We start from the raw sequence: 41,630 nt of genomic DNA on the forward strand, positions 1-41,630 counted from the left end.
CGCCCGGGCGTGCCGGCTTGCCCCCAGCCGGGCCCCAGAATCGCGAAGACAACTCAGGGCGCTCCCTTGAACCGCATCATCCCGCTCATCCTGGCGGTCGCACTTTTCATGGAGAACATGGATTCGACCGTGATTGCGACCTCGCTGCCGGCGATCGCCATCGATATCCACACCAGCCCGATCGCGCTGAAGCTGGCGCTGACGGCCTATCTGGTGTCGCTGGCGATCTTCATTCCGATCAGCGGCTGGATGGCGGACCGGTTCGGCGCCAAGAACGTGTTTCGCGCCGCGATCGCCGTCTTCATCGCCGGCTCGGTTGCCTGCGCCTTTGCCTATTCGCTGCCGGCCTTCGTGGTGTCGCGCTTCCTGCAAGGCATTGGCGGCGCCATGATGACGCCGGTCGGGCGCCTGGTGCTGGTGCGCGCCACGCCGAAGAACGAGCTTGTCGCGGCGATGTCGTGGCTGACGGTGCCGGCACTGGTCGGGCCGCTGGTCGGACCGCCGATCGGCGGTTTCATCACCACCTATTTCACCTGGCACTGGATTTTTCTCATCAACGTCCCGATCGGACTCGTCGGGATCTGGCTCGCGACACGCTATCTGCCGGAAACAGGGCCGACCGAAACACCGCCGCTCGACTTCCCCGGCTTCGTGCTGAGTGGGCTAGCGGCTTCCGGAATCGTCTTCGGCCTCTCCGTCGTCAGCCTGCCCGCTCTGCCGCCGATCGCCGGCTTCATCACGGTTGCCGTCGGCCTGGTTTCGGGCGTGCTTTACCTCCTGCATGCGCGGCGCGCCAAAAACCCGCTGCTGGCGCTGGAGCTGTTCCGCAACCAGGTGTTCTGTTCCTCCGTGCTCGGCGGCTCGCTGTTCCGCATCGGCATCGGCGCTGTGCCGTTCCTCCTGCCGCTGATGTTCCAGATCGGCTTCGGCCTGACGCCGTTCCAGTCCGGCATGATCACCTTCGTCTCGGCGATCGGTGCCATCGGCATGAAGTTCGTCACGGCGTTGCTCTTCAGGCTCGCCGGGTTCCGCCGGGTGCTGATTTGCGGTTCGCTGATCGCCGCCGGCTCGATCGCCATCTATGGCCTCTTCACCCCCGAAACACCCTATGCGCTGATGCTCGCGATCCTGCTGGTCGGCGGCTTCATCCGTTCGATGTTCTTCACCGGCGTCAACGCACTCTCCTATGCCGAGATTTCCGCCGCCGACACCAGCAAGGCGACGCCGATCACCGCTGTCTTCCAGCAGCTTTCGATCGCGCTCGGCGTGGCGCTGGCCGGCGGAATACTGGAGGTGTCGACCTCGATCCATGGCGGGCCGCTGACGCTGAGCGACTTCCACATCGCCTTCTTCATCGTCGCGGCCGTCTCGGCGATCGCCTCGCTGACCTTCATGCGGCTGGCGCCCGATGCCGGCAACGCCGTTTCCGGACATGGCAGGCTGACGACGCCGAAGGCGCTGGAGACGGTGGGGACGGCGGGGAAGTAGGCGCCCTTCCCTTCTTCCCCTTGTGGGAAAAGGTGGATCGGCGCGCAGCGCGTTGGAGTTCCCTGGAGCACCCCTCATCCGACCGAGCTTCGCTCGGCCACCTTCTCCCACAAGAAGGGGAGAAGGAAAGGTGCTACCCCTTAAAATCCTTCGCCAGCAGGTAAAGCTCCACCGATTCATCCCGCGAAGCTGGCGGCTTGACGTGGTGGACCGAGCGGAAGTTCTGCTTCAGCCGAGACAAGAGCTCGTTCTCGGCGCCGCCCTGAAAAGTCTTGGCGAGGAAATGCCCGCCGGGCTTCAAGACCTGCAGCGCGAAATCGGCGGCGACCTCGCATAGGTGCATGGTGCGCAGATGGTCGGTGCGACGGTGGCCAGTGGTGGGAGCCGCCATGTCCGACAGCACGACATCGGGCTGGCCGCCGAGCGCTTCGGACAGCTTCTGCGGCGCCTCCGGGTCGAGGAAATCCATCAGCAGCACAGGCGCGCCCGGCACCGCGTCCATCTCGAGATAATCGATGCCGACGACATGCGGGTTCTCGGCCGTCGACCTGGTGCGCGCCGCCGCCACCTGGCACCAGCCGCCGGGAGCGGCACCCAAATCGATCACCTTCATGCCGGGCCTGAGCAGATGGTGCTTGTCGTCGATCTCGATCAGCTTGTAAGCGGCGCGCGAGCGGTAGCCGTCGGCCTTGGAGCGCTGCACGTAGGGATCGTTCATATGGCGCTCGAGCCAGCGGCGCGAGGATTCCTTCAGGCCGCTCTTCTTCTTGATCCTGGTCTTGAGCACGCGCATGCCGGCCGAGCCAGGCTTTTCAGGCTTCTTGCTCATGGCCGTTCTCTCTTGAGCACGATCTCTTCCAAAACCGGCTTCCACTTTTTGGGATCATGCTCTGCGCCAGGCGCCGTCATCGGCCATCAGCTCGCTCAAAATCCCCTCGCGCAAGCCGCGGTCGGCGACGCGGAGCCGCTCAGATGGCCACACGCCGCGGATCGCTTCCAGGATAGCACAGCCGGCAAGCACCAGGTCGGCGCGATCGGCGCCGATGCAGGGATTGGCGACGCGCTGCTGGAAATCCCAGCCGATCAGTTTTTCCACCATCCGGTCGACGCTCTGACGGTCCATCCACAGCCCGTCGACGCGGCGGCGGTCGTAGCGCTCGAGATCGAGATGGACGCCGGCCAGCGTCGTCACCGTGCCGGAGGTGCCGAGCAGGTGGAACTGGGGGCTGGCCAGCACATGCGCGAGCCGGTCGCGCCCGTCGAACGCCTTGAGCCGCACCGCAACGTCGTCGACCATGGCGGTGAAGGTTTCGCGCGTCACCGTGCGGCCGCCGAAGCGCTCGGCGAGCGAGACGACACCCACGGGAAGCGAGGTCCAGGAGACGATGTGGTTGGCGAGCCGCGGCGAGCGCTGGCCGCGCGTGAGATCGATCAGCGCGATCTCGGACGAGCCACCGCCGATGTCGAACAGCACCACGCCGCGCGTATCGCGCTCGACCAGCGAGCCGCAGCCGGAGACGGCCAGGCGGGCCTCGGTCTGGCGGTCGATGATCTCCAGTTTCAGCCCTGCCTCACGCTGGACGCGTTCGAGGAACTCGACGCCGTTTTCGGCGGAGCGGCAGGCCTCGGTGGCGATCAGCCTTGCCTTCCTGATCTTGCGGTTGCGCAGCTTCTCGCCGCAGATCTTGAGCGCCTCGACGGCGCGATCCATGGCGGCCTGGCCGAGCCGCCCGCTGGCGGAGAGCCCCTCACCCAGCCTGACGATGCGGGAAAAGGCATCGATGACGCGGAATTGGCCGTGCCGGCCAGGCACGGCGACGAGCAGCCGGCAATTGTTGGTGCCGAGATCGAGCGCGGCGAACACGGGCAGCTCCTGCTGCGGACGCCGCGGCACGCTCGAAACCGGCGGCTGCGGCATCGCCGCCGCGGGCTGAGGTGGATGGCTGGCGGCAGGTACCGATAGCGGTATGGCGCCGTTCTCGTCACGCGCGAACACCTTGCGGCCGCGCCTGCGCTTGCGGCGCTTGCGCGTCTTGCCTTTCTGGTTCTCGCCTTGATTGTCGGCATGTCTCGCATGCGCGCCCGCACGGCGGCTGAACCGCCCCGCGGACGGGCCCGCCGATTCCGTCGGCGATGCCCCGGACATGCCCACTGCCGACGCGCCCGCGCCGGTATCGTGGTCTTCCACGTCAATTCCTTTCGGCGCCGCGCGAACCGGGAAGGACGCAGCAGGCACCTAGATTTGTTCAAGTTGAGGACAGACTAGCAGCGCGATCCGCAATCACCAAGAGTACGTGGCCCGATTTTTGGCGGCGTCACGCTGGGGTAATCTCTTGCCGGTTGAATAGCCGGCTTCAATCAGGCATGTCTCAAACGAGGGTTTGAAAGGGTCTGGGCAACATCAAATCAATGAGCTTAATCGCATGACGACGACGCCATGAACTGGAGGCGCTATTTCTGGCCGGTCATCGGCATAGCGGCCGTGGTGTTCTCGCTCTGGCTGCTCATCCACGAACTGCGCGGCATTTCACTCGACGACGTCTGGGCCGGTATCGTCGCCATCCCCGCGCGCGCCTGGGTGCTGGCGGCGCTGAGTTCGGTCGTCGCCTATGCCTCGCTCGCCGGCTACGACCACATCGCGCTGCTCCATATCGGCAAGAAGGTATCATGGCTGTTCGTCACCCTTTGCTCCTTCACCACCTATGCCCTGTCGCACAATATCGGGGGCTCGGTGCTATCGGGCGCAGTGATCCGCTACCGCGCCTACGGCACCAGGGGGCTGACCGGTCAGGATGTCGGCATTCTGGTGGCGATCTGCTGGATCACCTTCGTGCTCTCCAGCCTGCTTGTCGGGGGCCTGGTGCTGGTGCTGGAGCCGCAGATCGTCGATCGTTTCTCCACGACCCCGCACCACGAACTGGCGACGGCCGCCGGCCTCGCCATGCTGATCCTGGTCGCGGTCTATGTGTTCTGCAGCTGGCTGCATCTGAAGCCACTCAAGATCGGCAGCTTCCAGCTGCATTACCCGGCGCTGCCGATCGTGGCGCGGCAATTGCTGATCGGCCCGGTCGAACTGTTGGCGGCGGCCGCCATCATCTATTTTGCCCTGCCGGCGGCCGGCAACCCCGGTTATTTCGTCGTGCTCGGCGTGTTCATGGTGTCCTTCTCGGTGGGATTGCTCTCGCATGCGCCGGGCGCCCTCGGCGTTTTCGAGATCGTCTTCCTGGCGGGACTGTCGCATATGGACCCGGTTGGAGTGCTGGCCGCCCTTCTGGTCTTCCGCTTGTTCTATCTCATCATACCGCTGCTCATCGGGCTCGGCGTGGTGGTGTTCTTCGAGCATTCGCAATACAGCCGCGGCGTCCGCTGAGCCCCTTTCCCCCTCGCGCCGAGCCGGAGTGATCAAAAGCTGCGATTGAAACGCCGCGCGGGGTTGACTATTTTCCGGCGGCGGCTACAAGGCAGCGCTCGCGGCGCATAGCTGCCCGCTTCGCGCGACACCGACCGCGCCTGCTGGGGAATAGGTTAACGGTAGACCCACGGACTCTGACTCCGTTAGTCCTGGTTCGAATCCAGGTTCCCCAGCCAATTGATTTTAAAGCGATTTTTCCGTTTCATTGTTGGAACATTTCGCGTCAGTCGGCCGCGCGGTCGGGAATTTTGGTTCCCGTTTCGAGCTTGCGGATGGCGCTTTCCCCGAGCGCAGGGTCGCGGTTGAGGTAGTTTGAATCGAGAATTGCATGCACGTCGCGCAGACTGTGCCCGGTTATTGTTGCGATCTCGGGCACAGAAGCCTGGACGAGTGCCAGCCGCGTTACTGCAGTTCCACGGAGGTCGTTGAACGTGACACCGGTCACGCCAGCGGAAGCGCAGGCCTTGCGCCATGAAGAGCGAAAACCGTCAGCCGTCCAGGGCACGCCGTCGCTGTTGAGCAATATCTGCCCCACCTTGCCGCGCGTCGCCTCGAGCATTGCCTTCAGTGGTGCACCAACCGGTATCACGACGCGCCGTCCCGTCTTGGATTGCTGAAGGCGGATTACCTTGCCGTCATATTGCTGCCAGGTCAGGCGCAACAGGTCACCCTGACGCTGGCCCGTCCACAAGGCGAGCATGAGCGCCAGGTGAAGGTGCGTAGGCGCACTGGCATAGAATGCAGCCTCGTCAGCAGCACTCCACGTATTCGCCGAACGAGAACCGCGATATAGGCGACCGCCCTTCTCACATGGATTGGCCGATACAAGGCCGCGACCCTGCGCCCAGGAGAGAACTCGGGCCAGCACCTGCCAGCCATAATCAGCCTGCCGGCGAGACCTCTTCGCGCGCTCGTCGCGCCATTCCATAAGGAGGCCGCGCGTGCGGCGGTCGCTCATGCCCGACAACGGAAAGTCGCCGAACTTCTTTTCGATGATCTTGATCAATTTGACGTAGTCGGCCCGGGTGCGAGGCGCTAGGTCGTCCCAGTCCGAACTGAGTTGAAAGGCATTCAGGACGGAAAGCAGCGCCCCCTGGCGAGGGTATATCTTGCGAGCGATTGCAGCATTGTATGCTGCCATGAACTCCGCGTCTCCCGGTTTGCCCGGCAGCCGAGGTCCACCTTTCCACGCCCAGTAGTAAGTAACAACGCTGCCATTAGCGAGCGTCTTGGTGCGGCTGTTCAGTCCCTTAAGACGAACGCGCATGGTTCTTCATCCACTTGTCGACGGCATTTTCCGGCTCGCCCGCCTTTTCGGCGGCGATGACGACGATCCTGCCGGTAACCGGATCGATTTCGACCCTGCCTGGCTCCATGTTTCCTTTGCGCGCACCTTTGATGGCGCGTGCAACATCAGCGATTTTGAAGGAGACGGGAGTACCGGCCATAATCCGCTTATCCTTCCACCGGCGCGGCGATGCCGAGCTTGTCAAGCACATGGTCAACAATAGCGCGAACGTTCAAGAACGTAGCCACGCACTTGTTGTTCTTCATAGTATCGCTAAGCGTGGCCTGACCGGAGCCTGCATGAAAGTAAGTTATGCGCGTAGGCCCAGCATCCCTTGCGGCGACGACAGTACCCTCCCCTTCCATCAACAATATCTTCGTGTCAGGCGGGGTCTCCTCGCTAAAGCTGAACCCGACGATCTCGTCGCCACGATCGTCCTCATCGAGCATTCTACCGAGATAAAGCTCGAGACCGAACAGCAGATCCTTGCCTTGAACGAACGCTACTGCGTCGTCGGCCCCTAAACCGTGGCGCGTCAGAATGACCACCAGCCGCACCACGCAGACGTCAAGGATCGAAAAATGATTGACGGTCCTGCCGCCCCACAACTCAGGGAACAAACCGTTGCGGCGGCGCCATGCCCGAAACGTCACGTCCTTGCACCCTGCTGCTTCGCAGACTTTGGCAGCGGGGAAGACTCGGTCTGTGGCGTATATCATGCTACGACTGTAGCACGACCCCCGCGACGCTACAAGCGTAGCAACTTTCGGATCCCTGTGAGAAACGCCGCGCCTGAGCAATGGCTTTTGGAGCCGCCGACGCGGGCGACAGACATTTATGCCTTGGGCTGCATTTTGCACACGCTTCTGAACGGGGAACCATCTTTTCGCGGCGATAATGACAAGCTGCGCCATGCGCACCTTCATGCAGCGCCGCCGGACTTGAACGGGATGCCACTTCGCTTGAACGGGCTGGTCAATACCATGCTCAGGAAAAGCCCAGGGTCTCGCCCCACGTTGGAAAGGTGCGCTACCGTGATAACTGAAGTTGCTGACAAGCCTCAGCGCGCGAGCAACCTTGCATTGGCTGCCGTCGGGAATCTCGTGTCCCAAGCGGAGGCTGCGGAGGAAGCGAAGAAACGCGCCGAAGAGGTCACCCGTCTCGCCCGACAGGCGCAAGCAATGGAAGCCATGGCTGACCTCAAGAAGATGATAGGTCGGCTGTTCAGCGAAATTGAAGCCTCGTCGGAATCCGTAAAGCGGGAAAAGCTTGCCGTCTAGCTTGGCCCCGCGCACCTGTCCTATGCGGAGCCTGAGCCTATCAATCTCAGCCAACTCTCCGGGGCTCCACCCCCGAACAAACAATGGGACATCATCGCATTTTCGATGCTCAAGTTGCGATCTCAGATAGAGCGATACCGCCAGGAAGAGTCTCCGACTTATACGTTCTCGGCAACCCTGATGTTCTCAACTGCACCCAACGGCTCGACATTCCGTTGGAGGGAAGTGTCATTCTGGGGGATGAACTCCCCCAGCTACGAAACACCGTTCGCCGTGAGTCCCAGAGACCGGGATTTCGATCTTGCGATGGGGCGGGGGTTGCACGTTGTGAGTATCGCCCATGGCTCACTCACGATTGACGCGGAAGACGAAGACGATTTTCAGGACAGATGGCTGACAATATTCGCGAAGTCGGCGGATAAGAAGTTCCGCCATCCTGGCCAGATGCCACCCCCGTCAAGTTTTTTCAAATAGGTCGCGGCACGCCGACAACTGCTTCGGCCACTACGGCCAGAAGGACAAGGCGTGGACTTGCCGACTAATTGTGGGTCGTGTCTTGACAATCTGCTAACGGGATCGCACGCCTAACCGCTTTCGATCATTCACAAGTCTGGAAATAGAGTTCGGGGCCCCATCTTAGGTCCACGACGTGGCCGCTTTGGAATGACAGCGCCGATGTTAGGAAAGGGCGTGATATGACGCAGTTGTATCTAGACGATCTCAAGCGCGGTCAAACCTTCGTCAGCGGTTCGCATGCGCTTGACGAGGAGCAGATCAAGGCTTTCGCGAGGGCGTTCGATCCCCAGATCTTCCATCTCGACGCGCGGGCGGCGGAAGGGACGCTGTTCGGCGGACTCGCGGCCAGCGGCTGGCATACCGCCGCGATCACCATGCGGTTGAACGTGGAGTCAGGCCTGCCGCTCGCCAACGGCATCATTGGCGCCGGTGGCGAGATCATCTGGCCGAACCCGACGCGCCCAAGTGACATTCTCCACGTCGAAAGCGAAGTGATGGATGTCGCTCCATCGCGCTCGCGCCCAGAGCGCGGCATCGTCACCATCGTCAGCAAAACGCTCAACCAGCGTGGCGATGTTCTCCAGATCCTGACCGCCAAGCTGGTCGTTTATCGTCGGCCGGTGGCATGAACTGCCAGCCATTGCAACCAAAGGGAGTGACATGGCGGCATCCAGGATGCCGAACGCCGATGTGAAATTTGAGGCGACGCGGCATTGCCGATGACGCGACCACATTGCCGCAAGGATCTAAGGAGCCGCGGTCGCCGCGTCCTCGATGACTTTTGCCACAGCATCGGGATGCGAGATCATGACGACGTGCGACGCGCCCCTCACGACCACGACGCCCTTAGCGTGCGCCCGCTCGGCCATAAAGGCCTGAGCCTGCGGCGGGATGGCAGTATCGCCGTCACCGTAAATGAACCACGACGGAATGGTCTTCCAGGCGGAGGTGGTCGCCGGTTCGCCGAAAGCGACGTCGGTGATCGGTCGCTGCGTTGCCGCTGCCAGTCTCGCCGCATCCTCGGGCAGATCCAGCGCGAACGCTTCGTGGAACTTGTCCTGCCGGACATAGAGGTCGTTGCCGCCAGCGAGGAGAGGCACAGGCTGCGCCAGGGTATCGGGTCCAAGCAAGGCTCCTGGAAACTTGGTGTCGAGCGCGCCGGCGCTTTCGCCTGCTTCCGGTGCAAAACCGGCGACATAGACCAGCGCCTTGACATTCGCCTCCCCGTCGGCGGCCTGGCTGATCACCATGCCGCCATAAGAATGGCCGACCAGCACGATTGGCGTCTTGATTGTATTGAGAAGGGAGCGGACATAATCGCCATCTGCCTTTACGCTGCGCAGAGGATTGGCGACAGCGACCACCGGGTAGCCATTTTTTTCAAGAATTGGTACGACGCCGTTCCAGCTCGATGCGTCGGCGAAGGCGCCATGCACAAGGACGATGGTCGGCTTGTCCGATTGCGCCGACGCCATTGTTGCGAACGCCATACCAGCCAGGGCCAATCCAGCAATGAGCGTTTTCATGTCGGGCTCCTTTGTTGCTTCATGAGAAATGGTCAACGTCGATGACGGCCTGGGCGAACGCCAGCGGTGCTTCCTGCGGAAGATTGTGTCCGATGCCGCCGGGGATGGTGCGATGCTCGCATCGGCCGGTGAATTTCTTCGCGTAGGCGGAAGGCTCCGGATGCGGAGCACCGTTCGCATCACCTTCGAGCGTAATGGCAGGCACGTCGATCGTAGGCGCCTGAGCGAGCCGCTTCTCCAGATCGTCGTATTTCGCTTCCCCCTCAGCCAAACCGAGTCGCCAGCGGTAATTGTGGATTACGATGTCAACGTGGTCGGGATTCTCAAAGGCTGCAGCGCTCCGTTCGAAGGTGGCATCGTCGAAGCGCCACTTCGGCGAGGCGATCTGCCAGATCAGCTTGGAAAAGTCGCGCCGGTATTTGTCATAGCCGGCGCGGCCGCGCTCGGTCGCAAAATAGTACTGGTACCACCACTGCAACTCGGCGGCCGGCGGCAGCGGCATCCGGTTGGCCGCCTGGCTGCCGATCAGATAGCCGCTCACCGAGACCAGCGCCTTGCAACGCTCCGGCCAAAGCGCGGCGACGACGTTGGCGGTGCGCGCACCCCAATCGAATCCGGCGATGATCGCCGCCCGAATCTTCAGTGCGTCCATCAGATTGACGGCGTCGACGGCAAGTGCCGCCTGCTGCCCGTTGCGAGGCGCATTGCCGGACAGAAGTCGCGTTGTGCCGTACCCGCGCAAATACGGTACAATGACGCGATAGCCCGCGGACACAAGCCGCGGCGCGACCTCGGCAAACGCGTGGATGTCATAGGGCCATCCATGAAGGAGGAGGACCGGCGGACCCTCGGCAGGGCCAAACTCCGCGTAGCCGATATTCAAGTCGCCGGCGTCGACCTGTTTGACCTTGAGCGAATTGCTCGCCTGCGAACCGCTCGCAGCATTTGCTGCAGAGGTCCCGCTTGATCCTGATCGCGCCCCGCTCGCCGCAAGAAGCTCGGTGGCAGCGACAGCCATGGCTGCAACACGCAAAAGGTGGCGACGTTGATGGCTGATCACTTCCAGCATGGTTGGTCACTCGTCTGATTGATGGCCCGCGCGCCGGGGCGCGGGATCGTATTGTCCGTTACGCCAACCATCTGAGTGCCGCCGAGGCGGTGCTCAGAATGGAGACGATTTTCCCGTCGCAATCCTCAGGACGCGCGCAGCGTCTTGAACGACGCACGCATCTCTTCGACGAAGATTTCGGGCTGCTCCCAGGCGGCGAAATGGCAGCCAACGGGGAAGCGGCCGTAATGGAGAAGCTTTGGATAGGCTGTCTTGGCCCAGCTCTCCGGCGCCTGGTAGATCTCGTTGGCGAAAGCGCTCACCGCGACCGGGATCCTAATGCCACGCGCGTCGAAGAAACCGCCTTTCGCGACCCGCGCATTGTCCCAGTAGAGCCGTCCCGACGAGATCGCCGTGTTCGTCAGCCAGTAGAAGGTGACGTTGTCGAGAAAGTCGTCCGGCGTGATGCCCTCGGGCTTCCCGGTAAAGGAGCGGGCGATCAGGGCGTGACTGTCGGCGTCGTGGTCCAGCATCCAGGCGGCGAGGCCGACGGGCGAGTCGACAATGCCGTAGAGCGTCTGCGGACGTTGGTTCATCTCGATGGCATAGCCGAGCCCATGCTGGTTGAAATAGATGAGTTGGTCGAAAGCGCGCTTCTCGTCAGGACCGAGCCCTGCCGGCGGCGTGCCGGCCCCAAGCGCCTTCGAGATTTCGCGTGGAAGCGTCGCCGCCATGTTGGTGTGGATGCCAAGCAGTCCCGGCGGCTCCTGTAGCGCCATGTTCTCGGTAACCGCATTGCCCCAGTCGCCGCCCTGCGCCACATATTTGTTGTAGCCGAGGCGTTCCATAAGGGTTGCCCACCCCTTGGCGATGCGGACCGGCTCCCATCCTGGCGCTGTTGGCTTGCCGGAGAATCCGTAGCCGGGCAATGACGGAATCACGAGATCGAATGCATCCGCCTCGGTGCCGCCATGCGCGGTCGGGTCGGTGAGCGGTTCGATGATCTTCAACTGCTCGATAACCGAGCCCGGCCAGCCATGGGTCACGATCATCGGCAGCGCGTTTTTGTGCTTCGACTTCACGTGAATGAAGTGGATGTCGAGCCCATCGATCTCGGTGATGAAGTGCGGATACGCCATCATCCTGGCCTCGACCTTGCGCCAATCGTGATTGGCCCAGTGCGCCTGGATCTGGCGCGCGATGTCGAGCTGCACGCCCTGCGACTGGTCCGGCACCGTCTCCCTGTCTGGCCAGCGCGTCGCCGCGACACGCCGCTTCAGATCGGCGAGATCGTCATCGGAAGCCCTGAACTGGAAGGGATGGATTGAGGCGGCCTCTGCAGCCGCTTTGGATTTTGACGAAAGCATGCTGATGGCTCCTATGGCAGCCGCGGTGATCAAGACTTCCCGCCGTGTTGGTGATAGCAAGCGCGCAGACATGGGACCCTCCTGTGCCAACCATCCAGGATTGCCGCCGAGATCGACGGCTGCTTCGCTGTGACACGGCCAAAGTGCTCTGCTGCTGTCGTCGAAGCGAGTTAAGAGGCGCTAAGAGATGCGAATCTTTGCCAGCTGCCACATTTGGAATTCTTACAGCCGAGATATCGCCCAGTCGGATGATTGACGGGCATTCGGCTTGACGTAGGCGCGGGAGAGATCACCAGGATGGCATGTGGGATGGTGGACCGGCTGGGGCGCTTGCTGTGCGGTCGCGCCCCGTAGCTCTGTTACATTCTTCGCCGTGAGCTCCGATGCAGCACTGCCAAACCCACTTGTCACGCGGCATACACGACGCCGGTGGGATCGTGTTGGTGCTGGGGGACGCAGGCGGCGAGCCGCTCACCACACGCGCGCGTTGCGACGGCCAGGTATGAGCGTGACAACGTCGAAGAGCTGACGGAAAGGTGCGTCGCTATCCGCAGTTAGGCGATCGCGCTCAACAGCTGTTCAGCAGCTTTCAGATCGGCCGTATCAAAACCTTCGGTAAACTGCTCAAAGATCGGCAGCAACAGAGCGCGCGCCTTTTTCAATTGTCCGCGAGAGAGGGCGAGCTTCGCCAGTTCCGTCGTTGTCCGCAATTCCCAAGACAATGCACCCTGACGACGACTCCATTCCAGCGACTGTTCGAAGCAGGATTCGGCCCCCTCGTTCGAGTCCCGGGGCATCGATAAAAGGATCACACCTTTCGTTCGCAACGCCTCCGGCATGAACAAAAAGTCGCCGTTCGATTCGATCAGTTCGATTGTCTCGTTAATCGTTCTGAGGCCTTCATCGAGGCGGTGCGACACGGAAAATCCCTTCGCAAGCGAAAGGCTAAGCTCGGTGGTGACCAGCTCGTAAGGGAGCGCGTGCAGCTTTTGACGAGAGCTCTGCAAGGCTTCTATGCCCGCATTCGCGTCCCCCCGACGAATGGCCAATTCGCCTCGGAAGCCTTTTCCAACCAAGACATAAGGTGCCATGGAATGGGCTTCGGATAGAGCAATAAGCTCGTCTAAATCTGCTTCGGCGCTCTGCAGATCGCCTGCCCAAAGGAACACCGTCGCCGCCCACACCAAGGCGATTGCCAGCGATAATGAGTGGTCTATATTGCGGGCCTCTTCCACCGCCTCGCGCGCGCATTCAGTCGCCAGAGCGGCATAACCCTGCAGCCAAAGATTTCTGGCGAGAACGGCGGTGGCCAGGATTCTGCCTTCAACGCCAAGGTAGACCGTCGTGGTTTGCTCGGGAAGATAGTCGCCCGCCAGGGTCGCCTCGAGTTCGTTGCGGGCGTCGACAAGTCTGCCGTCGAGATGAAGCGCGAGCCCTAAATTAGAATGGGCTAATGCCATCGCGACGGGGTCGCTGACAGTCGCCGCGGCCGCAGAACAACGCGTCGCGTAGTCGAGAGCACGAGTGAAGTTCCCTCTGCGTCTGTGAAACAGATGAAGTGGGGCCAACAGGCGTATTTGATCAAGCGTATCGCCATTGTTTTCAGCGATCGCCAAGCCTCTCTCCAAGGCTTCGCGCGCAGCATCGCGCCCGCCGCGCATGAACATCAGTGAGACCCCAAGGGCCGCCTGAAGTCTCATCTCCTGCTGTCCGCCACGGGCCGAAGGAGCGAGACAAGCGATAGCGCGTTCTGACCAGCGATGGCATTCGGGAAGCAGTGACATTGACAAGAAGACGGGCGCGACGGCAGTGGCCAATCCGACACCGATGGCCAAGTCGCCGCCTTTTCCGAAGGACCATTCTAATGCCGCACGGGCGTTGTTCAGCGCGGCAAAGTGAGGCGGGCGTTCGGCTCCAGCCGCCAGCGTCGGCCATTCGATCCCGGTCTGTTCGAGCCATCGGCGGTAGTAAGTCGCGTGTCGTACCGACAAGGCGGTTGCCTCGGCGTCGTCAATGTCGATGTCGAGCGCGTATGCGCGGGTGGTATCCAACAGCCGGTAGCGCACCATCGCGCCGAGAGGATGGGTCGCCACCATCGACTTTGCGACGAGGCTATCAATCGCTTCGAAAACAGCCGGGCGGTCCAGGGTTGTGCTTGTCACAACCTCCAGCGCCGCATCGAGGGTGAAATATCCCATGAATATCGCGAGGCGGCGAAGGACCAAGCGTTCGGGTTCGGAGAGAAGCCCGTAGCTCCAGTCGAGAGCGGCGTGCAGGGTCTTGTGACGCGGTGCAGCGTTACGCGACCCCTGCCATAGCAACGTCAGGCGTTCGTCGAGCAATGCAGCGGTCTGCTTCAGGCCGTAAGACTCAACGCGTCTGGCCGCAAGCTCGATCGCAAGCGCCACGCCGTCCAACTTTCGGCAGATATCAGCGACTATTGGCGCTTCGAGATCACTCACAATCAGAGGCGCGCCGCTTGCGACAGCCCGTTCCATGAACAGTTGCGTTGCCGGAAATTTCCGCACGGTTGCGGCAGTTAGCCCCCGCCTATCGGGGGGGCATGCAAGGGCATCCAGCCGATAGACGTGCTCGCCTTCAACTCGAAGCGCCTCTCGGCTTGTCGCGATGATATGCACTTGGAGTCCGGCTTCCACGATGCTTACCGCCAGCGTGGCAACTGCTTCTATGAGGTGCTCGCATGTATCGAGAACCAGAAGGATGCGCTTGTCACGCAGGTAGGCCACCAAACTCGGTATCGCGTCGTCGGAATGAACCGACAACCCTAATATTGAGGCCACAGCTGTTGGCACAAGTTTAGGATCCGTAACGACTCCAAGATCGACGAAGAGAACGGAACCAGCGAAAGCGGACATCAAATGGTGTGCGACGGCCACCGCGACAGTCGTCTTGCCGACGCCACCAGGTCCTACGACGGTGACGAGGCGCGAGGCGGTGAGGCTAAACGATAACTTGAGCACATCCTCATCGCGTCCGAGCATTCGGCTCAAGCGGGTGGGGATATTGGCGTGCGGAAAGTTAGAGGCGGCGATCTTCTCGTCATTGCGTCGACTACCGGCTTGCGAAACCGCGGCGACAAAGCAGTAGCCCCTCCCCGGCAGGGTCGCAATGAATCGCGCACCATCCTTTCCGTCTCCCAGCGCTTTTCGGAGACTGGCTATATGAAAGCGCACACTACCTTCTTCAACGGTAACTCCGGGCCATACCCGCGACATCAGCTCTTCTTTGCTGCAGACTTCGTTCGGCGCCGAAGTCAGGGCGACCAAGATATCGAGAGCGCGCGCGCCCAACTTGACGGGAACGCCTTCTCTGGTGAGCAGCCTCTCACCTGCAAATAGGGTAAAGGCACCAAACGAAATACCGACTTTGGTGTGGTCCTCCACAGCCGCCATGCCTTCCTCTGAACTGTCTCGCCGACAACAATTTTAGCCGAAATCTTGCCCTGCGTCCCTCCCACAAGAGTGCACGCAAGTCGAGGGTTTCGCTCTCGGCTACCGAGCTACCCAATTGTCCGGGAATATCGAGCTGCTGACAGCTTCTAACACCTCCTCACAAGCCATAACGGGCGGCCCCCGCACGGCAGGCGTAGCTCTAGGCGGAAAGAGTTTGGTGGACCAAAATACCACCATGAACGCGACGAGCCGCTAACAAGGCGTCCGCAAGACGGAGCCAAAGGAGAGCGCAAGATGGTGAACGCTACGGCAACTATGGGCGTACCGGAAGTATCGGCGGACGGGCACGAGCCGTAGCCTCCCCGCGTGAGGCTGTGGCTTCTCCAGGTGATCGATTTCGCTGCGACTTGACTGGCATGCGCAGTGTGGCCCTCAGCGCCATCGCGCTCGTGAAACGAGAATTCCAGGATTGCAAGATGCGCACCACGGGAAAGCTGCTATATACGGCCAAGACCCGGACCTCTCAGGGACGAGAGAATGGCATCGCACGCAGCTCCGATGGGCAACTCGACATAAGGCTTGCGGCCCCCGGATCGGCTCGCATCGGCACCAATCCGGAGCAATTATTTGCGGTGGCTTGGTCGGCCTGCTTTCAAACAGCAATCGTGCAAGTGGCCCGCAAACAGAAAATTGCCTTGCCGGCCTTTTCCGCTATCGACGCTGAAGTAGACCTAAAACTGGAGAACGACAGTTACTTCATCAGTGCTCGGCTCAGCATTAGCTTGCCCGGCGTTGATCGAACGGTCGCCCAGGCTCTGGTGAACGAAGCGCATCAGATCTGCGCGTACTCGAAAGCAACACGCGGCAACATCGGCGTGACGATCAGCTTGATCTGACCGCGCGCAGTTGGGCCGACTCGACGCAGTCGTTGCCCGTTTGCCCAGCTGGCTCTTTTCCTCCAACTTTTGATCAGCACACAGTGCGCCTCGCAGGAACTAACAAAGCATCACATCCTATAACGGGCACTTCTCGCGGCGTCGGAGTAGATGCTGAGGCACAAAATGTGTCCCTAACGCAAGCGAGGTCACCATGAGCGCATCAGGATTGACTATGATCTTTGACCGCTTGCCCTCGTCCAGGCCGACAGCGCTCACGCAGTTTGATCCCAGGCCCCAACCTAGCGTGAGAAGCGAAATCGCATTCGGACCGTTTCGTCTGTTCCCGAGGCAGTTTCTTCTGTTGGAGGGCGACAAACCGGTGCCACTCGGAAGTCGCGCGCTGGGCATCCTGATCGCCTTGCTTGAACGCCCAGGCGAGCTAGTCAGCAAGCAGGAACTGATGGCCCGCGTTTGGCCCGATGTCTTTGTCGTGCCCACCAATCTCACCGTCCACATCTCCGCATTGCGCCGCATTTTACGCGACGGACGGGATGGAAATCGGTTCATCATCAACATCCCCGGGCGCGGCTACCAATTCGTTGCTTCAGTCCACGCGCCGCCTCAACGGAAAGCGTCGCTTAAAACGATGCGCCCGATTGTTCCGGCGCTCGAAGAGCGCCTTCAGATTCAAGCGCCTTCAGAGTGCGGGGCGTACGGCTTTCCCACTGCGGGGCCTTGAGAATCTGGAGACGGGCGGATGCACACGCACAGCGACCCGAGACGGAAATGGATTCGGCCGGACTACTGGGTGATTGGACCCAGTCGAAGCAGGTGCGCGGCCGAAGGCTTCCGATTCCCAATCCACTTCAACTTGAGAGGGCAAAGATGATGAGCACATCCCCGCATCTACCAACACATACACCACACCTGCCTTCTGGGAACGCCTGTGGCGGTCGAGTGGCATCCAGGCCGTCGGCCTCTTCATCATCGCGTACATCATATATGGCTATCAGCCACAGATCGGTGCGCCAGACGACGCACTGGTCGCCTTTTACGACGGCGGTCGCGCGCGGATCCTGATCGCTGCGGTTTTCTCCGGCTTCGCCGTCCTCAATCTCATGTGGTTTGCGGCGGCGCTCAGGGCAACTTTGGCTGATGCAGGACAGGACGGTTGGGGCGCGGCGGCGACCGCGTCCAGCGCCGTGTTCGCAGGGATGTTCCTCTTGCTCATCACCGTTAGCGCTGCCCTCGCACACTCAATCGCGGGCTCCGCAAATCAAACGCTCACATCGGGACTGAACGACTTCGCATGGGCCAGCGTCGCGTTGAGTTCGTTTCCTCGCGCGATGCTGGTCATGGCGGCGGCGTTCGGCCTCTGGCGTTCCAAACTGATCTCGAACGCGCTCTTCGCGGTGGGGATCGCGGCCGTCGTCCTTGTATTGCTGGGCGGCACCACTTGGTTAAGTGGCGGCTTCTGGGCACCGGACGGTGCCTATTCGCGATCCATTTCGCCCGTCGTTTGTATCGCGTGGCTTCTGGTCGTGAGTTGGGTCGTGTTGAAACGCAGTCCTGCGACACGGGCCGGATGGTGAAGCAGGCGCTGCCCCAGCAATGAACGAGCTTACGACGAACTTTGACTATGACGTCGTTGTGGTCGGCTCTGGATTTGGTGGAAGCGTTGCCGCGCTCCGCGCCGCGGAAAAGGGATACCGCATTGGCGTCATCGAGGCCGGTGGACGCTGGAAAGTGGAGCCGGCCCGAACGTCAATTGCTGCCTACATAATGCTCAAGCCGCCGTCGATCAGCATTTCCGAACCGACCATGAAGCGGCATTCGTCGGAGGCGAGGAACACCACCGCGTTGGCGATCTCGTCGGCAGTTCCGAAACGGCCAGCGGGCACCAGACCGACCACCGCCTTGGCGCGCGCTTTCGCCGCCGCCGGATCGAGGCCGAGTTTGTCGTTGAGCGGCGTGTCGATCGGGCCGGGGCTGATCACGTTGGCGCGGATGCCGCGCCCTATCAGTTCGCCCGAGAGCGTACGGGCAAGCGAAATCATCCCGGCCTTGGCCAGCGCATAGACGTGCGTTCCGCCCATTCCCAAATGCGCGTTGACCGAACCGCTGAGAATGATCGAGGACGGGTTCGACAGCAGCGGCACGAGCGCCTTGATGAGGAAATAAGGCCCTTTGAGATCGATATCGATGCTCCTGTCGAATGCATCTTCGGTCCAATCACCCACCGGTCGCAAATCGGCGATGCCGGCGTTGACGAAAACGGCGTCGAGCTTGCCGAACTTTGCTTCGACCTGTCGTGCGATCATGTCCTGCGCTGCGACATCTCCGGCGTCCGCCGCAATGACGACTGCATCGCCGCCGAGACTGGCGCGAGCCTCCTCAAGACGGCCGGCATTGGTGCCGGTGATGGCGACGCGCGCGCCTTCCTCAAGAAAGCGGCGGGCCGTCGCCAGACCGATGCCGCTGGTGCCGCCGGTAATCAGCGTGGCCTTACCTTTCAGCCTCGACATGACGAATTCCCTCTGTGTGCCTGATAGCCCAAACCGCGGTAGTTTCTTTGCACGGGTGCCTACACGGTACTCAATTGAAAGGCGCGCTACCATCCATACCTTGATGTGGTCGCCACGATCTCCTTGCCGCTGTCGGCTGAAGACGCGCCATCAGACATGAACGCTGGTTTTGCGAGCAGGGGATCGATCCTCTGCTCCAAATCCAGGCCGATAGCTGCCCGCAAGATCATAAACGAAAGTATCGGACACTCCGGCCCTTGGCACGATGGCCCACATCCCGCCACGCCTGCAATTGTGGTTCTCCGCATGAAGAAAATTCGAAGAGCGTGGCCTTTGGTTGCTCGATAGCGGCAATCGCCATCGAGGCAGCTTTTCGACAACGTAGGAGCCGCCATCATGGCCGATATTTCCGAACGGGAAACCGGCAATCCCGAGCACGCACTGACCCCCGAGGTGCCGGGCTCGGTCGAGGTCGACGTCTCCTCTCTAACGCCGGGAACGTCGCTGGTCGTGAACTGGAACGGTAAGCCCGTCGTCGTGCGCAACCGTACCGAAAAAGAGAGGAAGAACAGCGAGGCCCTCAAATTGACCGATCTCAAGGACCCGATCGCTCGCAATGCCAATCTGCCAGCCGACGCGCCGGCGACCGATGCCAACCGTACCACACCGGGCAAGGAAGCCTGGATTGTGATGGTCCAGGTTTGCACGCATCTGGGCTGCATTCCGTTCGCCCAGGAAGGCGACCTCGGCAGCTGGCTCTGTCCATGCCACGGGTCGCAATACGACACCGCCGGCCGCATCCGAAAGGGACCGGCACCTGAGAACATGGCGGTGCCGGTGTTCCAATTCATTTCCGACACCAAGATCAGTATCGGCTAGGGCAGAGGACATTCGGATGCGTGAGGGACACTCGACCTACAAGCCCAAGACCGGTATCGAACGCTGGTTCGACGCCCGCCTACCGCTGCCGCGGTTGGTGCATGACTCCTTCATCGTTTATCCCGTCCCGCGCAACCTGAACTACGCTTATACGTTCGGTGGCATTCTCACGATCATGCTGGTGGCGCAGATCCTGACCGGCGTCGTGCTGGCCATGCACTATGCGGCCGACACCACGCTGGCCTTCGATTCAGTCGAAAAGATCGTGCGCGACGTGAATTCGGGCTGGCTGCTGCGTTCCCTGCATTCGAATGGCGCCTCGTTCTTCTTCATCGCGGTTTACATCCACATTTGCCGCGGGCTCTATTATGGCTCGTATAAATCACCGCGAGAGCTTCTGTGGGTACTCGGTTGTACCAACTTGCTGGTGATGATGGCGACGGCCTTCATTGGCTACGTGCTGCCCTGGGGCCAGATGAGTTACTGGGGCGCCACTGTCATCACCGGCTTCTTCAGCGCCATTCCACTGGTCGGCGACTGGATCCAGCAATTGCTGCTCGGCGGATACGCAGTCGGCAATCCAACGCTGAACCGCTTCTTTGCGCTGCATTACCTGCTACCGTTTTTGCTAGTCGGGGTGGTGACATTGCACATCTGGGCGCTTCACGTAGTCGGCCAGAACAATCCTACCGGCATTGAGGTGAAATCAAAGACCGACGTTGTGGACTTCACGCCCTACGCTACCGTGAAGGACGCGTTCGGCATTATCGTGTTCCTGTTCTTCTTTGCCTATTTCGTCTTCTATCTGCCAAATTTTCTCGGCCATCCCGACAACTACACGATCGCAAACCCGCTGAAGACACCTGCTCACATCGTGCCGGAATGGTACTTCCTGCCGTTCTACGCGATCCTACGCGCCATAACCTTCAACGTCGGACCGATCAATTCCAAACTCGGCGGAGTGCTCGCGATGTTCAGCTCAATCGCCGTTCTATTCTTGGTGCCGTGGCTCGACACTTCAAAGGTGCGGTCGGCGGTTTACAGGCCGTGGTACAGGTTCTTCTTCTGGCTGTTCGTGGCCAACGCCCTCTTTCTCGGCTGGCTCGGCTCGCAGCCCGCGGAAGGCGCCTATGTCACGATGTCCCAGATTGCGACTCTCTACTATTTCGCGTTCTTCATCGTCGCCATGCCGCTACTCGGATTCCTCGAGACGCCACGGCGCCTGCCCAACTCGATAACCGAGGCAGTCCTGGAGAGGAATAAGGCAGCGTCAACTCTCACCGCTCCGCGAGATACCGGCCATCAGCCGCATCCAGAGCCGAAATAGGCGGGTGGCCCACGATGGCCGACGCGACTGCAGTCATGAACTTGTGGAATTCCCCCCTTCTCTACATCGTGCTGGTTGGCCTTGCCGGAATTGTCGTGTGGCACCTGATTCCGATGCGGTTGGCTAACGTACGACTGGTCGTTCAGATCGCCTTCTTCCTTGTGATGTCGGTCCTGCTCCTGGACGGCACGGTCGTTCCCTACGAGCCGGCGCGGGGCGATGTGGCAACACCTGAAGCGATCCTCATCGGATCTGCCAAAGTACTATGGTGGCTTCATTTCGCTTGGGCATTGATCGGCTTTGTCCGCATCTACCTTGTCTTCGAGGGAAAGCCGCGTGAGGCGCGCCTTCTGCAGGAGCTCGTCGTCGGTGTCGTCTACGTTGGAACGTTGCTATCGATCCTCGCTTTCGTCTTCGCCGTTCCCGTCGGGACGCTTATCGCCACATCGGGCGTCTTTGCCATCATGCTGGGCTTGGCGCTCCAGAATACGCTAAGCGATCTATTCTCAGGCGTCGCACTAACCCTTGGTCGCCCCTATGTGCTCGGCGATTGGATCGTGCTCAGCGACGGCACCGAAGGTCGTGTTGTTGAGACAAACTGGCGGTCGACCCACCTGCTCACTTGGGCTCACAATATTGTCGTACTCCCGAACAGTTTCCTGGCCAAGCTTGGCCTGACCAATGTGAGTAGCCCCGACGAAAACAACGGACTTTCGCTCTCAGTAAGACTGGCGCCGACGAAGATGCCGGCGATTGTCGTGGATGTGATGCGCATGGCCTTGCTGAGTTGCGACTCCATCCTGAAGGAACCCCCACCATTGGTTGCGATCAAGGGTCTGGATGCAAGGGCGATCGAGGTCGAATTGCTTTTCTATGTTGCAGATGTCCATCGACGCGTCCCGGCGAGGAATGAAATCATCGATCTCGTCTACCGCCATGTGAAATCCACAGGGTTGCTGCTGGCCGAGCCTTCCTCTTCGATTTCGATGCCCGCTCTGCCGATAGAACAGACGGCTCTTCCCCCGCCAGTCACCCCTATCGAACTTATCAGGGCCATACCGATATTCTCGGCCCTAACAGAAGACGAACAGGAGACTCTTGCGGCAACGGTCTCGGTGCGCACTTATCGCAAGGGCGACATCATCGCACGACAGGGAGAGATGCTGCCAACTCTCATGATCGTCCAGACCGGCGTCATCGTTCGACAACGCGAAGACCACGCTCGTTTCGAGGAAATCGGCCACTTGGCGCCCGGCGATTTCTTCGGGGAGAACGGCTTGCTCGCCGGCTTGGGCGAGAAGTCGACATTGCGGGCGATGAGCCACGCCGTGGTTTACGCGATAGACCAGGCGAGCTTCGCTCCGTTGCTGCTCGACCGGCCCGAAATGGCCGAGGACCTGGCAGCTATCCTGGCAGCCCGAATGTCGACCTTGGGTGAAAACGGCAAACCTGGACAGCAGCACGCGAACTCGAGCTTTGCCCTGCTCAAAGCCATTGAGACAGTCTTCCGCGGCGTCCCATTCAAGCGTGTTCGAGCAGCCGGTGTGCACAAGGACGGAAAGGTATGACCCTTCTACGTGGCAGGAATCGAAACCGTCGTTTTTCTGACTTTGCCGGGCCTTGCCACATGCCTATCTGAGCCACATGCCTATCTGATCGACGACGAGATCCTCCACCGGGACAATCTGGGGTAGGTGCACGCAATTCGCCCTGCGAGTCGATGAAGCCGTTTCCTGCGTCCTAAATATATCCCGCCGAAAATCCGCGCAGCAGGAAGCGAACTCATCGGCATTCAGATCACTGGAGAGCCGCAGGCAATCGCAAGATCACAGTTGTGCCTGACCCGAGTGCGCTGTTGATTTCGACACTTCCGTCGTGCTGCTCGGCGAAATGCTTCACCATCGGCAAGCCGATACCGCCCAGCCCTGGGCACTTGGTGGTGAAGAAAGGATCGAAGGCGCGGGCCATGGTTTCCTGGGTCATGCCGATACCCTGGTCTGCGACGCGGACCTCGACAAGGGCGGTGCGGCCGTGACCCGCCATTGCGGCGTCTATCGAGATCGAGCCGCCGTCAGGCATTGCATCGCGCGCGTTGAACACGAGATTGAGGATCGCATTCTGCAGGCCCAGGCGATCGCATTTTGCGGTTATCTCGCCGCCAAGCTGGCGATCGCCGGCCGCGCCGAGCTGTCGATCGTCGCGCGCGGCGCGCATCTCGAAGCGATCCAGGCAAACGGCCTGCGCCTGATCGAGGACGGCCAGGAATCGGTGGCGCCCGTCCGGGCCGCCGCGAAGGCCGAGGAACTCGGCGTGCAGGACATTGTCGTGCTGGCGCTGAAGGCCCATTCGCTGACCCCGGCGCTCGACCAGATCGAACCGCTGCTGGGACCGGACACCGCGGTCGTCACCATGCAGAACGGCGTGCCCTGGTGGTACTTTCACGGACTGAGCGGACCGCTCGAAGGCGCCAGGCTCGACAGTGTCGACCCGGGCGGCGCGATCTGGCAGCGGATCGGGCCGCAGCGCGTCATCGGCTCGGTGGTCTATCCCGCCGTCGAGGTCGACGCACCGGGCCTCATCCGCCATGTCGAGGGCAGACGCTTCTCGCTCGGTGAACCTTCCGGCGAGAAGAGCGAGCGCGTCACGCGGCTCGCCGAGGAAATGGTCAAGGCCGGCCTGCAGGCGCCGGTGCGCGACGACATCCGCAGCGAAATCTGGGTGAAGCTGTGGGGCAACCTGTCCTTCAACCCGATTTCGGCGCTGACCGGCTCGACGCTTGCCGCAATCGTCGCCGACGACGGCACCCGCGCGCTCGCCCGCACCATGATGCTGGAAGCGCAGGCGATCGGCGAAAGCCTGGGCGTGCGCTTTCCCATCGCGGTCGACCGCCGCATCAAGGGCGCCGGCGACGTCGGCGAGCACAAGACCTCGATGCTGCAGGACCTGGAGCGCGGCCGGACGATGGAAATCGACGCGCTGGTCAGCGCCGTGCAGGAACTCGGCCGCCTGACGGACCGGCCGACACCGGCGATCGACGCGGTGTCGGCGCTGGTGAAGCGGCTGGCGGTGGAGCGCGGGTGTTACTCCTGAAACGGCACCCGCCGTCTCATCAACCCGAACGGCGCATTCCTTCTATTGCACAGGGGTTCCCGCCTTAGTGACCAAGCCCCGCCTGAAGGCAATTCAGTTACAAACCAATCCCGGATCTCAATAGTTGGCCCGCACACGTGCCGCGCTTTTGTCGGCGAAGGCGGCGAGTCGAGACCGCGCCTCGGGCTGGGTGTTCACCACACCCGCAACGACAGCCTCGGCATAAGCGGCATCCAGAGCAGACATATTTTGCATGTGGCTCACAGCGGAGCAAATTGCGAAGTTAGACAGCGGCAGGTTCTGCGCCGCCTTGTGAGCGAGCTCCAGGGCCTTCTCGAAGCTTGAGCCTTCGACAATGTACTGCGCGAGCCCCAGATCGACCGCTTCTTGCCCCTGATACACCCGGCCCGTCAGCATCATGTCGATCATGCGCGACTTGCCCACCAGATCGGTGACGCGGATAGTGGCGCCGCCGCCGGTGAAAAGTCCGCGTTGGCCTTCAGGCAGCGCAAAATAAGTCGTCTTGTCCATCACCCGGATATGGGCCGCGCTGGCCAGTTCCAGCCCACCGCCCACAACCGCGCCGTTCAGGGCCGCGATAATCGGCACGCCGCCATATTCCATCTTGTTGAAGGCCTCGTGCCAGCGCAGGCAAATATGCATGAAATCCGCTGGGCTGCGGTCAGCTTGATGATGTTCAATCAAGTCAAGTCCGGCGCAGAAATGGTCCCCCGACCCGGCCAACACGATCGCGCGCACGCCCGCGCGAGGAGCGGTGGAAAAAAAGTCGACCAGTTCTTCGATCGTATTTGCATCCAGCGCATTGCGTTTGGTGGGACGGTTCAGGGTTACGACCCAAACCCCCTCGTCATGAGCCTCGACGGCAAGGTTCTCGTATCGGGTCATGTCGATTTGGATGGCCATGTTGCGGTCCTGTTCGCGAGGTGAAGATGGGTGATGGTTCGACTCAGAATCCGATGTCCAACAGGCTTGCGGCGCCGTCCATGACGCGGGCTCGCTGAAGGTCGGCCTCATTGAGAATGTGTTGCGCGTAGAACCGGGCCGTGGCGATTTTGCCCGCCATGAACTCGGGATCTCCACCGTCCTTCAGTCCCGCTTCGGCGACAAGGACCGAGCGTGCCAGTTGCCAGCCCGCGACAAGATTGCCAGCCAGCATCAGGTAGGGCACGGCGCCTGCATAAGCGGCGTTTAGATCCGTTGGCCTGACAGCAACCAGATGGGCCACGACGGACTCGAATGCTTCGCGCGCGCAAGATAGCTGCGCTGCGATCTCTTGCGCCGCGGGCGAGCCTTGCCGAAGGGCATTTTCTGTTTGAGCTATCATTGCAGCGATACGTCTCGCCGTTGTTCCACCGTCTCGAAGCGTCTTGCGGCCTAGCAGATCATTGGCCTGGATGGCTGTTGTGCCCTCGTAGATCGGCAAGATTCGTGCGTCGCGGTAGTGCTGGGCAACGCCGGTTTCTTCGATAAACCCCATGCCACCATAAATCTGCACCCCGGTTGAAGCTGTCTGTAGGCTCATCTCCGTGCAGAAGCCCTTGACCAGCGGCACAAGAAATTCTGCTATCGCCAAGGCCTCCGCTCTCAGTTCCGGCGTCGCCGCTAACTGTGCACGGTCCTGCCATCCGGCGGCCGAGGCGGCAAGGGCCCGGCACGCTTCGGTCGTGGCCCGCATATGCGCCAGCATGCGGCGGACATCCGGGTGACGGATAATGGGAACTGGCTCGAATGCGCTACCATCGACTGGGCGGCCCTGGATACGGGTCTTTGCATAGGCCAGAGCCATCTGATAGACACGCTCGCCTATCGCAACCCCTTGAACGCCTACGGCGAAGCGGGCCGCGTTCATCATCGCGAACATGATTTCCAGCCCGGCGTTTTCGCGGCCAATCAGAAAGCCGGTGGCGCCTTCGAATTCGAGCATGCACGTCGGGCTCGCCCTGACGCCGAGCTTGTGTTCGATGCTTTGACAGCGGAGTGAATTTTGCGCGCCGGGTTCGCCACTTTCGCCCACCAGCAGTTTCGGCACCAGAAACAGGCTGATGCCCTTGACGCCGTCGGGCGCGCCAGGCGTTCGAGCAAGGACGAGGTGGATGATATTCTCGGCCAGATCATGCTCGCCATAGGTGATGAAGATTTTTGTTCCGGAGATCTGATAGGTGCCATTCGCCTGGCGTTCGGCCCTTGTCCGTATCAGGGCCAGATCGCTGCCCGCCTGCGGCTCGGTCAGATTCATCGTGCCGGTCCATCTGCCGGAAACCAGCTTGTGCAGATAGGTCTGTTGGATTTCAGGCGACCCGAAACGGAGAAGCGCCTCGATCGCGCCATCGGTCAACAGGGGGCATAGCGCGAAACTCATATTGGCCGCGTTGATGATTTCGGTAGCGGCAGCGGCGACAGAGCGGGGCATATCATGCCCGCCGAATTCCGACGGGTGACGCAGCCCTTGCCAGCCCATGTCCACAAACTTGGCATAGGCCTCACGGAAGCCGGGCGGCGTTTGGACACGACCTCTGTCATAATGCGAGCCGATGCGGTCGCCCACTGCATTGAGCGGCTCGATTTCCTCAGCACAAAAGCGGCCGAACTCTTCGAGGACGGCTGAGGCCGTCTCGAGATCATTCACCGCATCGCCCGACCATGGCGCGATGTGGGCGATATTGAACATCAGGTCCTTGACCGGTGCTTGAAATGTCATGCCTGAGGCCCCAGGTCACGGGCTGCCGCCCGCAGAATGAACTTCTGAATCTTGCCTGTCGCGGTTTTTGGCAAAGGGCCGAACACCACGGTTTTCGGTGCTTTGAAATGCGCGATATGGGCACGACAAAAGGCAATGATTTCCGCCTCGGTCACGCTCGCGCCCTCGCGTAGTTCAACAAAGGCGCATGGGCTTTCGCCCCATTTCGGATGCGGACGGGCCACCACAGCCGCAAGGATGATCGCGGGATGTCGGTATAGAACGGACTCGACCTCGACCGACGAGATGTTTTCCCCACCAGAGATGATCACATCCTTCAGCCGGTCCCGGATTTGAATATAACCGTCTGGATGCACCACCGCGGCATCGCCGGACCAGAACCAGCCAGACTCGAAGGCCGCCGCGGTGGCGGTCGCGTCCTTGTAATAACCCTTCATCACCGTATTGCCGTGAATGGCGATCTCACCCTGCGTCAGCCCATCGCGCGGCACATCCGCGCCCGTTTCTCTGTCGACCACGCGGATGTCTTCGACCATCGGGAAGGCGACGCCCTGCATCGCCTGTTTTTCAGCTCTTGCAGAAACAGACAGGGCTTCCCATTCGTCCCGCCAAAGGCATTGGGAAATATGACCGTAGGTTTCGGTCAGTCCGTACACCTGCATCACATCCAGACCCATTTGTGCGGCCTTTTCCAGAACTGCGGGCGGAGGCGGTGCACCCGCGGTCATGACCCTGATCTGGGGATTGAAGGGCTGCGCGGAAGCATCTCGGCTGTCGCACAGCATCTGCAGCACGATGGGGGCAGCTCCCACATGGGTGACTCGGTGCGCCGCCATGGCTTCCAGCAATTTGCCAGGCGAGGCATCGCGGGTAAAAACCATGTTGGCTCCGACGATCGCCATCGACCAAGGATGCGTCCAGCCGTTGCAGTGAAACATGGGCACGACTGACAGGTAGGTCGGGTGCTGCGGCAAGGCCCATGCGGCAATCGTCCCCATCGCCATCAGATAGGCGCCGCGGTGATGATAAATCACGCCCTTCGGCCGCCCCGAAGTGCCCGAAGTATAGTTCAGCGCCAGCGCCTGCCACTCATCCTTGGGCAGCTCCCATACCATGGGAGGATGAGCCGCCAGATCGTCATAGCTGCTTTTGCCAAGCCCGGCAGAAGCCTGCGCCTGCGCATCGACGATATCAACCACAGGGAGCGTGTTGCCATTCAATCGAAAGGCTTCACGCAGCAGGGGCGCGAAGGCTGTATCGGCAATCACCAGCGTCGAGTCCGAATGCGCCAGGATATAGGCGACGGTTTCCGGCTCCAGGCGGGTGTTGATCGTGTTCAAAACAGCCCCCAACAAGGGTACGGCATAGTGCAGTTCGAAGAGTTCAGGAATGTTTGGCGACAGCACCGAAAGCGTGTCCCCCGGCCCCACGCCCAAAGCCGCCAGCCCCGCCGCGACCGAACGGCAGCGAGCGCCAGTCTGTGCCCATGTGCGCCTTATGTCGCCATAAGTCACCGCAGTGCGCCCGGAGTAGACCAACTCGGCCCTTTTCAGGAATGACAGTGGAGACAGGGCCACGTAATTGGCGTCATCGCGGCGGGCGGCGTCGTAGTGCTGTCTCATGCTCTGATCCTATGGCCAAGGTCCCGGCGTTACAGAAAAGGCAACACTACGAGGTTGGCAGAAACCGGCCCCTGATCGCGCATCACCTGCACTGTTTCGCCTGCAGGCACGCCTGCGTCGATCAGCGCATAGCCGATGTTGGCTTTCAGACGCGGCGACCAGACGCAATTGGTCATCATGCCGATGCGCTGGCCATTGCGGATGATGTCTTGGCGGCGGAAGCCCAGGGGAGCAGGGGCATCGCCCTTAAGCACAATACCGAGCTGATGGCGTTTCACACCCTCCGCCTTGATCCGGCGCAGCGCCTGGATGCCCACGACGTCATCGCCGACATCAAGATCAACGTACTTGCCCAGACGCACCTCGAACGGATTGGTCGCCTCGTCGGTATCACCACCGACCGACACAAGCCCGCTTTCGGTGCGTTCCGCCGTGGCAGGAGCGCCTGGGCCGATGCCCCAGGGCTGGCCCGCCTCCTTGAAGATATTCCAAAGCTGAGTTCCCCGAGTCCCGTCTTTCAGATAGATCTCGAACCCACCTTGCTTGGACCAGCCAGACCGCTGAACGGCCACCGGAATGCCTTCAATTTCGGTTTCCTTGAACCAGAAATACTTCAGCTGTCGAACCCAATCGCCCAATACATGGGCCACGACATCCTCGGCTTTCGGCCCTTGCAGCGCCATCGGGGAGACGTCAGGCTCGCTGACCTCGACGGTCAGGCCACGTTCGGCAGCAATGGCGCTGGCCCAAAACCAGATGTCGCTATCGGCAATCGATAGCCAATAAAGGTCATCCGCCAGCTTCAGCAGAATCGGATCATTGATGATCGTGCCTCTATGGTTGCATAGCGGCACATATTTGCCCTGACCGACTTTGCAGTTGGACAGATCGCGCGGTGACAGGATCTGCGCCAGGCGGCCCGCATCCGGCCCTTTCAGTTGCACCTGGCGTTCCACGCCGACATCCCATTGAGAGACGCCGTTGATCAGTCGCCAGTATTCAGCCTCGGGATCACCATAAGACGTGGGCATGATCATCCGGTTATAGATGCTGGCCGCGGTCATACCTTCGGCGACGGCCGAGGCGTAAAACGGTGACGGCCGCAATCGCGCCGTTGGGAAAACTGAAAACATCGGCCCCTCCCCCTATGGTCGACAACCAATGATCCGGCTGGCGGGGTTTCGTCAAAGGACGTATTAGGGGGGCATGCCTATACAAAAAGTTATGGCTGTGTTTTGGAGCGCGCTATGAACCGTTACCTCCCGCCTCTGACATGGCTACGCGCATTCGAGGCTTCGGCCCGTACGCTCAGTTTCACCCATGCCGCCTCCGAATTGCACATCACGCAAGCCGCGGTGTCCAAACATGTGAAGTCGTTGGAGCACCATCTGCACCATGTGCTGTTCATCCGCCGCCCGCGCGGCCTGGAGCTCACCAAATCTGGCGCCGCCTATCTGCCCAAGGTGCAGGATGCGATGGAACGGCTGGCTATCGGTACGCGTGAGGTGTTTGGCCAGCGCCGGACCAGCTCGCTGACTGTGCGATGCGCCATTTCCTTCGCCGTCAATTGGCTGGCTCAGCGCTTGCCCGAATATCTCGAACGTTATCCGGGCAAGAACATCCGCTTGCTGTCGAGCGTCTGGAATGACGCCTTTGACGCGCAGGACTTCGATCTCGACATCCAATACGGCACCGGACACTGGCCTGGGTTCAACAGCCATCGCCTAACTTGGGAAACCATCACGCCCCTTTGCGCACCCGACTTGCCTAGCCGCAATCCTCTGAACAGTCCGCAGGACCTGCGTCATCATCGCCTGTTGCACGTGCTGGGCTATCATGAAGGCTGGGGCATCTGGCTAAAGGCGGCTGGAGCCCAGCAAGTCGATGCCGGTTCAGGGTTGCATCTCGACTCGTCCTTGACGGCGTTTGAGTTGGCGGCGGACTGTGCAGGCGTAGCACTGGGCCGCAGTTCCCTCGCCGGACATGCCCTGGCCTCCGGCCGATTGATAGCGCCGTTTCCTCTCGCGGTGCCTATCGATGAAGCGTTTCATCTGATCCAACCAGCAGGCAGCAGCCGCCATCCAGATGCCCCGTTGTTTGTCGAATGGCTGCTGTCCGCCGTACAGAAGTCGGAAAACGCCAACAAGCACGCAAGCTGAACGTCCATGAGGCAGCGCTCGCAGCGATGACCATCAGCTTCAGCAGCCGCATCAGGTGGTGGCCCCCCGCCAACGGCGAGGCCATCCGACGCGATGGACTCCGAAACGATACAAAATGCCCAATAAGTGGGCACTGACCCGAAACGGGAAGGATAGAGGTCAACGATCCGATGACAATACCATCGCAGGTCAGCCTGCCCAACGCAGTCGGCAGCTGACTAGCGGTTATTCATCGGAGCACAAGCTTGAGCGATTTGGAACTCTGCTATTTATCCGCCACTGAAGCGCTCGCGGCCTTTCGAAAGAAAAGCTTGTCACCCGTCGAGCTTCTCAACGCGCAGTTGGAGCGCATCGCGGCAGTCGGCTCCGACATCAACGCATTTTCATTTCTGTATGCCGACGATGCGATCGCCGCGGCAAAAGAGGCTGAACGCCGATACAGCAGCGGTACGAACGTACGGCCACTTGAGGGCATTCCCGTGGCCATCAAGGACGAGAGCTTGATTGCAGGCAAGATCACGACATTCGGTTCGCTGATCTTTCAAAATGAGGTCGCCTCGGTGACATCGCCGGTGAACGAGCATCTGATCGATGCCGGGGCGGTGGTCATGGGCCGAACCACAACGCCTGAATTTTCTTGCGCCGGCTTCACCCATTCGCGCCTGTGGGGCGTCACACGCAATCCGTGGAACCGCGAATTCACCACCGGCGGTTCTTCCGGCGGTTCCGCAGCGGCGCTGGCCGCCGGATTCACGACGCTCGCCTCCGGTTCAGACATCGGCGGGTCCATTCGCATTCCCGCGTCAGCGTGCGGATTGGTCGGCTACAAGCCGCCATATGGGCGAAATGCCGATCTCGCCCCCTTTAGCTTCGATTTCTACAACCACCCCGGCCCGCTTGCTCGTAGCGTTGGCGACTGCATCCTGATGCAAAACATCATGAGTGGTCCCCACCCTCTCGACGTAGCCTCGCTTCGGCCGAAAATCGAAGTAGAGCCCAAACCCGCAGACATGAAATCGAAGAGAATCGCCTACTCCATCGATCTCGGTTTCAAACAAGTCAGCGAGGATGTGCGGAACAACACCGTCGAAGCGATCAACCGTTTTAGAGAAATGGGCGCGGAGGTGATCGAGGTCGATCTCGGCTGGACCGCGCGCGCCGAGGACGCTGCGCGCGATTATCTTGCGTCAATCTTTGGGACATGGGTAGCGCAATACCTTGACACGCATGGCGACGATTTATGCGGCTATACGCGCACCTTCGCCGAAAGTGCTCGTGCGAAGGGAATGAGCGAGTACCTCGGATCGCTTGAGGTGGCCGGCGAAATGTATCAGACGTTCGGCCCGATGATGGAGACGTTTGACGCCTTCATTTGCCCATCGCTGGCAATACCCGCCGTCAGTGCGGACTTTGATCCGGCAAATGGACTTCAGATCAACGGGCAGGATGTCGAGCCGATGTTGGGCTGGTTGATGACTCACCCTTTCAACACGCTCAGCCGCTGTCCGGTCGTCAACATGCCTTCCGGGCTCGCTCCAAATGGAGTGCCCGCTGGAATTCAGATAGTCGGCAAGACATATTGCGATCAGGAGGTATTGAGTATCGCCCTTGCCTATGAGGCTGAAATCGGAGCGTGGTACGGTAGCGACGAGCGACGTCCCGCGCTAGGATAGCCGCACAGGCGAACGAGTGATGTCTTGTCCTGAAATTTCTTCAACCGAGGGTTCGGCGCTAAATTCTTCAGAGTAGTGCAGGAGGTGCGCGCGGCGTGTATCTTGAGACCACCTTCCATGACGCAACGGAGCAGGAAGCGTCCTTGCCAGGTTGGCGGCAGGAATACCGACAGGTCTCGACCGGCGGCTATGACGGTCGAACCATGGCTATCCTGCTCCCAGGCGTGGAGATTTTGCGCGAGACCATCAGTGTCGGCACGGAACAAATGTTCTCGGCGCCTGAAGGTAGCATGATCTTCTATTACTACCCTAAGCGCGATCGAAGCGAATTGGTCCGCGGCGAAAAAGCGCCCGGCGTCTCAGGTTTCGCCTTAAACTGGACCAATCGCATCGGGTTCATGGACGCCGATAGCGACCTGCTGATGCTCGTCCTGAGGCGTGATGCTGTTGCGGACGAGGACCGCAGCAGAATAGCGGAGCTTGTCGAACCGCCGCTAGAAAATGCGGCTTTTCTTGCAGACTGGCTGTTGTCGTTGCTCGGTGGCGCTCGCCAACAATCGCATCCCTGCGCGTGGGGAGACTTCGATGACGTGCTCGCGGACGTCATTACAGATCGTTTCGAGCTGCTTTTCCAGAAAAGCCTTGTTCGCCAAACGCCGCACATAGCGCAGACAGAAAAAATCTATAGAAAGATCCGCGATCGAATTTTCGATGCGCCTGATATGCCCCATTCGGTGAAGTCGCTGTCGCGAGATCTTGGTATATCGGCCTTTAACCTCAGGGCATCCTGCCAAAGTTTCACGCAGATCCCTCTCGACAGAATCCTGATGATGCTTCGCCTCAACGGCGCCCGCCGCGACTTGCTGCACGCTCGTTGTTCGCCGCGGAAAGTATCTGACATAGCAATGGATTGGGGCTTCTTTCACTGGAGCCGCTTTGCGCTGCGCTACAAGTCGCTTTTCGGCGAAACACCCTCTCAAACCCTGAAGGGTTAGCATCCCCAAGGGGCGTCCCGCATCGTCACCGCACTTGCTCCATATCCTCAGCGTTCACTGGCTTCAGACGTCCTTTCGCGACGGTTTTGAGCTGTCGCCGAGGGGGGACGACGGTCACGCCCCCCAACCTACAATCCCCTTGACCTCCATAAAGTCGCGTATTCCCCAGTGGCTGTATTCGCGGCCATTCCCGGACTGTTTATAACCGCCGAACGGTGCATGCGTATCCCACGGCGCATAGTTGACGTAGACTGAGCCGGCTTGCAGTTTGCGTGCGACCGCTCTTGCTCTTTCCAGGTTGCCGCTTTGCACGTAGGCGGCCAGACCGTAGATCGAGTCGTTCGCGATCCGTATCGCGTCCGCCTCGGTATCGTAGGGAATAATCGACAGGACCGGACCAAAAATTTCCTCGCGGGCAATCGTCATCTCAGGCGTAACGCCACCGAAGATCGTTGGCTTGACGTAGAAGCCAACATCGAGACCCTCAGGTTTGCCTGGTCCGCCTGCAACCAGGGTGGCGCCTTCTTCGATGCCAAGACCAATCATCCGCTGGATCTTGTCGAATTGCTGCTGGCTGATCACTGGCCCCATATCGGTATCTTCACGTGAAGGATCTCCGACGCGGGTGGCGGCGGCGACCCGCCTCGCGATGTCGAGCGCCTCGGCATGGCGATCGGCCGGGACCAAAAGGCGCGTTGGCGCGTCGCAAGATTGGCCCGAATTGCTGAAACACGCCTCGACACCCTTGACGACCGCATTCTCCAGGTCAGCGTCGGCCAGCACGATATTGGCCGATTTTCCGCCTAACTCCTGAGCCACGCGCTTGACAGTTTCAGCGGCAGTTTTGGCGACCATGATGCCCGCGCGAGTGGATCCTGTGAAGGACACCATATCGACGCGAGGATGACCTGCTAGATACTGTCCGACCTCAGGTCCTGTCCCATTGATGAGGTTGAAGACACCCTTGGGTATTCCGGCTTTCTCAAGCACTTCCGCGAAGATGATCGCACTGAGGGGCGCCAACTCGGACGGCTTCAGCACGACTGTACAGCCCGCCGCAAGAGCCGGCGCGACTTTGCAGACGATTTGGTTCAGTGGCCAATTCCACGGCGTGATGAGCGCGCAAACGCCGATAGGCTCCCAGGTGATCAGCGAGCTTGCGTAGTGCTCGTCGAAGCTGAATGCTTCAAGAGCCGCGATTGTCGACTCCAAATGAATCTGTCCCGCCCAGGCTTGGGCCGCGCGGGAAAATGTCAACGGTGCACCGAGTTCCGTGCTGACGGCCCGCGCGATATCGTCATAGCGATCATTGTAGCATCGTAGGACATTGCGCAGGAGTTCCAGCCTCTCGTTCTTGCTTGTTTGTGAGAAAGCCGGGAAGGCCGCGAAAGCGGCTTTTACGGCCAAGTCGGCATCTTCGATAGTGCCGATCGCAATCTGCATGAACGGATGTTCGGTCGCGGGATTGATCACGTCCATTCGGCCAGCCCCGCCCGGCATCACCCATCGTCCGTCGATATAGAATTTCGATGCGTTGTCGGACTGCATGCTTGCTCCAGTAAGATTGTTGTTCGTTCTTGCCAGTGGCTCAACGGCGGATGGCATCTTCATAGCCAGAAAGAACCCCGACAACATTGATGCCGACGTCTTCGACGGCATAGCCGCCTTCCAGAACGAACAGGGTTTTCGTCCCGAGGCCTGCCAGGTGGGCGCCGATAAGCGGAAAATGGTCGTGGGAAAGTCGGAAGCGGCTGATCGGATCGCCCTCGAAGGTGTCAACGCCATGGGAGATGACGACTACGTCAGGGCCAAACTGCCGGACGCTGCCAAGCGCGAAGTCAAGTGCGCCCTCCCATTGCGCCCAGTCGGTGCCATGCGGAAGCGGTATGTTGATGTTGAACCCCTCTCCGCTGCCGGAACCTCGTTCATCCGCGTAGCCGGCAAAAAACGGATAATCATTACGGGGATCGGCGTGAAGGCTGACAACCTGAACGTCACCGCGCGCGTAGAATATCTCTTGTGTGCCGTTGCCGTGGTGATAGTCGATGTCCAGAATTGTCACGCGCGAGGCGCCAGCGTCCAGCAGGCGCTGCGCGGCGACGGCAGCATTGTTGACGAAACAATAGCCGCCATTGAAATCGGTTCCGGCGTGGTGGCCGGGCGGACGGCAAAGGGCAAAACAAGCCTGTTCGCCCTCGATGATCAAATCTGCCGCGGTCACGGCGGTGTCATGCGAAGCCTTGACGGCTTCCCAGGTGCCTTCGACAAACCCTGTGCTGGCATCGATCGAATATTGTCCTAGTAGGGCGTCGATAGAGTCTGGCGCGACATCCTTGTACCTGCCTCTCGCCGGCCAAGCGTAGGGAAGAGCTGTACCCCTCCGTCCAGCGTCCCGCCAAAGCCGCCACGCTGACGCTATAAAGTCGAGATAGGCAGGTGAGTGAATCCGTTTGGCGGTATCCAGGGACTGCGGCCGTGGGTTAAGAACGGGCCCGAGACGCACCTCCTCGATCCGGCTTGTTATGAACGTTGCGCGCGCGATGTGTTCTCATAACCCTCGACAACAGCGCCATTGTAAAATTCGAATTGACCCTGGTGTTTCAGCTGTATCGGCGAGAAAATCGTTTTCATAGAGCATTGCCCACGTTGCGGATATCAAGACGGGATGTGAGAAATTGAGACTTCAATTGATCTTCGTTCGCTGGTTCACGACGTAGATGCAAATGACAAGCGCCACGGAGATCAGCAAGAAAACGGCCGCTATCGCATTGACCTCAGGAGTAATCGTGCGGCGCACCTGGCCAAGCATATAAGTAGGCAGGGTGTCCTGGCCGGCCGTCTTTACGAATTCGGTGATCACGACGTCATCCAGCGACGTGACAAAGGCGAGGATGAAGCCCGCCAGAATGCCTGGGAAAAGCAAAGGCATTGTGACGAAGCGAAACGCGTTCCACGGCGATGCGTACAGATCACCGGCAGCACGTTCCAGGCTTATGTCCATCGTCTGGAGGCGGGCACGGATCGGGAGATAGGCGAACGGCACGCAGAACGCCGTGTGCGCCAGGATCAAGTATCCGAGACCAGAATAGCCGGTCCAGCCACGAAATGTAGCGGTTACAATCAGCAGCGCGACGGCAGTAACGATCTCAGGCACCATCAGCGGAACAGAAATTGCACTATAGGCTAATGTCCACCCTCGAAACCTTGGGGTCCGGCTCATGGCCAATGCGGCCAGCGCCGCCAACGTTGTCGACAAGGTGGCCGATATGGCGGCAAGTTTCAGCGACAGGATAGAAGCACTGATCACTTGCTGATTGTTTGCGGCGCTTTGAAACCATCGAAGCGAAAATCCTCCCCATTTCGCAGGACTGGTCCCGGCATTGAACGCAAAAACGAGCGCGACTGCCAATGGTGCGTAGAGGAAAATGAACGTCGTGATGGCGACAGCGCCGAAGCCAGGCTGGTGGGTTACCGGGAACGCTTTAGCCATGTTCGTGTCCGTGGCTGTCGCCATGACGGATGTAGACGAGAAGCGCCACCATCACGATGCCCATCAGGGCCAGCGAAAGCGCGGAGCCGAAAGGCCAATCGCGGCCTTGGCCGAACTGAAATTCGATGTAGTTGCCAATCATAAGATTTCTGCCGCCACCGAGTAGGATGGGGGTGACATAGGTTCCGATTGCAGGGATGAACACAAGAATGGAGCCGGCGATAATGCCGGGTCTGGCAAGTGGTACGATGATTTCGCGAAGCACATTGAATGGACGAGCGTACAGGTCGGACGCCGCCTCGAGCAGGCTTCGGTCCTGCCGTTCCAGACTTGCGTAGACAGGCAAGATCATGAGAGGCAGGTAGACGTAGACCAGTCCGAGGCAAATCGCGAAATTCGTAAACAGCATTTGTATCGGTTCGGAAATCAATCCTGCCTTGGTCAGAAGTGTATTTATGATCCCTTCGTTCCGGATCAGATCCTGTATGGCGAACGTGCGGATCAGGAGATTTGTCCAGAACGGAACAGTGACGAGCAAAAGCCATACCTCCCGGTTGAGCGGATTGAGGGTCGCGATGAAGTAGGCGGTGGGAAATCCCACGAGCAGGCACAGAACCGTGGTTGCCAGCGACAAGAGAAGCGAGCGCAGCAGAATCTCGAGGTTCGTCCCTGACAGCGTCAGCGTGTCGTCGAAGACGTCTCGGTCAAAAAGGACGCGCGTCCAGGCATCGAAAGATGGGGTAAAGTTCACGCCGCCGGTCGAACCAGGGGTCAAGAATGAATAAGTCACGATAACCAGAAGGGGTGCGATCGCACCTATAATGACGACCAGAACCGCGGGACTGATCATAAGCCATCGCGTTCGGCTTGCTGATTTAGTCCGGACTGCTTCAAGACTTGCCATCTCTACGCCTCTCAACCGGGTAGGATCTGGGCTGAGTTCGGTGTGAACTTCACCGAGACCTCGTCCCCGATCGCGATGGAGAGATTTTCCTCCGGCGAATTATACCTGCGGACCGTGACAACAGCCGCGCCATTGCTCAGTTCGACTGTGTACTGCGTCTCGGCACCGCAGAAACTTACCGTCTTCACGAACCCGGTAAGTTGGCCGGCCGGCTCCTGGTTCAACGGAAAAATTCGCAAATGCTCGGGCCGAACGACGATGTTCACCAGCTGACCGGGCGCAACCCTGTCCTTCGTCGGAATGGCGACGGCGCCGATCCCCCGAAGATCGATCACGGCCCCGCGATCATCCGAATTGAGCCCTCTCCCCTGCAGAAAATTCGTCTCACCGACGAAATTCGCGACGAAGTGATTTGCAGGCTTGATGTAGACTTCGTGCGGGGTTCCGACTTGCATTATTTCACCTGAAGACAGCACGGCGACGCGATCTGACATCGTCAAAGCCTCCTCCTGGTCATGCGTCACGAAAATGAAAGTGATGCCCGTCGCAGCCTGGAGCGATTTGAGCTCCATCTGCATTTCCTTGCGGAGTTTGTAGTCCAGCGCCGAAAGTGACTCGTCGAGTAGCAAAACCTTCGGCTCGGATGCGAGCGCGCGCGCCAGCGCGACCCGCTGCTGTTGGCCGCCCGATATCTGACTTGTTCGCCGATCAGACAGATTTTCCAGCCGCACGAGTTTCAACATCTCATCGACACGGGCAGCGATTTCGTGGCGGCGCCGTTTCAGCATCCGCAGCCCAAAGCCGATGTTCTGCGCAACCGTCATGTGCGGGAAAAGAGCGTAGTTCTGGAAGACGGTATTGATGGGGCGTTGGAACGGAGGTACCGAGGCAATATCCTCGCCACCGAGAAGGATGGTGCCGGCCGTCGGATATTCGAAACCGCCTATCAGGCGCAATAGAGTGGTTTTCCCGCAGCCCGACGGCCCGAGCAACGTGAAAAACTCATTGTTGAAGATGTCCAGGGTCGTGCTCTTGACCGCTGTGACGATGGCGTTTCCGGAACCGTAGGTCTTGGTCACCTGGCTCAACCGAATGGCTACGCCCGGCGTAGATTCATCTTTCATATTGTCCCCAAAATGAATCACTCAGCTGGAGTTATGCCGCCGATAGGACACGCGCTATCGTCGAACGGAGTGCAGACATCGCCAACGGACCGACATGAGCACCTACTTCTGGACGTCCTGCCAGATACGACTGTAGAGCTGCGTGATCTTCGGGTCGCAAAGCGTCAGAAGCTCACCCTTTGATTTCATATCGTCGGGAATGTTGAGCTCCGGAGCACCCTTAATATCATCGGTATAGTATTTCTCGGCGCCGATGATGGCCGCTCCATATTTGGCATAGACCGAATTCAATGCTGCGTTTTCGGGCGCCATGATGAAGTTTTGAAAGAGCTTGGCGTTCTCCAGATCTGGAGCATCCTTCAGAACCACCACATTGTCAGAGCCATAGGTGAAGCCTTCTCTAGGAAGGCCATAAGCGATGCTGTGGTTTTCAGTACGCCGCTTCAACGCGGAACCGCTCCAGTCAAGCGAAGCCGAAACATCTCCGGTGGCCATTCTCTGTATGCCGGCATAGTCAATCGACAGCCAGCTCTTCTTGGCTTCCAGAAGACGGTCGCGGACCTTGGTGAGCAAGGCCTTGTCGCTTGTGCACCATGTTCCGCCTTCGAATTTGATCGCGGCGAACATGATATCGTTCATCTCGGGAACGATATTGATCTTGCCCTTCAGTTCATCCGGCGGATCCAGAATCACCTTCCAGGTATTTATGTCGCCTTTGAAGACCGAGGTATTGACGCTGATGCCGCTCGTATACCAAAGCCACGGCACGGAATATTTTCGGCCTGGGTCGAAAGCGGGATCCCGCCACCTCTCTTCGAGGTTCTTGGCATTTTCCATCTGGCCCGGGTTTGTCTCGGCAAGCAGCCCTTCTTGAATATAGGTGGGGATGAAGCTCTGCGAGGGAACCACGACGTCGAACCCGGAGGAACCCTGGCGCACTTTTGCAAGTGCGGTGTCGTTAGAATCGAAATCCGTCAGCGTCACATGGACGTTGTAGGTCTTTGAGAATTTGTCGACCAATTCGGGGCTGGTGTACTCGCCCCAATTGTAGATGTTTAGATTGCCTTGAGCCAGGGCGACCGTGGTGCTCAGGCCAAGAATTAACGCGGTGGACGTTGCGGTGAGTTTCATTTTGCCCTCGCTTGTTTTCTGGCTCGATAATCCGGTATTCCAACGCTTCAGAACCTAAGGGCTTCCCAAAGGAGCTTCAGGCCCGGCTTCAAAACTGTTCAGGCTGGTTGGCTGTCGTCTAGCCATCCGCTCTGCCTAAAAGGAAGGCAGGCAGCCGGATTATGCCGGCCTCCAAAGTCCCTCACGGATCAGGTCATCCGCAGTGGCTTCAATTCCCTTGCGAAGAGCATCGGTCATCATGTCGATTTGCGAACGACTGATGGTCAGCGGCGGCGACATCACGCACATATTGATCAGGGGCCGGACCAGCAACCCATTCTCCTGGCAATGAAAATCGATCCGTTTACCGACGGTCAGGTCGAGATCAAGACGATTCTCCGCCTTGGCGTCGGCAACACATTCAATTCCCGCCATCAGTCCGGCGCCGCGCACCTCGCCCACGAGGGGCAGTTCCTCGAGCGTCCGCAACTGCTCCTGAAAATAGGGACCGATTTCACGCGCGTGCTCGAGGAGACCGTCTTCCAGCAGTTCGATATTGCGGATTGCCACCGCGCAGCCGATGGGATGACTGGAATAGGTCAGACCATGCACGAAGTTCGCCTTGGGATGGTTCAAGCGGCGAAGTTCGCTGAGCAAGCGATCCGACACCATGACGCCACCGAGGGGAAAATATCCAGACGTGACACCTTTCGCGAAAGTGATCATATCCGGCTGGATGCCGAACACATCTTGTGATGCGAAGATATGGCCGAGCCGACCGAAAGCGGTGACCACCTCGTCCGCGATAAAGAGAATGTCATTCTCCGCGCAGAGCGCACGCATGCGCCTCAGATAGGTCGGCGGCGACATCAACACTCCGCCGCTCGCCTGGATCGGTTCGGCGACAAAAGCAGCGATCTGTTGGGCGCCCTCGCGCTCGATGAGCGAGCGAAACTCATCGACGAGGAAATCTTCGAACGCCTCCAGTGACAAGTTCGCCGGTCGGTGGAAGGGATTCGGGCAAATCAGCTTTCTGACGAGATCGCTTGCGCCATCCATCCAGTCGTGATCGCGCGGGCGGCCGTTCAGCGATGCGGTCAGGTATGTCGAGCCATGGTAGCTTCCTTGGCGTGAGATCAACAACTTCTTCTGCGGCAGTCCACGTACGTTGTTGTAGAACTGCACGAGCCGTATTGCCGTTTCGACCGCGGATGAACCGCCAGTCGTCAAAAAGGCATGGTTGAGGTCACCCGGGGCACGCTCTGCAAGCATTTGCGCAAGCTTCTCCGCAGGAGCATTGCTTGTATACCACGGTGTTGAATAGGTCAGGGACATTGCCTGGTCGCGCAATGTATCGGACAGGGCTTTGTTGCGATGTCCCACGTTGATGCACCACATGCCTGCCGGTCCGTCGATCAGTTTTCTCCCGCTCTGATCAGTGACGAAGACATCTTCAGAAGATGTGATGAGCTCGCGAGCTTCCGCACCGATACTGCCGGCCAAGGGCGCGGCCTGGATCAGATGAAACCGCTCATTGGTGGGGGCGCCGGTTTCCGTTGGCGAGAGAGCAGGTTCAACCATAATAATCCTCACGATCTAAAGACTAAGCCGTAGGAAGCATGGAACCCCTTTTCGCTCTAGCCACTGGACAGTGCGACAACGCCTATAAAGTAGGCATCCTTGACAAGCGATCGTCTCGCACAAACCTTTCCAGGCAACTTGCGAAGCTGGTTGGCAATGTCAGGAATTGTGAAGGGTTACGGATGCCGGCCCTCTACTGAGGTGCCGTGGCTCCGG

36 protein-coding genes, 1 tRNA gene and 1 pseudogene are annotated in these 41,630 nt (G+C 60.0%); 16 read left to right on the forward strand and 22 right to left on the reverse strand.

The genetic code is table 11. The annotated features are described in order from the left end of the window. Nucleotides 1–66: 66 nt before the first annotated feature. The gene (locus AU465_RS32430) at nt 67–1,488 is read left to right on the forward strand and encodes an MFS transporter (protein ID WP_192257031.1); all 1,422 of its coding nucleotides are present in this window, start codon (nt 67–69) and stop codon (nt 1,486–1,488) included. A gap of 133 nt (nt 1,489–1,621) precedes the next feature. Here the strand turns inward: AU465_RS32430 and AU465_RS32435 are convergent, their stop codons facing one another. Both AU465_RS32435 and AU465_RS32440 read right to left on the reverse strand, forming a co-directional pair. Beyond that, the gene (locus AU465_RS32435) at nt 1,622–2,317 is read right to left on the reverse strand and encodes an RlmE family RNA methyltransferase (RefSeq protein ID WP_192257032.1); all 696 of its coding nucleotides are present in this window, start codon (nt 2,315–2,317) and stop codon (nt 1,622–1,624) included. Nucleotides 2,318–2,371: 54 nt separating this feature from the next. Further along, on the reverse strand, nt 2,372–3,676 hold the full coding sequence (locus AU465_RS32440) for a Ppx/GppA phosphatase family protein (protein WP_192257033.1): 1,305 nt from the start codon (nt 3,674–3,676) through the stop codon (nt 2,372–2,374). A 249-nt stretch (nt 3,677–3,925) separates the two neighbouring features. On the opposite strand from AU465_RS32440, the gene AU465_RS32445 reads away from it, so the two are divergent. Further along, nucleotides 3,926–4,858, forward strand: coding sequence for a lysylphosphatidylglycerol synthase transmembrane domain-containing protein (locus AU465_RS32445; protein ID WP_192257035.1), 933 nt, complete (start codon nt 3,926–3,928; stop codon nt 4,856–4,858). Nucleotides 4,859–5,002: 144 nt separating this feature from the next. Beyond that, nucleotides 5,003–5,076: transfer RNA gene (locus AU465_RS32450), tRNA-Gln, on the forward strand. 47 nt (nt 5,077–5,123) lie between these two features. Here the strand turns inward: AU465_RS32450 and AU465_RS32455 are convergent. The 3 genes from AU465_RS32455 to AU465_RS32465 are packed head-to-tail and all read right to left on the reverse strand — an operon-like array spanning nt 5,124 to nt 6,907. Next, nucleotides 5,124–6,167 carry a tyrosine-type recombinase/integrase gene (locus AU465_RS32455; RefSeq protein WP_192257037.1) on the reverse strand — a complete coding sequence of 348 codons (1,044 nt, stop codon included), beginning with the start codon at nt 6,165–6,167 and terminating at the stop codon, nt 5,124–5,126. Next, nucleotides 6,151–6,348, reverse strand: coding sequence for a hypothetical protein (locus AU465_RS32460; RefSeq protein ID WP_192257039.1), 198 nt, complete (start codon nt 6,346–6,348; stop codon nt 6,151–6,153). The genes AU465_RS32455 and AU465_RS32460 overlap by 17 nt, the downstream gene beginning before the upstream one ends. 7 nt (nt 6,349–6,355) lie before the next feature. Beyond that, entirely contained in the window at nt 6,356–6,907 is a 552-nt protein-coding gene (locus AU465_RS32465; protein ID WP_192257041.1) for a hypothetical protein, read from the reverse strand. 315 nt (nt 6,908–7,222) lie between these two features. On the opposite strand from AU465_RS32465, the gene AU465_RS32470 reads away from it, so the two are divergent. Beyond that, on the forward strand, nt 7,223–7,468 hold the full coding sequence (locus AU465_RS32470; protein ID WP_192257043.1) for a hypothetical protein: 246 nt from the start codon (nt 7,223–7,225) through the stop codon (nt 7,466–7,468). Nucleotides 7,469–8,163: 695 nt separating this feature from the next. After that, complete coding sequence (locus tag AU465_RS32475; protein ID WP_192257045.1) at nt 8,164–8,613, forward strand: MaoC family dehydratase; 450 nt, start codon at nt 8,164–8,166, stop codon at nt 8,611–8,613. 117 nt (nt 8,614–8,730) lie between these two features. Here the strand turns inward: AU465_RS32475 and AU465_RS32480 are convergent, their stop codons facing one another. The 4 genes from AU465_RS32480 to AU465_RS32495 form a co-directional block, all read right to left on the reverse strand. Continuing rightward, entirely contained in the window at nt 8,731–9,474 is a 744-nt protein-coding gene (locus tag AU465_RS32480; protein WP_246506613.1) for an alpha/beta fold hydrolase, read from the reverse strand. Between the two features lie 55 nt (nt 9,475–9,529). Continuing rightward, the gene (locus tag AU465_RS32485) at nt 9,530–10,579 is read right to left on the reverse strand and encodes an alpha/beta fold hydrolase (protein WP_192257048.1); all 1,050 of its coding nucleotides are present in this window, start codon (nt 10,577–10,579) and stop codon (nt 9,530–9,532) included. 125 nt (nt 10,580–10,704) lie between these two features. Beyond that, nucleotides 10,705–11,925, reverse strand: a complete 1,221-nt coding sequence (locus AU465_RS32490; RefSeq protein WP_376774930.1) for an epoxide hydrolase family protein — start codon at nt 11,923–11,925, stop codon at nt 10,705–10,707. Nucleotides 11,926–12,479: 554 nt separating this feature from the next. After that, nucleotides 12,480–15,338, reverse strand: coding sequence for an ATP-binding protein (locus AU465_RS32495; protein WP_192257050.1), 2,859 nt, complete (start codon nt 15,336–15,338; stop codon nt 12,480–12,482). A gap of 476 nt (nt 15,339–15,814) precedes the next feature. Between AU465_RS32495 and AU465_RS32500 the strand changes: the two genes are divergently transcribed. The 4 genes and pseudogenes from AU465_RS32500 to AU465_RS37900 form a co-directional block, all read left to right on the forward strand. Next, nucleotides 15,815–16,234, forward strand: coding sequence for an organic hydroperoxide resistance protein (locus tag AU465_RS32500; protein WP_192257085.1), 420 nt, complete (start codon nt 15,815–15,817; stop codon nt 16,232–16,234). 193 nt (nt 16,235–16,427) lie between these two features. Continuing rightward, nucleotides 16,428–16,955 (forward strand): winged helix-turn-helix domain-containing protein, encoded by a 528-nt coding sequence (locus AU465_RS32505; RefSeq protein WP_192257051.1) that lies wholly within the window; start codon nt 16,428–16,430, stop codon nt 16,953–16,955. 484 nt (nt 16,956–17,439) lie between these two features. Next, nucleotides 17,440–17,808, forward strand: a complete 369-nt coding sequence (locus tag AU465_RS32510; RefSeq protein ID WP_192257052.1) for a hypothetical protein — start codon at nt 17,440–17,442, stop codon at nt 17,806–17,808. Between the two features lie 19 nt (nt 17,809–17,827). Next, nucleotides 17,828–17,965: pseudogene (locus AU465_RS37900) on the forward strand (FAD-binding protein); the annotation flags it as partial. Nucleotides 17,966–17,991: 26 nt separating this feature from the next. On the opposite strand, the gene AU465_RS32520 reads toward AU465_RS37900, so the two are convergent. After that, entirely contained in the window at nt 17,992–18,741 is a 750-nt protein-coding gene (locus AU465_RS32520; RefSeq protein WP_192257054.1) for an SDR family oxidoreductase, read from the reverse strand. Nucleotides 18,742–19,137: 396 nt separating this feature from the next. Between AU465_RS32520 and petA the strand changes: the two genes are divergently transcribed. Genes petA through AU465_RS32535 form a run of 3 tightly spaced genes read left to right on the forward strand, consistent with a single transcriptional unit; the run spans nt 19,138 to nt 22,515 of the window. After that, complete coding sequence (gene petA / locus AU465_RS32525) at nt 19,138–19,620, forward strand: ubiquinol-cytochrome c reductase iron-sulfur subunit (RefSeq protein ID WP_192257056.1); 483 nt, start codon at nt 19,138–19,140, stop codon at nt 19,618–19,620. Nucleotides 19,621–19,636: 16 nt separating this feature from the next. After that, nucleotides 19,637–20,947: a cytochrome b gene (locus AU465_RS32530; RefSeq protein ID WP_192257058.1), complete on the forward strand. Its 1,311-nt coding sequence runs from the start codon at nt 19,637–19,639 to the stop codon at nt 20,945–20,947. A gap of 14 nt (nt 20,948–20,961) precedes the next feature. Then, complete coding sequence (locus tag AU465_RS32535) at nt 20,962–22,515, forward strand: mechanosensitive ion channel family protein (RefSeq protein ID WP_192257060.1); 1,554 nt, start codon at nt 20,962–20,964, stop codon at nt 22,513–22,515. Between the two features lie 229 nt (nt 22,516–22,744). Here AU465_RS32535 and AU465_RS32540 read toward each other — a convergent pair whose 3' ends face one another. Further along, complete coding sequence (locus AU465_RS32540) at nt 22,745–23,161, reverse strand: sensor histidine kinase (protein WP_192257062.1); 417 nt, start codon at nt 23,159–23,161, stop codon at nt 22,745–22,747. On the opposite strand from AU465_RS32540, the gene AU465_RS32545 reads away from it, so the two are divergent. Then, nucleotides 23,063–24,037, forward strand: a complete 975-nt coding sequence (locus AU465_RS32545; protein WP_192257088.1) for a 2-dehydropantoate 2-reductase — start codon at nt 23,063–23,065, stop codon at nt 24,035–24,037. The genes AU465_RS32540 and AU465_RS32545 overlap by 99 nt on opposite strands. A 117-nt stretch (nt 24,038–24,154) precedes the next feature. Here AU465_RS32545 and AU465_RS32550 read toward each other — a convergent pair whose 3' ends face one another. From AU465_RS32550 to AU465_RS32565, 4 genes are read right to left on the reverse strand one after another with little or no spacing between them, the layout of a single operon-like run. Next, complete coding sequence (locus tag AU465_RS32550; protein ID WP_210325357.1) at nt 24,155–24,961, reverse strand: crotonase/enoyl-CoA hydratase family protein; 807 nt, start codon at nt 24,959–24,961, stop codon at nt 24,155–24,157. Between the two features lie 43 nt (nt 24,962–25,004). Then, entirely contained in the window at nt 25,005–26,756 is a 1,752-nt protein-coding gene (locus tag AU465_RS32555) for an acyl-CoA dehydrogenase family protein (protein ID WP_192257063.1), read from the reverse strand. Next, nucleotides 26,753–28,378, reverse strand: a complete 1,626-nt coding sequence (locus AU465_RS32560) for an AMP-binding protein (RefSeq protein ID WP_192257064.1) — start codon at nt 28,376–28,378, stop codon at nt 26,753–26,755. The genes AU465_RS32555 and AU465_RS32560 overlap by 4 nt, the downstream gene beginning before the upstream one ends. A 29-nt stretch (nt 28,379–28,407) precedes the next feature. Beyond that, nucleotides 28,408–29,511 carry a glycine cleavage T C-terminal barrel domain-containing protein gene (locus tag AU465_RS32565; RefSeq protein WP_192257065.1) on the reverse strand — a complete coding sequence of 368 codons (1,104 nt, stop codon included), beginning with the start codon at nt 29,509–29,511 and terminating at the stop codon, nt 28,408–28,410. Nucleotides 29,512–29,625: 114 nt separating this feature from the next. Here AU465_RS32565 and AU465_RS32570 point away from each other — a divergent pair, with 114 nt between their 5' ends. The 3 genes from AU465_RS32570 (at nt 29,626) to AU465_RS32580 (ending at nt 33,205) form a co-directional block, all read left to right on the forward strand. Continuing rightward, nucleotides 29,626–30,537, forward strand: coding sequence for a LysR substrate-binding domain-containing protein (locus AU465_RS32570; RefSeq protein WP_192257066.1), 912 nt, complete (start codon nt 29,626–29,628; stop codon nt 30,535–30,537). A gap of 245 nt (nt 30,538–30,782) precedes the next feature. Beyond that, nucleotides 30,783–32,210, forward strand: coding sequence for an amidase (locus AU465_RS32575; protein ID WP_192257067.1), 1,428 nt, complete (start codon nt 30,783–30,785; stop codon nt 32,208–32,210). Between the two features lie 95 nt (nt 32,211–32,305). Beyond that, complete coding sequence (locus AU465_RS32580) at nt 32,306–33,205, forward strand: helix-turn-helix domain-containing protein (RefSeq protein ID WP_192257068.1); 900 nt, start codon at nt 32,306–32,308, stop codon at nt 33,203–33,205. Nucleotides 33,206–33,319: 114 nt separating this feature from the next. On the opposite strand, the gene AU465_RS32585 is transcribed toward AU465_RS32580, so the two are convergent. The 7 genes from AU465_RS32585 to AU465_RS32615 form a co-directional block, all read right to left on the reverse strand. Continuing rightward, nucleotides 33,320–34,753: an aldehyde dehydrogenase family protein gene (locus tag AU465_RS32585; protein ID WP_192257069.1), complete on the reverse strand. Its 1,434-nt coding sequence runs from the start codon at nt 34,751–34,753 to the stop codon at nt 33,320–33,322. Nucleotides 34,754–34,793: 40 nt separating this feature from the next. Continuing rightward, nucleotides 34,794–35,708 (reverse strand): histone deacetylase family protein, encoded by a 915-nt coding sequence (locus AU465_RS32590; RefSeq protein WP_312891341.1) that lies wholly within the window; start codon nt 35,706–35,708, stop codon nt 34,794–34,796. Between the two features lie 180 nt (nt 35,709–35,888). After that, on the reverse strand, nt 35,889–36,695 hold the full coding sequence (locus AU465_RS32595; protein ID WP_192257070.1) for an ABC transporter permease: 807 nt from the start codon (nt 36,693–36,695) through the stop codon (nt 35,889–35,891). Next, a complete protein-coding gene (locus tag AU465_RS32600) occupies nt 36,688–37,599 on the reverse strand; it encodes an ABC transporter permease (protein ID WP_192257071.1) in 912 nt (303 codons plus the stop codon). The genes AU465_RS32595 and AU465_RS32600 overlap by 8 nt, the downstream gene beginning before the upstream one ends. 11 nt (nt 37,600–37,610) lie before the next feature. After that, nucleotides 37,611–38,723, reverse strand: coding sequence for an ABC transporter ATP-binding protein (locus tag AU465_RS32605; protein ID WP_192257072.1), 1,113 nt, complete (start codon nt 38,721–38,723; stop codon nt 37,611–37,613). A gap of 102 nt (nt 38,724–38,825) precedes the next feature. After that, a complete protein-coding gene (locus AU465_RS32610) occupies nt 38,826–39,854 on the reverse strand; it encodes an ABC transporter substrate-binding protein (RefSeq protein ID WP_192257073.1) in 1,029 nt (342 codons plus the stop codon). A gap of 159 nt (nt 39,855–40,013) precedes the next feature. Then, nucleotides 40,014–41,414 carry an aminotransferase gene (locus AU465_RS32615; RefSeq protein WP_192257074.1) on the reverse strand — a complete coding sequence of 467 codons (1,401 nt, stop codon included), beginning with the start codon at nt 41,412–41,414 and terminating at the stop codon, nt 40,014–40,016. Nucleotides 41,415–41,630: the final 216 nt, after the last annotated feature.

Origin of the sequence: Mesorhizobium silamurunense (assembly GCF_014843905.1) — a bacterium.
In the GTDB taxonomy this organism is placed as follows: domain Bacteria; phylum Pseudomonadota; class Alphaproteobacteria; order Rhizobiales; family Rhizobiaceae; genus Mesorhizobium; species Mesorhizobium silamurunense.

Excerpts from the sequence above, each read along its gene's own strand:
- AU465_RS32435 (WP_192257032.1), bottom strand. The coding sequence starts at position 2,317 with ATGAGCAAGAAGCCTGAAAAGCCTGGCTCGGCCGGCATGCGCGTGCTC.
- AU465_RS32445 (WP_192257035.1), top strand. The coding sequence starts at position 3,926 with ATGAACTGGAGGCGCTATTTCTGGCCGGTCATCGGCATAGCGGCCGTG.
- AU465_RS32455 (WP_192257037.1), bottom strand. The coding sequence starts at position 6,167 with ATGCGCGTTCGTCTTAAGGGACTGAACAGCCGCACCAAGACGCTCGCT.
- AU465_RS32460 (WP_192257039.1), bottom strand. The coding sequence starts at position 6,348 with ATGGCCGGTACTCCCGTCTCCTTCAAAATCGCTGATGTTGCACGCGCC.
- AU465_RS32465 (WP_192257041.1), bottom strand. The coding sequence starts at position 6,907 with ATGATATACGCCACAGACCGAGTCTTCCCCGCTGCCAAAGTCTGCGAA.
- AU465_RS32475 (WP_192257045.1), top strand. The coding sequence starts at position 8,164 with ATGACGCAGTTGTATCTAGACGATCTCAAGCGCGGTCAAACCTTCGTC.
- AU465_RS32480 (WP_246506613.1), bottom strand. The coding sequence starts at position 9,474 with ATGGCGTTCGCAACAATGGCGTCGGCGCAATCGGACAAGCCGACCATC.
- AU465_RS32485 (WP_192257048.1), bottom strand. The coding sequence starts at position 10,579 with ATGCTGGAAGTGATCAGCCATCAACGTCGCCACCTTTTGCGTGTTGCA.
- AU465_RS32490 (WP_376774930.1), bottom strand. The coding sequence starts at position 11,925 with ATGCTTTCGTCAAAATCCAAAGCGGCTGCAGAGGCCGCCTCAATCCAT.
- AU465_RS32495 (WP_192257050.1), bottom strand. The coding sequence starts at position 15,338 with ATGGCGGCTGTGGAGGACCACACCAAAGTCGGTATTTCGTTTGGTGCC.
- AU465_RS32500 (WP_192257085.1), top strand. The coding sequence starts at position 15,815 with ATGCGCACCACGGGAAAGCTGCTATATACGGCCAAGACCCGGACCTCT.
- AU465_RS32505 (WP_192257051.1), top strand. The coding sequence starts at position 16,428 with ATGAGCGCATCAGGATTGACTATGATCTTTGACCGCTTGCCCTCGTCC.
- AU465_RS32520 (WP_192257054.1), bottom strand. The coding sequence starts at position 18,741 with ATGTCGAGGCTGAAAGGTAAGGCCACGCTGATTACCGGCGGCACCAGC.
- petA (WP_192257056.1), top strand. The coding sequence starts at position 19,138 with ATGGCCGATATTTCCGAACGGGAAACCGGCAATCCCGAGCACGCACTG.
- AU465_RS32530 (WP_192257058.1), top strand. The coding sequence starts at position 19,637 with ATGCGTGAGGGACACTCGACCTACAAGCCCAAGACCGGTATCGAACGC.
- AU465_RS32535 (WP_192257060.1), top strand. The coding sequence starts at position 20,962 with ATGGCCGACGCGACTGCAGTCATGAACTTGTGGAATTCCCCCCTTCTC.
- AU465_RS32540 (WP_192257062.1), bottom strand. The coding sequence starts at position 23,161 with ATGCGCGCCGCGCGCGACGATCGACAGCTCGGCGCGGCCGGCGATCGC.
- AU465_RS32550 (WP_210325357.1), bottom strand. The coding sequence starts at position 24,961 with ATGGCCATCCAAATCGACATGACCCGATACGAGAACCTTGCCGTCGAG.
- AU465_RS32555 (WP_192257063.1), bottom strand. The coding sequence starts at position 26,756 with ATGACATTTCAAGCACCGGTCAAGGACCTGATGTTCAATATCGCCCAC.
- AU465_RS32560 (WP_192257064.1), bottom strand. The coding sequence starts at position 28,378 with ATGAGACAGCACTACGACGCCGCCCGCCGCGATGACGCCAATTACGTG.
- AU465_RS32565 (WP_192257065.1), bottom strand. The coding sequence starts at position 29,511 with ATGTTTTCAGTTTTCCCAACGGCGCGATTGCGGCCGTCACCGTTTTAC.
- AU465_RS32570 (WP_192257066.1), top strand. The coding sequence starts at position 29,626 with ATGAACCGTTACCTCCCGCCTCTGACATGGCTACGCGCATTCGAGGCT.
- AU465_RS32585 (WP_192257069.1), bottom strand. The coding sequence starts at position 34,753 with ATGCAGTCCGACAACGCATCGAAATTCTATATCGACGGACGATGGGTG.
- AU465_RS32595 (WP_192257070.1), bottom strand. The coding sequence starts at position 36,695 with ATGGCTAAAGCGTTCCCGGTAACCCACCAGCCTGGCTTCGGCGCTGTC.
- AU465_RS32600 (WP_192257071.1), bottom strand. The coding sequence starts at position 37,599 with ATGGCAAGTCTTGAAGCAGTCCGGACTAAATCAGCAAGCCGAACGCGA.
- AU465_RS32605 (WP_192257072.1), bottom strand. The coding sequence starts at position 38,723 with ATGAAAGATGAATCTACGCCGGGCGTAGCCATTCGGTTGAGCCAGGTG.
- AU465_RS32610 (WP_192257073.1), bottom strand. The coding sequence starts at position 39,854 with ATGAAACTCACCGCAACGTCCACCGCGTTAATTCTTGGCCTGAGCACC.
- AU465_RS32615 (WP_192257074.1), bottom strand. The coding sequence starts at position 41,414 with ATGGTTGAACCTGCTCTCTCGCCAACGGAAACCGGCGCCCCCACCAAT.